Below are 57671 nucleotides of genomic sequence, written 5' to 3'. Positions count from 1 at the left end.
GCTTGTCGAGAAAGGCGATGAGCGGGAGTTTCAACGCGGCTCCGCTGGGCTGATCGAAGACGGACAAGGGGAATGGGTCAAACGGACTAGCTGGTTCAGACGGTCTCTCGGTCACGAGGTTGGGGCGCCTGCTGCCCACACTGCTCCGGACGCGGTGGTACGGGGTGCTCCCCGATCGGCAGGACCGGCGGGACCTCGTCCTGTCCGAGGAACACCTTCCGGACCACGCGCTCGGCCGCCCGGCCGTCGTCGAACTCGCAGAACTTCTGTCGGAACGAGGCCCGGGCCGCGTCCGACTCCGCACTGTTCCAGCGGCCGGAGGTAAAGATGTCCAGGAGCTCCGCCTCGTTCTGCACGGTCAGACCAGGCGAGTCCACAGTGATGTCGAAGTAGGTGCCGCGGGTGACGCGGTACACCTCCCAGTCGTTCGCGTAGATCACGATCGGCCGGTCGAGGTTCGCGTAGTCGAACATCACCGACGAGTAGTCGGTCAGTAGGCAGTCGGCCGCGAGATACAGCTCCTCGACCGAGGGGTATGTGCTGACGTCGACGAGACGGGCGCTGCCGCTCGTCCCGGAGGCCAGCAGACTCTGGTTGTAGAAGTAGTGCGCGCGCACCATGACGGTGAACTCGCTGCCGACGGTCAGGGCGAACCGCTCCAGGTCCAGCATCTGCTTGGGGGCGTCGTGGTAGTCGCGGTGCGTCGGCGTGTAGAGGATCACCTTGGTGCCCTCGGCCACACCGAGCTTCCGGCGGGCCGCGGCCACGTCCGCTGCCGAGGCGTTCACCAGTTGGTCGTTGCGCGGGTAACCGTACTCCAGCGGTTCGTAGTACGACGGGTAGGCGCGGTCCCAGGCGGCGGTGGAGAAGCTGTTGGACGTGAGGCTGTAGTCCCAGCGGTCCACGCGGTCCATCAAGCGGGTCAGATTCATGCCGCGCCGGCCGACCGGGTACTCCGCCAGGTCGACGCCCATGCGCTTGAGCGGGCTGCCGTGGTGGGTCTGGAGATAGACCTGGCCGGGCCGCTTGACCACGGACTGCGGGAAGTTGACGTTGTTGACGAAGTACTTGCCGCGCGCCATGGCCTTCCAGAAGCCGAACGAGCCCGGATGCACGGTGGGCGTGCCCTTCGGCGGTTGACTGGTGGCTCCGTCCTTGAGGACCCACACGGCCTTCATCCCAGGGGCGAGTTCCCTCATCTTCTCGTGCACGGCTGCGGGGTTGCAGGCGTACGAGCCGTTCCAGTACGCCGCGAACACCGCGACGTCCTTCTGGACCGGCAGCATCCGCTGGGCGCGGTAGTAGGCCTTCAGCAGGCGCTTGCGCAGCTTCCTCTTCAGCTTGGTCGGCACGGACTTCTTGCGCTTGAGCGAACGGACTGCCGTACGGGCCTTGTCCCGGTGCTTGGCCGGGATCATCTGCGCCTTGGTCTTCGCCACCGGGTGGCCCTGTGGGCGGTGCTTGCGGTCGGCCTCCGCCCAGCACTGCCGGAATTCGGCGCGTGCGTCGTCGGGGAGCCGACCGGGGGAGACCTCGACCACACGGAAGTGGTTGACCATCCGCTCGTACAGGATGCCCTGCCACTCGGCGAACTGAGGGTTGTCCGCGAGGAACTTGAAGACCAGGTCGTACTGGGCGAATACGTCGAAGTGCTTGCGGCTGGTGCTGTGCAGGATGCTGCCCTGCCGCCGCTGACGGTAGTAGACGCAGACCCGGGGGAGGGCCGCGATCGTCTCCGCCGCGATCAGTACCGGGTAGGTCCAGGGGGTGTCCTCGTAGTAGCCCGAGGGATACTCGAAGCCCCACTGCTCGATGAAGTCCCGGCGGTACGCCTTGTTCCATGCGACTTGGAGCAGGTTGAGCAGTTCCGGCTGGTCCTTCAGCGAGAAGGTGCCGTGTGGCGCCTCGGTCAGCACATCGGCGCGGGAGTTCGGCGTGACGCGCCCGTCCCAGTGGGTGCGCGCGTAGTCGAAGACCAGCAGATCGGGGCTGCTGGTCTCCTTGATGCGCTCGGCCATGGCCTGCAGTGAGCCGGGCAGCATTGTGTCGTCGCTGTCGAGGAAGAGCAGGTACGTGCCCCTGGCGCGGGCCATACCCACGTTGCGGGCCTGCCCGAGTCCGACGTTCTTCTCCAGGTGTATCGCCACGACGCGAGGGTCGGCCTTGGCGTAGTCGTCGATGATCTCACCGCAACCGTCCGGCGAGCAGTCGTCGACGACCAGGAGCTCGTAGGACTGGAACGACTGATCCAGCACCGAGTCCAGACAGTCCCGCAGGAATGCCTGCACCTTGTAAGTCGGGATGATGATGCTGAACAGGGGCGCTTCGGAGCCGGAGGGGAATTGCGTCTGTGTCATCTCAATACCGTGGAATCTTGCGTAGGAGGCTGTGGGGAGACCGCCAGTCAGTGCTGACTCGTGGACAGGGCGTACCCGAGCAGGCGGCGTATGGCGTCCGACCGGCGGTGGCGCAGCGCCCCGGGCAGCATGGTGAGCGCATGCAGCCGCATGGACATGTGCCGCCGAGCGGACCGGGCGGCCTTCGGCCAACCGTGCCGGTCCAGGTCGTCGGCCACCTCGTTGAAGAATCGTACGGCCTCGCCGAAACGGGCGCCGGTGACGGCCTCCGCCGAGGAGAGGCTGCCGGAGTGGCGGCGGTAGCGGAACGCCGGCTCGGGGTCGACGACCAGCTTCTCGCCCCGCCGGATCAGCTCGATGATCAGGGCCAGGTCCTGGATGACCGAGAGGTCCTCGCGGAAGCTGACCGCCTTGACGGCGTCGGCGCGCCAGCAGATCGACGGAAAGTACAGCCAGTTGCCGCCGAGCAGGTTCGCGGCGAGCGGTTCGCCGGAGAGGACCAGCCTGCGGCCCTTGTCCTTCGGCGCGTACAGCCGCCGCTTGACCTCGTCGCCCAGCGAGGTGGACGGATTGCCGTGCTCGTCGATGACCTCGACGCCCGGCTGGTAGATCGCGGCGCCCGGCTCGGCCTCGACGGCGGCGCGTACCGTCTCGACGTAGGTCGGCAGCAGCAGGTCGTCGCTGCCGAGCATGGTGAAGTGCGTCGACTCCACCAGTTCCACGCACTTGCGGAAGTTGCGGGTGATCCCCAGGTTCTGCTCGTTGCGCAGATAGCGGATCCGGCTGTCGCCGAGCGACGCGAACCACTCCGGTACGCCTTCTTCGCTGCCGTCGTCGACGACGGTCAGCCGCCAGTCCTTGTCGGTCTGGTCGAGCACGCTGTTCACGGCGGCCTGCATCAGCCCGGTGTCGCCGTAGTGCGGCAGCATGATGTCGAGGGTCTGCACCGGGGTTACTTGCCCTTCTGCGCGAGGCCGAGCGAGGTGCCGCGGCTGAACGCGAGCAACAGGATCATGCCGATGCGCCCGAGGTAGAGCGTGGCCTTCCAGGGCGACTGGCTGGGCGTGCCGGTCGTCCGCGGACGCATCGCCACGGGCACCTGCTCGACGCGGAAACCGGCGCGGATCGCGGCGATCGTGGATTCCACGGTGTCGCCCAGGTACTCGGCCGGGTACCAGCGGGCGAACAGCTTGATCAGGTCACGGTCGCACGCGCGGAAGCCGGAGGTGACGTCGGTGAGCTTGGTGCGCGCCATGCGGGAGAGCCAGAAGGCGAGGACGAGCATCGCCCAGCGGCGCGGACCGCGGGCCTCGTACTCGCCGGTGCCGGCGAACCGGGCTCCCATGACGAGGTCGGCGTCGCCGTCCAGGCGGGCCAGCAGCTCGGGCACGTTGCGCGGGTCGTGCTGTCCGTCGGCGTCCACCTGGATGGCCACGTCGTAGTCGCGGTCGTGGGCGAACTTGTAGCCGGCGCGCATCGCCCCGCCCACACCGAGGTTGTACGGAAGGCTCATCACGGTCGCGCCGGCGGCCCGGGCGACGGCGGTCGTGTCGTCGGAGGAGCCGTCGTCGACGACGAGGACGTCCGCGCCCGGAAGCGTGGAGTGGACCTCCTTGATGACCTCGGCGACGCCGTCGGCCTCGTTCCACGCGGGCATGATGATCAGTACGCGCTTGCCGTTGATCACTTCAGGACCCCCTGGTCGGCGGAGACGGTGGGGGCCTCGTGGTCTGCCAGCCGGCCCCGGAGCTCCTGGACGTCGATGCGGAGCAGCGCCACCTCTTCGGAGAGGGTGCGGCCCTCCTCTTCCAGATGGCCGACCTCCCAGCTCAGCTGGAGACAGACGACGAAGAGGAACGCCACGCTCAGGAACAGGATCAGGCTGACGCCCGAGGCGACGCCGACGGCCCGGGCCACCGAGTCCAGGACGGTCGGGAAGAAACCGAGAGGGATGATCACCAGACCGGTGAGCACCCACAAGAACGCGTACTTCTCTTTCAGTTTGCGGCGGCGCAGCATCTCGACGATGCAGGCGACGAGAAAGACTCCGGTGACCGAAGTCAGCATCCACAACTTCACGCCGCGCTCCGGGGTATCGGACGACTCATGGAAAGGGCCTGTCTACTCTTCCAGGGGTGTACCAGGGGTGTACCAGGGCTGTACCAGGGGTGAATCAGGGCTGTATCAGGGGGCGGACGACCGCTGAGGGCCGCCGAACTGCATTCCACCGTCCGTCGTCATACTCACTGAGAGTGACAGGAAGGGTGATCATCCTATGAACGCACAGGGCGGTAGCTTACATGAGAGCGAAGAACGAGTGTCATGAAGGTAGCCACCGCGAGGGAGCCCGCGGCGTAGGCCAGCTCGACGCGCGTACGCAGCTCCAGCGGACTGAGCGTGACCGCCACCAGGACCACCGTTCCCACGATCCACGCCACGAGCTGCATCCGGGCACCGCCACTCGTGAGCAGCGCCTGACCCAGCACCATGGCCAGCATGTACAGGACCGTGCCGAGCGACAGCCAGGCGAAGTCGGCCGCCCCGAGCACGTCCGGCGCCCCGAACACCGTCGGCAGCAGGGCCGGCCCGAGGGCCACCGCGCCGATGCCTCCGGCCACGCCGAGCCCGGCCGTGACGGACGCCGCCCGCACCAGCAGCCGCCGGTAACCCTGGGTGTCGCCCTCGGCCGCCGCCGCCGACAGCCCCGCGAGCAGCGACACCTGGAAGGCGCCGAAGACGAAGAGCGGCACGCGGGCCAGGACCAGCGCCGACAGCAGCGCCGCGACCAGGGCGTCGTCGTCGGTCGCGATCACCTTCGTACTGATCACCGCGATGTTGACCAGCAGCTGGGCCAGCAGCGTCGAGCCGACGAGCAGCCCCAGGTGCTCGATCAGCTCACGCCACTGGGCCTGCGTCCCGCCCCGCGCTCCCCGGAAGACCGGCTTGATCGTCGCGAGCAGGGCCAGCAGCGGCGCCACCGTCAGCACCGCCGCGAAGGCGAACACCGACTGCACACCGGCCACCGCGAGCCCCGCCGACAGCACGATGCGCAGCCCGCCGTCCAGGCCGAGCTGCGTTCCGTACGCCTCGAAACGGCCGAGCCCGGCGAGGACACCCCGCGTCACGTACGCCACGGCCAGCGCCGTGAAGGCGCCGCCGAGCGCCAGCACCAGGCTCGTGTCCCCGTGGAAGAACAGGTCGGCGACGTCCTGGGCGAACAGCGCGAGCGGCACGAGGACCACGGCGAGCAGCCCGAGGGAGAGCGCCGCGCCGCGCCGCAGCACCGGCATGACCCCGTCGCCGCGCACCACGCGGCCGGCCACGATCCGGGTGATCTCCTGCTCGACCGGGAAGAACAGCCCGAGGCCGATGGAGGAGACCACGGTCCACAGGACCGAGAAGCTCGCCATGTCGTCGACGGCGAGCGTGTGGCCCGCCGCCGCGAGGTGGACGTAGCTGGCGACGCCGAGCACCGCCGTTCCGGCGCCGACGAAGGCCGTGCCCCGCGGCAGCGCCGTGGAGATGCGGTCGAGGAGGCTCACGCGCCCGCCCGCCCCTTCGCGGTCATCGTCCCCAGGGCCTCGGAGAGCTGATCGCGCCAGTGCGGCTGCACCGCCACACCCGCCTTCGCCCACCGGTCGTGCGCGAGCACGCTGTACGCGGGCCGGACGGCCGGCCGTACGAACGCCTCCGAGGTCGTCGGGCGCACCCGCTCCGGGTCGAGACCGGCCAGCTCGAACGTGGCCCGTGCCAGGTCGAACCAGGTGCCCGAGCCGGACGCGGTGCCGTGGTACACGCCGGCCGGGGCCCGTCCCGCGAGAGCCGCCTCGCCGAGCTCGGCGATCTGGTGGGCGAGCGCGACGGTCCAGGTGGGCTGGCCCAGCTGGTCGTCGACCACGTCGACGGTGTCGCGCCGGGCCGCGAGGTCCAGCATGGTCGAGACGAAGTTGCGCCCGTGCGCGCCGTACAGCCACGCCGTGCGCACCACGTAGCCGAGCTCGGGCAGCAGCTCCGTCACCGCCCGTTCACCGGCGAGCTTGCCGCGCCCGTAGGCGTTGACCGGCGAGGTCGGGGCGTCGTGCGGGTACGGCTCGGTGCCGTCACCGGGGAAGACGTAGTCGGTGGACACCTGGATCAGTACGGCGCCCTCGGCGGCACAGGCCTCGGCGACCACCCGCGGACCCTCGCCGTTGACCCGGGTGGCCGCGGCCTCGTCGGCCTCGGCGCCGTCCACGTCGGTCCAGGCGGCGGCGTTCACCACGACACGGTGGCCCGCCACCGCGGCGCGGACGGCCGCGGCGTCGGTGACGTCCAGTTCCCCGCGGGTCGACGCGGTGACCGACCGCGCCCCGCCCCGGGCGAGTACCTCGGTGAGGTCACGGCCGAGCATGCCGCCCGCGCCGGTTATCAGCCAGCGGGTCATGCCGGAAGCGCCGCCTTCGCCTTGAGCGGCTCCCACCAGGCGCGGTTGTCGCGGTACCACTGGACGGTGTCGGCCAGGCCCTGCTCGAAGGTGACGAGCGGGGTGTAGCCGAGCTCCTCCTGGATCTTGGCGATCGACAGGGAGTAGCGCAGGTCGTGGCCCTTGCGGTCGGTGACGTGCTCGACCATGTCCCAGCCCGCTCCGCAGGCGTCCAGGAGCAGACCGGTGAGCTCCTTGTTGGTGACCTCGGTGCCGCCGCCGATGTGGTAGACCTCGCCGGCCCGGCCGCCGCGCAGCGCCATCTCGATGCCCCGGCAGTGGTCGGAGACGTGCAGCCAGTCGCGCACGTTCAGGCCCTCGCCGTACAGCGGCACCTTCCTGCCGTCCAGCAGGTTCGTGGTGAACAGCGGGATCATCTTCTCGGGGAAGTGGTACGGCCCGTAGTTGTTGGAGCAGCGGGTGACCACCACGTCCATGCCGTGCGTGCGGTGGTACGACAGCGCCAGCAGGTCCGAGCCGGCCTTCGAGGCCGAGTACGGGGAGTTCGGCGCCAGCGGCCAGTCCTCGGTCCACGACCCCTCGGAGATCGAGCCGTACACCTCGTCCGTGGACACGTGCACGAACCGGCCCACACCGTGGCGCTTCGCGGCGTCCAGCAGGACCTGGGTGCCCAGGACGTTCGTGGTGACGAACGGCGAGGAGTCCGTGATCGACCGGTCCACGTGCGACTCCGCGGCGAAGTGCACCACCGCGTCCTGGCCGCGCATCACGTCGTCGACCGTGTCGTAGTCGCGGATGTCACCGCGGACGAACGCGTAACCGGCCAGGCCGGCCACCGGCGCGAGGTTCTCCTCGTTGCCGGAGTAGGTCAGGTTGTCCAGGACGGTGACCTGGGCGCCCTCGCCCGAAGGCAGCTGTCCGAGAAGCAACGCCCGCACGAACTGTGAACCGATGAACCCGGCGCCGCCGGTGACGAGAATCTTCATAAGAGCCAGCATTCTAGGGGCACGCCGACCGACACCGTTCAGTGGTCGTTCAGGGGTGGTTCAGTGGCCGTTCTCACCCCGGGCACGCGAGGGGCGACTGCCCTTCTGACGTAGTCTGCCTTCCCATGCGTGGAATAGTGCTCGCCGGTGGTACCGGCTCCCGGCTGTGGCCGATCACCCGTGCCGTGTCGAAACAGCTCATGCCGGTCTTCGACAAGCCGATGATCTATTACCCCCTGTCCACCCTGATCATGGCGGGCGTGCGGGACATTCTGGTCATCACGGGCCCCGACGAGCGCGCGCAGTTCGAGCGGCTGCTGGGGGACGGGAGCGACCTCGGACTGGACATCCGGTTCGCCACCCAGGAGAACCCCAACGGGATCGCCGAGGCGTTCGTCATCGGCGAGGACTTCATCGGCGACGAGCCGGTCGCGCTGATCCTCGGCGACAACATCTTCCACGGTGTCGGCCTCGGCCGGCAGCTCGCCAGGTACAGCGAGCCCGACGGCGGTGTCGTCTTCGCGCACGCCGTCTCCGACCCGTCCGCGTACGGCGTCGTCGACTTCGACGAGCAGGGCCGCGCCCGCTCCATCGAGGAGAAGCCGGAGCACCCCAGGTCCCGCTACGCGGTGCCGGGCCTGTACTTCTACGACAGCCGGGTCGTCGAGATCGCCAAGGACCTCAAGCCCAGCGCCCGCGGCGAGCTGGAGATCACCGACGTCAACAAGTACTACCTGGACCGGGGCGAACTCCAGGTCTCGGTCCTCGACCGCGGCACCGTCTGGCTCGACACCGGAACCTTCCAGTCGCTCGTCCAGGCCTCCGAGTACGTGCGTGTCGTCGAAGAGCGCCAGGGCATGAAGATCGGCTGCATCGAGGAGGCCGCCTGGCGTGCCGGACACATCGACGACGCGCGGCTGCGCGCCCTCGCCGAGCCGCTGACCAAGAGCGGCTACGGCGACTACCTGCTCAACCTGCTCACCCACGAGGCCTGAGGGCGGACGGACCGTGTCGATGAAGATCAATCCCCTGGGCATCGAAGGCGCGTGGGAGTTCGTCCCCCGGCAGCACGGCGACGCCCGCGGTCTCTTCCTGGAGTGGTACAAGGCCGAGCACATGGCCGAGGCCGTCGGCCACCCGCTCGACCTGAAGCAGGCCAACCTCTCCGTCTCCGCGGCCGGTGTCGTGCGCGGCATCCACTTCGCCGACGTGCCGCCCGGCCAGGCCAAGTACGTCACCTGCGTACGCGGTGCCGTACTCGACGTGATCGTCGACGTCCGGGTCGGCTCGCCGACCTTCGGGCAGTGGGAGGCCGTCCGCCTCGACGACCGGGAACGCAAGGCCGTCTACCTCTCCGAGGGGCTCGGCCACGGCTTCTGCGCGCTGACCGACGACGCGACCGTCACGTACCTCTGCTCCGAGGGCTACGCCCCCGAACGCGAGCGGACCGTCCACCCGCTCGACGCGGAGATCGGCATCGAGTGGCCGGTGTCCGGCCCGCCCGAGCTGTCCGCCAAGGACGCCCAGGGCCCGACACTGGCCCAGGCCCGGGACGCGGGAATCCTGCCGCTGTACGAGGAGTGCCTGGCGTTCCGCCGCTCGCTCGCGGAGCGCGGCTGACGTATTCACTCCGGCGACCCGGCCAGCGGCGTCACCCCTGACCGGCCGCGCCCGCGGGGAGCGGGCCGGCCGGCCCGCGACGGCCTGGACGACGTGGGCGAACCCGCCCGGCGGAGCCGGCGCCACCGGCACGGCTGATCCGGCCGGCGGGGTGCGGGCAGTGCGGTGCGGGCAGCGCGGTGCGGGTGGTGCGGGACGCCGCCCGGGCGCCGGTGCCGCGACCGGTGCGGCCGGGCGTCTGCCGAAGCACCGACGGGGCGGATGTCTCCGGGGCGACCGCCGGGGCCGGGAATGCCCAGCACCGGTGGTCGCACCCCGCGACGCCCGCGGCGCGGCCGGCCCCGCCGGGTGGCCGGACCCCCTCTGGTCCCGCCTCAGTCCCGCCTCGACCGCTCCGGTGTGACGGTCGCGGGCGCAGGTGCGGTCTCCGCCTGTCGCGGTCCCGGGAGGGGGAGTTCGGTGGCCAGCCGCCGTGCCATGCGCGCCCGGTGCTCCCCGGCCGCCGCACACAGGGCCCGTACGGCGCCGGCGAAGCGCTCCTGGGACGGCGGGTCGGCCGGGCCGAGCAGGCGCAGGGCCAACGCGGCGCGTTCCGCGGCCAGTTCGTCCCGGTCCGGATGCCGGACCGTGTCCAGCAGTTCCGGCACCCCGGCCGCGTCCGGCGTCAGCACGGTCGCCGCCGCCACCGTCGGGAACGACTTGCGGAACCCGCCCTCCGCCAGCCCGCTGGTGTTGGCCACCGCGTACGGCTTGCCGCTCGCCAGGAAGTCGCTGATGACGCTCGACACATCGCTGATCAGCAGGTCGGCCCGGTTGAAGCAGGCGTAGAGCGGGGGCCGGGCATCCGTGACGACCTGGTGCTCCCACTCGGGCAGCGAGGCCCAGTACGCCTCCTCCCAGGCGGCCGTCGCCCGCGTCACCTCCCCGGCCCGCCCGGGTTCCGGCGCCGTCCCGCGCAGCATCCGCTCCACCTGGTCGGCGGCGGCGCGGAAACCGGCCGCGGTGAGCCGGTCCAGCTCCGCCGTCCGCCGGGCCAGCTCGGCGGAGGCCGAGGCCCCGGGCCGGGGCCCGCTCCGCTCACGGTTCGCCGCCCGCACCAGTTCCCGGATGCGCAGATCGGCGGCCCCGGCCCGCGGATCCACCGATCCCGTCAGCGGGTGCGGCTTGTACAGCAGCCGCACGCCGGGGTCCGCGAGCAGCGCACGTACGAGGTTCTCGCCGGCCTCGACCACCGACGTGTTCCCCGGGTTGCCGTCCCAGCCCTCCCAGGTCGGCGCGTACAGAACCGTCGTGAACGCCCCGGGAGCGGGCGGCCCCGCGTACGGCCGTACGGCGTCCAGCTGCGGGCGGCCGATCTCCACCACGTCCTTGTCCTCCACGCCGACCTCCGCCTGCGCGTACCGCTCGCGCGCCGCCGGACCGGCCACCCACACCTCGTCGTACGCCTTCGCGTACGGGTTGCAGGAGGACAGCTTGTCGCTCTCCCCGTGGTTGACGAAGGCGTGCTTGATCGTGGGAATGCGCAGGACCTGCGAGGTCTTCCCCGAGTTCGACGGGTGGAGGAGGACGCGGAGCGTGGAGTGCTCCAGGCACATCAGCGTGGACACCTTCGGCAGGCACACGACCGGGATGTCGGTCGCCGCGATCCGCTGCACCATGAACCGCTCCCGCAGCACGATCAGCGGCCGCTCGTCCAGCCGTGCGAGGGGCTCCAGCCACATGTTGGCCTGGTACGCCGAGGACGCCCCGCCCGAGAAGTACAGGCCGACGGTCGGCCGGTACTCCGCCAGCCAGGCCGCGAACCAGTCGAGCACCTCCTGCTCGCCCGCCGGCCGGCGGCCCGGCAGCAGCCGGGTGAGCAGTGCCCCCAGGCCCACCAGCGCCACCGTCAGGGACACCGCGAGGCCGGCCGCGCCGTACACCGGCGCGTCGGTGGCCGCCGTGACCAGCAGCCCGGCCGTCGCGGGCAGCCCGAAGGCCGCCAGCCGGTGCCCGGGGCGGCGCAGCAGAACGGGGGGCGCCGGGGTCGGACGCAGCGCCGAGGCGTCGATGTTGCGGGTCACCACGGGCAGCGTCCGGGTGCGCCGGACCAGCACGGACACCGCCTGGATCGCCCAGTGCAGCCCGTAGAAGGCGAGCAGCCCGGCGACGAGCGGGGCGTACACCGTCTCCCGGTGCTGCTCGCCGAGCCGCAGCAGGCCCACCACCAGCAGCAGGTCCCGCAGCACGTGCCGCACCGTGACGTCGGCGTGCGACTTCGCGAACAGGGACACCATGCCCCGCTGCCAGCGGTGCAGCACTCCCTCGGCGGCCAGCGAACCGGCGGTGGCGGCCAGCAGCAGCGGTACGTGCGGCAGCAGCGCGCCGACGGCCTGCGCGGCGAAGGCTGCCGCCAGCACGCCGAGGACGAGCAGCTTCACGACGGTCTGCCGGCGGGGGAGACCGACGCGCGGGAGACCGACGCGGGGGAGACCGCGGCGGGCACGGCTGCGGAGGGAAGGGCTGCCGCGGGAAGGGCGGCGGGGCAGGGGCAGGGGCACTGCGGTCGCTCCAGGCTTGTCGCGCATCGGACATCCGGGTTAACGCCGGTCGACCTCCCGACGACACGCGCGTGTTGACCGCACGCTTGACGCGACGGCCGCCGCGGCCCTGTCCGCAGCCTGGACCGCGGCGCGGGGCACGTCCCCCGTCACGTAGATTGCGGGGCGAGCGCAGGGACCGGCGCGCGTCGACGGGAGAGGTGGACGGCAACCGTGGCAGGGGCAAGGCACGCCGTGGGCGAGGCCCGCAGGATCGTGGTCAAGGTCGGCTCCTCCTCGCTGACCACCGCGGCCGGCGGCCTGGACGCCGACCGGGTCGACGCGCTCGTCGACGTCCTGGCCAAGGTGCGGGGGACGGACAAGGAGATCGTCCTCGTCTCCTCCGGTGCCATCGCCGCCGGCCTCGCCCCGCTGGGCCTGCGCCGCCGCCCGAGCGACCTGGCCCGTCAGCAGGCGGCCGCCAGCGTCGGCCAGGGCCTGCTGGTCGCCCGCTACACCGCCTCCTTCGCCCGCTACGGCGTCCGAGTCGGCCAGGTGCTGCTGACCAGCGACGACATGAGCCGTCGCGCCCACCACCGCAACGCCTCCCGCACCCTCGACAAACTGCTGGCGATGGGGGCCTTCCCGGTCGTCAACGAGAACGACACCGTCGCCACCGACGAGATCCGCTTCGGCGACAACGACCGGCTCGCCGCCCTCGTCGCCCACCTGGTCCGCGCCGACCTGCTGGTGCTGCTGTCCGACGTGGACGGTGTGTACGACGGCGACCCGAGCAGGCCGGGCACCTCGCGGATCGCCGAGGTGCGCGACATGTCCGACCTCGCGGACATCGAGATCGGCAGCGCCGGCAAGGCCGGCGTCGGCACCGGCGGCATGGTCACCAAGGTCGAGGCGGCCCGGATCGCCGCCGCCGCCGGCATCCCCGTGGTGCTGACCAGCGCCGTCCACGCGGCCGACGCCCTGGCCGGCGGCGACACCGGTACCTACTTCCACGCCACCGGCAGGCGCAGCGCCGACCGGCTGCTGTGGCTCCAGCACGCCTCCACCCCGCAGGGGGCGCTCGTCCTGGACGACGGGGCGGTGCGGGCGGTCGTGGAGGGCCGCAAGTCCCTGCTGCCCGCCGGGATCGCCGGGGTGGAGGGCGAGTTCGCCGCGGGCGAGCCCGTGGAGCTGCGGGACGGCGCGGGGCGCGCGGTGGCCCGGGGGCTCGTCAGTTTCGACGCCAAGGAGATCCCCCGGCTGCTCGGCCGCTCCACCCGGGAACTGGCGCGCGAACTCGGGCCGGCGTACGAACGCGAGGTCGTACACAGGGACGACCTGGTGATCCTGCACCCGTAATGGGTCGAAACGTCCCCGAATCGGTGGTGGACGTTCCGCAAAACCGCCCCGCGATCTCGTGCGGCCTGCTCAACTTTCCTCAGGGACCAGCCCGGCCGACCACCGGGCCGAGCCGTGTGCGTGAAGGAGGCCGTCGTGAGCGGAGTGCGCCCTGGAACGGCGGCGTCCCGCGGTGGCACCGGCTCCCGTGGTGGCACGGGTGCCCGGCCCGGCGGCGCGACCCGCACCGGGTCCTCCCGCCCCGCCGGTGAGGAACGCGCCCTGACCAGCGTCGCGGCCAGCGACCTGTTCCGGGGCGAGGAGCCCGGGCACACCCCGCGCCTGTGGCACGTCACCCTCAGCGTCTCCGGTGCCCGGGCCCCGCTCACCGAGGTACGGCGTGCCCTGGAGCAGCTCGCGCACGACCACCCCTTCCTGCTGACCAGCCGGTACGCCGACGACCACGCGGAGATCCGCTACTGGGAGGAGGCCCGCGACCTGCACGACGCCGCCGCCGTCGCCCTGCGCCTGTGGGGCGAGCACCGGCAGACCGCGGGACTGCCGCCCTGGGAGATCGTCGGCCTGGAGGTCATCGACAGGGCGACCTATCACCAGCGCATCGCGGCGGGGTACGGGCCGGCGCCGGCGACACCCGTCGGAGTCCACCCCTTCTAGGTTCCGGAGCGTCTGTGTCCCGCGTTCCGGGTTCCGGAGCGGTCTGTGTCCCGCGTTCCGGGTTCCGGAGCGTCCGTGTCCCGCGGCGGTTGCGAGGGCTTCACGGTCCGACCGGCAGACGTCTCGGGGTGTGGGACGGCCGGTAGGGGGTCCGCGCGGGCTACTACGCTTTCCCCATGACCACGCTCTCGCCGTACGACTCGATGTCCCCGGTCACCCGGGCCGCCTACCGGGCCAAGGCCGCCGCGGCCGACCTCGCGCCGCTGCCGCGGGCCGCCAAGGACGACGCGCTGCTCGCCGTGGCCGACGCGCTGGAGGTCCGTACGAGCGAGATCGTCGAGGCCAACGCCCAGGACGTGGCCAAGGCCCGCGCCGCCGGGACCAGCGAGGCCATCGTCGACCGGCTCACCCTGACCCCGGAGCGGGTCCGCGCCATCGCCTCCGACGTGCGCGACGTCGTCGCCCTGCCCGACCCGGTCGGCGAGGTCGTGCGCGGCAACACCCTCCCCAACGGCATCGACCTGCGCCAGGTCCGCGTGCCCCTCGGCGTGGTCGGCATCATCTACGAGGGCCGGCCCAACGTCACCGTCGACGCCGCCGCCCTCTGCCTGAAGTCCGGCAACGCCGTCCTGCTGCGCGGCTCCTCCTCGGCCTACCGGTCCAACACCGCCCTCGTCCGGGTGGTCCGCGACGCCGTGGGCGGGGCCGGACTGCCCGCCGACGCCGTGCAGCTGGTGCCGGGCGAGAGCCGTGAGAGCGTGCGCGAGCTGATGCGCGCCCGCGGCCTGGTCGACGTGCTCATCCCGCGCGGCGGCGCCTCGCTGATCAACACGGTCGTCCAGGAGTCCACCGTCCCCGTCATCGAGACCGGCACCGGCAACTGCCACGTCTACGTCGACGCGCAGGCCGACCTCGACATGGCCGTCGACATCCTGATCAACTCCAAGGCGCAGCGCGTGAGCGTCTGCAACGCCGCCGAGACCCTCCTGGTCCACCAGGACATCGCCGCCGACTTCCTGCCCCGCGCGCTGGACGCCCTCGCGGAGGCCGGGGTCACCGTGCACGCCGACGAGCGTGTGCTGGCGTACGCCGAGGACTCCAAGGTGACGGCCGTCGAGGCCACGCCGGAGGACTGGGAGACCGAGTACCTCTCCTACGACATCGCCGCGGCGGTCGTCGACTCGCTCGACAAGGCCGTCGAGCACATCCGGCTGTGGACCTCCGGTCACACCGAGGCCATCGTGACGACCTCGCAGCAGGCCGCCCGGCGCTTCACCCAGCTGGTCGACTCCACCACGGTCGCGGTGAACACCTCCACCCGCTTCACCGACGGCGGCCAGTTCGGCTTCGGCGCCGAGATCGGCATCTCCACGCAGAAGCTGCACGCCCGGGGCCCGATGGGGCTGCCGGAGCTGACCAGCACCAAGTACATCGTCACCGGTGACGGGCACGTACGGCGCTGACGGGCCGGGCCCCGGCCGGGGCACGCACGCCGGGGGGCACGGGCACGGCACGCGCCCTCGGGTACACCCGTGATCCGATCGGGGCATCTCACCCACCGGATGATTTTCCCCGCCGTCTGCCCAAATCGACCCCCCAGGTCTACGCTGTACCCGTGCCGGAGGACGTGGGGGGTAGGCCGTTCCCTGACGGCTGGGAGCCCGACGACGATCACGACCGCGGGGTGTCGGACGAAGAGTTCGCCTCCGTGGTGCTCGACGAGGCCTTCGTACAGGCGGCCGTGGTGCACGAGCCGACCGCCGTCGAACGCCTCCTGGCCGCCGCGCAGGCCAGAGCCGAGGCCACCGAGGCGGAAGCGGCCCGCCGCGGCCGTCCCAGAGGCGAGCGCTACGACGACGGGTACGGCGATTTCGGCCACGATCCCGACCTCGACGACCCGGACGACGACCGCGACCTCCTCGACCGCCCGTACGGTGCTCCCGCGGCCTACGGCAAGCAGGTCCGCTGGCACCGGCCCGTCGCCTGGATGCTCGCCCTCGTGATGGGCGTCGGCATGGTCGCGCTGGCCTTCGTGGCCGTCTACCGGGGCGCGTCCTCGGGCGGCGACACGCAGCAGGTACCGCCCCCCGCCTCGACCGGCCCCGAGCAGAGCGGAACGGTGACCCCCTCCGCCTCCGCCGACTACTCCCAGCCCGCCGTGCCGGTCATTCCGCGCACCCCCTGACCTGCCGGCCGGGTGCCGGGCACCGGTCCCGACGTGGCCCGCACCGACGCGTTTACGCGACCTTCCGCAGACCTACCCTGAAGGTATGGCAGGGCTTGGCGACCCGCCCGGAGGGACGCCCGAGGGCGCCCCCGGAGGCGGGGAGGACGAGTACCGATCCGTCGTTTTCGACGAGTCGTTCGTCCGCGCTGCCCGCCTCGAGGAGTTCTCCGCCCGGGAGCGCCTGTCCGACCACGCGCCCGCCGTCCGCCGCCGTACGCCGCTGCGCCGGGCGGGGCTGTCCCGGCAGGCGCTGGTCCTCCTCGTGCTGATCGCCGTCGCCTTCGGCACCGCCATCTACATGGGCGTCCGGCACCCGTACCAGAGCCCCGCCGCGCAGCGGTCCGTGGAACCGGTGCGGATGACCGTCGTCCCGCTCGCCCCCCAGGGCAAGGTGCCCGGCGCCGACGATGCCGCTCACCTGTACGAGCACAGTCCCGCCGCCGACTTCCGGTCCGCGGCGAAGGGCGTCCCGCTGCCGGTCCACCGGTCCACCGCGCACTTCTCGGACGACCAGGTACGGAACGCGCTGACCACCGCCAAGAACTACATCGTCCGCTCGGCGCTCGACCCGGGCGTGCTCCTCGGCGGGGAGGTCCGTTCGGTGCGGGTGCTGCTGGACCCGGAGCAGCTCGACCAGTTCGACGAGAGCCTGGAGAGGCCCGCGGCGGACGGCCGGCACGCGCCCACCGGATGGCTGGTGCGCTTCAACCCGGCCCGTACCGAGCTGGCCGACGCCGAGATCCGGGTGCACGGCAGCCTGCGGGCCGTGGAGAGCGACGCGTCCACGCTGGAGGTCAGCGCCGACCACACCATGGTGTACCCACTGCGGCCGGCAGGTGACGACCGGGCCGAGACGTCGCTGTTCACCGTCCGGCGCGAGCTGCGCTTCCGCTTCGACCGGGACGACCTGCGGCTGCACCAGACGCAGCTCGTCGCCTCCTACGTCCAGGCCGGTCCGCTCGACTGTGCCGAGGACTCGGCGGACCGCTTCCGCCCGCTGCTCGCGGGCCGGACCGCCGGGACCGGCGCCCCCGCCGGCACCGACCCGTACGCCACGGACAGCGCCACAGCCCTCTGCGGCACCCTCGCGGCGAGCGCCCAGCCGAGGGTGTGAGGTCTCTCCCCTCACGCCGCCCGTCCGGGGCCTCGGGCACGGACGGGCGGCGCGGCCGGGTGCCCGCCGCCGGGCGCGGGGATCTCCGTGCACCGGCGCGATGCCGGTGGCCACTGCGGGCCGCACGGTGGCGGGCTCCCGGGTCCGGCGGGTGCTCCCCGCCGGACCCGGGCTCAGCCGCCGTCGCGCGGCGGGCGGTCGTCCGGGCCCTTCGGGCCGCTCGGGCCGTCGGGGCCGCCGGTCCCCTCCGGGCCCTCGGCCGGCCCGTCCGTGTCCTTGGGCGGCCTCGGCTGGGAGCCCGTGAAGCCGCCGAAGCCCCGGCGCATCCGGTCACCGAGGTCGCCGGCGCCGCCCGCGATGTCGTTCACCAGCTTCATCAGCGGGTCCTTGGAACCGCGCACGTGCGTGGCGTAGCTGGACGCCGACTCGCGGAAGGAGTCCCGGACCGAGGTGTCCTTGTCCTCGTCGCGCCGCGGGTAGTGGCCGTCCATGATCCGCTGGTGGTCCCGGGACGCCGCCCACTTCTTCAGCTCGGCGGCCCGCACCGTGGTGAAGGGGTGGGAGCGGGGCAGCACGTTCAGGATCTTCAGCACGGAGTCGCGCAGGTCACCCCCGGCCTCGTACTCGTCCGCCTGCTCCAGGAACGCGTCCACGTTCATCTCGTGCAGGTGGTTGCCGCCCGCGATCTTCATCAGGCCCCGCATGGAGGCCTGCAGGTCCTGACCGACCAGCAGACCCGCGCGGTCCGCGGACAGCTCCGACTTGCGGAACCACTCGCGCAGCGCGGTCACGATCGCCATGATCGCCAGGTTGCCCAGAGGGATCCAGGCGACCCGGACGGCGAGGGACGTCAGGAAGAGCAGGACGGTCCGGTAGACCGAGTGCCCCGACAGCGCGTGCCCGACCTCGTGCCCGATGACCGCCCGCATCTCCTCCTCGTCCAGCAGCTCGACGAGGCCCGTGGTGACGACGATGATCGGCTCGTCCAGGCCGATGCACATCGCGTTCGGAGTCGGGTCCTGGTTGACGTACATCGGGGGGACCTTCTCCAGGTCCAGGATGTAGCAGGCGTCGCGCAGCATGACGTTCAGATGGGCGAACTGCCGCTCCGAGACGCGTACCGAGTCGGACAGGAACAGCAGCCTCAGGCTCCGCTCGGGCAACAGGCCGCTCAGCGCCTTGAAGACCGTGTCGAAGCCGCTCAGCTTGCGCAGCGCCACCAGGGCGCTGCGGTCGGCCGGATGCTCGTACGCACGCGAGGAGATCCCGGGGAAGCGCCTGCGCTGCCTGCTCGGCACCTTCTCGTGCCCGTTGTGCTGGTGGCCGTCGGACATGTCTTCCCCCATGTGCGTGTGTGAGGCCTGTGCGTATGTCTGGGCCTTTGCGAACCCTTGTATGGCCCTTTGCTCCCCCGAAGCCGAGCCCAGCCTAGGCGGAGATACCGTGGACGGGCAGTGCAACGAAGGAGTCCACGTCATGGCGCACACCCCCCACACCGACTGGCTCACCTCGGCGGTGACCGCGGCCGAGCAGCAAGGTCCGGGGAATCTGCTGCGGATCGTGCTGATCGTGATGGTGGTGGGTTGTGTGCTGACCGCGTGGTTCCTGCTGCGGGGGTACAAGCGGAAGGACGACTGAGGCGACCCGAAGGTTCCCCCCGGCCCGGTCCCAACGGCGGAGTCGGCGTGATCGTCCGCGAGGTGCCCGCATACGATGAGCGGACGTCTTTATCCCGCCCACACCGGATAGGTCCTGCCGAAGATGAGCTTCCACAGCACCGCTGCCCAGTTTGTCACCCTCGCCTCCGAGGGCGGCGCAGAGCACAGCGGCAACCATCAGAGCCTGAACCCCTACGTCACCGGCATCGGCGCGTTCGTCGCGCTGATGCTCCTGCTGTGGATCACCACCCGGTTCAACCGCGACCGCTGAGCGCGGGGTTGTGGGGGCGGCAGGAGCTCTCGGGTCGGGCCGGTAGGGTCTGCACGCATGGGAGAGCAGGACATGCCTACCGGTCCGGCGCACGACACGTCGAACACGCCGGCGCGTGACACACACAGCCGCGCGGTGCCCGCCCGCGTCACCGGCCGGGGCAGCGGCCCGTCGCCGTCGGGCAAGCGCCGTCTGGGCGTCATGGGCGGCACCTTCGACCCGATCCACCACGGACACCTCGTGGCGGCCAGCGAGGTCGCCGCGCAGTTCCACCTCGACGAGGTGGTGTTCGTGCCCACCGGCCAGCCGTGGCAGAAGAGCCACCGCACGGTGTCCGCGGCCGAGGACCGCTATCTGATGACGGTCGTCGCGACCGTCGAGAACCCGCAGTTCTCGGTGAGCCGCATCGACATCGACCGCGGCGGCCCCACCTACACCGTGGACACCCTGCGCGACCTGCGCGCGCTCAACCCGGACGCGGACCTGTTCTTCATCACCGGCGCCGACGCCCTCGCCCAGATCCTCACCTGGCGCGACAGCGAGGAGCTGTTCTCCCTCGCGCACTTCATCGGCGTCACCCGGCCGGGCCACCACCTGACCGACGACGGACTCCCCAAGGGCGGCGTCTCGCTCGTCGAGGTCCCCGCCCTCGCCATCTCCTCCACGGACTGCCGTGCGAGAGTCGCCCAGGGCGACCCCGTCTGGTACCTGGTGCCCGACGGAGTCGTGCGCTACATCGACAAGCGCGAGCTGTACCGCGGCGAGTGAGTCGGAAGGGGGCACCGGTGAACGACGGATACGGCGCGGGGTACGACGACGGCGGCGGCCAGTACGAACTCGTCGGATACGACGAGTACGGCCGGCCCGTGTACCGCCAGGCCCAGGGCCAGGCCCCGGCCCGGCCGGGCGGTGAGCAGCCGTACGACGCGTACGCGCAACAGCAGGGTCAGCAGTACGCGCAACAGCAGGATCAGCAGTACGGGCAGCAGGCGTACGGCTACGACCAGGGCTACGACCCGTACGCCGCGGGAGGGCAGCAACCCGCCCCCGGCTACGACCCCTACGACCCGTACGACTCCGGGACCGGCCACCAGACCGGCGGGCAGTCCTCCGGCCCCGGCTACGACACCGGTCGGCAGCCCGCCGCCCCCGCCGCTGCCACTGCCCCCACCGGCTACGACGGCTACACGTCCGGCGGGCCGCAGGGCGGCCGGGCGACGCCGCCGCAGTACGACCCGTACGACCCCTACGGCCAGGCTGCGGCCGACGGCGGGCAGTCCCGGGTCGCCGGGCAGACCGCCTACATCCCCCAGCAGGCGGGCCCGCCCGGGGACCCCGCGGAGGAAGCCCCCGCGGAGGACGCCCCCGCGGAGACCGCCGAACCCGGCGCGGACCGGGAGTACCGCACCGAGCAGTTCGCCTTCGTCGAGGAGCCGACCGACGACTCCGAGGACGTCATCGACTGGATGAAGTTCACGGAGAACCGCACCGAGCGCCGCGAGGAGGCCCGGCGGCGCGCACGCACGCGTGTCGTCGCCCTGGCCGTCGTCCTGGCACTGGTCGCGGTCGGCGGTGCCGGTTACCTCTGGTACGCCGGAAAGCTCCCCGGACTGTCCTCCTCGGACGACACGACGGGCGCCACGACGGCGGCCGGCGCCCAGAAACGCGACGTGATCGCCGTCCACCTGCACGACACCAACGGCGGCGGCACCTCCACCGCGCTGCTCGTGGACAACGCCACCACCAAGCGGGGCACCACCGTGCTGCTGCCCAACTCCCTCGCCCTGACCGGCGACGACGGCACCACCACCACGCTCGCGGAGTCCGTCGACGACGCCGGCCCCGACGCCACCCGCACCGCGCTCGACTCGGTCCTCGGCACCGACATCGAGGGCACCTGGCGCCTGGACACGCCGTACCTCCAGGTCCTCGTCGACCTGGTCGGCAACATCGAGATCGACACCGACACCGACGTCCCCGACCCGGAGGCCAAGGAGAAGGGCGCCACACCCCTCGTACGCAAGGGCGAGGGGCAGACCCTCAGCGGCAGGATGGCCGTCGCCTACGCCACCCACCGCGGCTCCGGCGAAGCGGCCGACGCCGAACTGCGGCGGTTCGGGCAGGTCATGCAGGGAGTGCTGCGCAAGCTGTCCTCGGACCCCGCGGCCGCGACGACCACCATCCAGACCCTCGGCCTGATCCTCGACCCGCCGCTGACCGAGAAGGACCTCGGCTCCTTCCTCGCCGGGCTCTCCGACCTCGCCAAGGGCGGCGACTTCGAGACCGCGCTGCTGCCCGTCCAGGACGACGGCAGGCTCGGCGCCGAAGCCGGTGACAGCATCGTCAAGGACGTCCTGGGCGGTACCGCCAAGAGCCCCGACAAGGACGCGGCCGTCAGTGTCTCCGTCCGCAACGCCACCGGCGTCGAGGACAGCGCCGGCACCGCCCGCGTCGTCCTCCTCAACGGCGGCTTCACCTTCCTGGAGGGCGGCACCGCGTCCGGCACCGAGGCGTCGTCCAAGGTCGTCTACGCCGAGGCCGCCGACAAGGAGAACGCCGTCCAGGTCGCCAAGACCCTGGGCCTGCCCGCCACCTCCGTCACCCAGGGCGAGGTCTCCGCGAACGCGAGGGTGTCGGTGGTCCTCGGCCAGGACTACGAACCGGCGTCGTAGGCGGCGGGTGGTTATCACGTGGGCTGCCGTCGGCGGTCGTGAGACCCTTGAGGTCAACCGACCGCCGACCCGAAAGCCAGGCAGTGACCGCGACCGACCGCTCCATCGAACTCATCAACACCGCCGCGCAGGCGGCAGCCGACAAGCTCGCGCACGACATCATCGCCTACGACGTCAGCGATGTGCTGTCGATCACGGACGCCTTCCTGCTGGCCTCCGCGCCCAACGACCGCCAGGTCAAGTCGATCGTCGACGAGATCGAGGAACGGCTCAGCAAGGAACTCGGCACCAAGCCGGTACGCCGCGAGGGCGACCGGGAGGCCCGCTGGGTCCTGCTCGACTACGTCGACATCGTCGTCCACGTCCAGCACAGCGAGGAGCGCGTCTTCTACGCCCTGGAGCGGCTGTGGAAGGACTGCCCCGAGCTGGAGCTGCCCGCCGACGCCAAGGAGACCCGCGGCAAGGCCGAGGAGCACGCCCGGCTCCGGGCCGCCGAGGAGGCGACGGAGACCGACGGGGACTGGCGATGAGCGCCACCGGCGAGGTGACGGCCGGACAGCCGGGCCGCGGCCGCCGTGTCATCCTCTGGCGGCACGGCCAGACCTCGTGGAACGTGGAGCGCCGCTTCCAGGGCACCACGGACGTCGGGCTCACCGAGACCGGCGTCGCCCAGGCCCGCCGCGCCGCCCGGCTGCTGGTCGGCCTGAGGCCGGACGCGATCGTCGCCTCCGACCTCAGCCGGGCCGCGAACACCGCCGCCGAGCTCGCCGCGCTCACCGGCCTGGACGTGACCCTGGAGGAGGGCCTGCGGGAAACCTACGCGGGTGTCTGGCAGGGGCTGACCCACGACGAGATCATCGCCCGGCACGGCGAGGAGTACGCGGCGTGGAAGCGCGGCGAGCCGGTCCGCCGCGGCGGCGGCGAGCTGGAGACGGAGGTGGCCGACCGCGCCGCCCCCGTGGTGCTCAGGCACGCCGAGAAGCTCTCCGAGGACGGCACCCTCGTCGTGGTCAGCCACGGCGGCACGATCCGCACCACCATCGGCCGCCTGCTCGGTCTGGAACCGCACAGCTGGGAGAGCCTCGGCGGCCTGACCAACTGCTGCTGGTCCGTCCTGGGCGAAGGCGTCCGCGGCTGGCGTCTGCTGGAGCACAACGCCGGCACGCTGCCGGAGCCGGTGCTCGGCGACGACGACTGAGCCCCGCTCGGCGGGCCCGGGACCCGGATTTCACTTTCCGGCAGGTCGCAGGCTAAAGTTCTTCTTGTTCGCCCCGCCGAGCGGAGCGAAAGACCATGTGGCCCAGCCGCGTGGCACCAGGGGCTATAGCTCAGTTGGTAGAGCGCCTGCATGGCATGCAGGAGGTCAGGAGTTCAATTCTCCTTAGCTCCACAGCCCACGGACGAATCCCGTCCCCTTCGGGGGACGGGATTTTTCGTATCCGTCCGCTTGAGCAACAGGAGTCCCACAGACGTATGCCCCGGTGGGACTCCGTGTCCGGACTGGTACTGAGGCGTCGCTGACCGTGTTGGCCCGGTCGTGGCAGAATCAAACGGCCGGAAGGGGACCGCGACCCGACGGGAGGGAGTGGCGATGCCTGCGAGCATCCTCGAGGAGGTCGGTCACCTCCTCGGCTCAGCGGTGACACGCGACACGTCGACCCGCCTGCGCTGCCCTTCCTGCGGTTCCGCGCACGTGGCCCAGGTCCTCGGCGACAACGGCGGAATCTCCTACGTGTGCACGGCCTGCGGCCACAGCTGGAGCTGATCGATGGGTGCACACAGGCGGAAGTGCGACTGGTGCGGCAGCGGCACCCCGATCGTGCGGGACATGGAGCCGGTCAACCCGGACTACCAGTACTGGTGCGAGGAGTGCGCGCGCGCACTGATCATAAAAGGCGACCCGATCGAGACGTACCGCGAACTCGAAGGCGAGCCGATCTACGGCCGGCTCCTCGAGGAGCACTGCACGCTCAAGCGGTTCTATTCGTTCGTCACGGCGTAGCGCCACGGCCCGGCGGCCCACGCAGGAGAGCAGAGCAAGAGGGCAAAACGGGCAAAGTGGAAACGATTTGGTGTTGTGCCCGGTCGACCGTGTAATGTTGGCGTCGCCGCCGGGGAAACCGGGCGGCGGACAGCAAGGGGCTATAGCTCAGTTGGTAGAGCGCCTGCATGGCATGCAGGAGGTCAGGAGTTCAATTCTCCTTAGCTCCACAAGAAGACGGAGAAACCCCCCGGATCACCGATCCGGGGGGTTTCTTCATGCGCCTCTCCCGACTCTCTCTCCCGTGCTGTCCCTCCCGTGCTGTCTCGTTCCTGCTGTTTCGTTCCTGCTGTCTTGTCCGTGCTGCGTCGGGTGTCAGCGGCCGAGTGCCCGGCGGCCGCGGCCCTGCGACAGGACCGGCAGGCCGGTCCGCGACGACGGTGCCTGCCCGCGGCCGTCCTCCTCGATGCGCAGGGCGAGCGCCGGACAGCGGCGCACCGCGCGGACCGCCTTGGCCTCCGCGAAGCGCGGTACGTCGGCCTGCGCGACGGTCGGAAAGCCGTCGGCGCCGAGCTGGAAGACCTCCGGGAGGATGTCCGCGCACAGACCGTGGCCCCGGCACAGCGTCCAGTCGACGTGGATCTTCTGGCGGCTGAGCCCGCCCTCCTCCCCACCGCCGCCCGGGACGCCCGCCGTGCCGCCCTCGAAGAGCGGCAGCACACCCTCCACGGGCCGCCCGCAGCCGTTGCCGAGGACATGGGCGGCGAGATCGTCCGTGAACGCCTCGACGGTCGACTCCAGGAACATCGCCGAGCCGTCCGGGTGCGAGCAGGCGCCGCGCCGCTTCACGTTCTTCGCGACCTGCTTGACCGCCTCCAGGGCGGCCGGACCGCCGCCGTTCAGGATGTCCTCCAGGCCGCGCGCGGCGGCCGGCAGCCCCAGATAGCAGGGGCCGCACTGGCCCGCGCTCTCCTGCGCCAGCCACTGCGCCACCCGCAGCGACTCGCCCAGCGGACACGTGTCCTGACCGATCGGCAGGATCGCGCCCGCGCCGAGCGAGCCGCCCACCCGGTGCAGGGAGTCGCGGGAGACGACCGCCTCGCCGACGGTCGCCGCGTCGATCCACTTGCCGTGGTAGCCGCCGGTCAGCACGCCCTGCGGCACCGGCGGGGCGCCGGCCAGCTGGAGGACGTAGCGCAGCGGCACGCCCGTCGGCACCTCGACGACCATGGGGCGGGCCACCGCCCCGGACACGGTGAGCATGACGGTGCCCGGCTCGTCGTACAGACCGGTGCTGCCGTAGCGCTCCGGGCCGATGCGGGCGGCGATCGCCAGCTGGGCGAACGTCTCGGCGTTGGACAGCAGGGTCGGCGCGCCGCCCACGCCGCTGCGGGACGCGCTGACCTTGCGGCCGGGCGGGATCGCCGGGCCGCCGTCGATGGAGCGGATCAGCGAGGACGCCGCGCCGGTGACCATCCGTACCGGATTGCGCTGCACGCGCGCGCGGAGGGCCGACCGGCGTGTGTTGTTCAGTCCGCGTTCGGCGAGGGCGGCCTCCATGGAGCGCTGCGTGGACTCACGAGTGACCCCGATGACGAGGGTGCGGGCGCCCATGGCCTCGGCGCACAGCAGCGCGCCGTCCAGGATCAGGTGCGGGGCGCGGTTGATGAGCACCGTGTCCTTGCGGCAGGCGGGCTCGTCCTCGCTGCCGTTGACGACCACGACCGGCCGCACGCCGCGCTTGATCGCGGCTTCGGCGACCGAGCGCAGCTTCTTGTGGAAGGGGAAGCCCGCGCCACCGCGTCCCTTCAGGTTGATGCGCTCGGAGAGCTGCGCGATCTGCTCCCCGCCCATCGGTTCGAGCGGACCGTGCACCTTGAGGTGCATCGGCAGGTCCAGGCGCTCGACAAGGTCGAAGCCCGACGTGAGCTGGGGAAGCCCGACCACACGGACTTCAGGGACGTCGGGCAGGGCCTCGTTCACCACGTTCCTCCGGAGGTGCCCCGGCCCTCGGGCCGGATCGGACCGGGCTGGTTGCGACCCGGCTGGTGTTGGTCGGGGAAGAGCTGCTGGGTTGCTGACCCGCAGGCGGCGTGAGCCAGGAATCTCCTTGTGCCGGCTGGGGGAGGAGGCAGGGGGGTCAGAGGAATCAGAAGGGTCGGAGGGGCCGGGGAGGTCAGAGGGGGTGGAGGGGGCTGAGGGGGCTGAGGGATTTGAGGAGTCAGTGGGGTCAGTTGAGGCCTCCGGCGGAAGGCGTGTTCCAAGGTTCGCCGGAACCCGGTGCGTCGAAGTCGTAGGACGACGACGGGGCACCGGTGACCGGTTCGGTGGCGGGACCGCTGGTGTATGTGTCGCCCGGGTAGTACGTGTCGCGGACCGCGTTCGCCTCACGGGTGTCGCGCACGTCACTCGAGCCGTGGCCCGAGGTGTCCGTATCGCCGTAGACCGGGACGGTGTGTCCCGTGTCGTCGAGCGGGTCGTAGACCGACCGGGGTGCCTCGCCGACCGGCGGCGGGGACGGTACGGGCCAGCTGCCCGAGGTGCTTCCGGCGCCGTCCGCGAAGGGCATCGCCTCGGTGGGCGGCATGTCCGGCGGCGGGGCGGACGCGGTCCGGTCGGCCGTCAGTGGCCGCCGGTGTGCGCCCGAGGGGCCGGAAACGGCCCGGTAGGCCGCCGCGAACCCGCTCGCCGGCTCCCGTGGAGGCAGACGCTCGGCGGGCGCGTACAGGGGTGCGGAGACCCCGCCCGCTCGCGGTGCCCCGGCACGCTCGTAGCCCGGCAGCGCGGCGGTGTCCGTCCCCCGGCCCCGGCTTCCCGCGGGCTCCTCGCGGACCGGCCGCTCCCCGGTCCCCAGCAGGCCCGTGATCCGGTCGGCGACCTTGCGTTTGACCGGGCGGGGGGCCGCACGCAGTGCCAGGGCCGCCATGACGCCGAGCAGGGACAGGCCGTACAGGACCAGGAAGACCGGCTTCGCCGCGCGCCCCGCGTAGAGCCCGTGCAGCAGCGCCAGGCACCACGCCGGGTAGGCCAGCATGTGCATGGCCCGCCAGCGGGCGGCCGCGGGCGCCGGGGACGCGAAGCGGTTGCGCAGGGCGCCGGTGACGCCCACGAAGAGCATGAGCATGCTGGCCAGGGTGCCGAAGCCGATGAGGACGCCTCGCCCCCCGAACGACTCGTCGTCCGTGGCGAGCAGCCCGAACGGGACCACCGCGGCGACCCAGGTGGTGTGCTCCCGTGCCAGCTTGACCCCGATGTGCAGCAGCAGGAAGACGACCGAGCCGACCGCGGTGGTCCGGTGCACCGCCTGGGCCAGGATCCGCCGGCGGGCGTCGAGGACGATCCGGTCCTGGGCGACGAGGCCCCAGATCACCGAGCAGCTGAGGAGGACGAGGGAGAGGACGCCGGCGCCGAAGTCGAGGAACTCCGCGAAGGTGTCGTCCGCCGTGCTGTCGTTCGTCACCACGGCAGGCCTCCCCACGTCACGGACGCGCGGGGAGGGCTCGAGCTGCTGCCGAGGGGGTGGTGGCTCAGGGGAGGGGCGGGAGGGGCGGAAGGGTGCGGAGGGTGCGCAGGGTTCATGGGGCAACTCCGGAGCGGTTCGGGGTAGCGGTCCCGCTGCCGCACTCTAAGTGGCGCCATACCCGCGGGTACGAGGTTTGAGTTATTGCGTTGTTATCAAATGACAATGCGCTCGTAGTGATGTCCCCATAGTGGTCATTACGCGAAGTAACCATTGGCCCTGGTTCACGATCACCGGCCGTGAGGGCGGCGGGAAGGCTCGGCGGGGAGGCGTGGCGGGAAGGCGCGGCGGGGAGGCGAGGCGCGGACCGCCGGAAGCCCGTCGCGACCGGATCGACGACTGCGGTACCCTGACGCCATGCGTGCCGTACGCCTTCTGCTTAGCGAGCCGCGCTGATCAGCCCCGGCCCCGGTCGTAGTCCGGTGGCCGGAATCGGCGCGGCGTCCCCTCCTGTGCGAGGGGATTTTTCATTTCCCGGCATTCGCAGCCGCTGGTCTTGAATGTCGCAGCCGCTGGCAGAGACGATCGATGGAGCTTTGAGGATCATGAGCGAGACGAACCCCGCGGCGACCGCCCCCGTGACGGCGGACGCCGCGCCGCACCGCTACACGGCTGCCATGGCCGCCGAGATCGAGGCACGCTGGCAGGACTTCTGGGACGCCGAGGGGACGTACGCCGCGCCGAACCCCAAGGGTGACCTGGCGGGCGACGCGGAGCTGGTCGCCAGGCCCAAGAAGTTCATCATGGACATGTTCCCGTACCCCTCCGGTGCGGGCCTGCACGTCGGCCACCCCCTGGGCTACATCGCCACCGACGTCTTCGCCCGCTTCCAGCGGATGACCGGCCACAACGTCCTGCACACCCTGGGCTTCGACGCCTTCGGCCTGCCCGCCGAGCAGTACGCGGTGCAGACCGGCACGCACCCGCGCGTGTCCACCGAAGCCAACATGAAGAACATGCAGAGCCAGCTGCGCCGGCTGGGCCTGGGCCACGACAAGCGCCGGTCGTTCGCCACGATCGACCCGGAGTACTACAAGTGGACCCAGTGGATCTTCCTGCAGGTCTTCAACTCCTGGTACGACCAGGAGGCGCGCAAGGCACGTCCGATCACCGAGCTGGTCGCCCAGTTCGAGTCGGGTGAGCGGGCGGTCCCGGGCCACCCCGGGCGCGCGTGGAGCGCGCTGAGCGACGCCGAGCGCGCCGACGTGCTGGGCGGGTTCCGCCTGGCCTACGCCTCCGACGCGCCCGTCAACTGGTGCCCCGGCCTGGGCACCGTACTGGCCAACGAGGAGGTCACCGCCGACGGCCGCTCCGAGCGCGGCAACTTCCCCGTCTTCAAGTCCAAGCTGCGCCAGTGGAACATGCGCATCACCGCCTACGCCGACCGGCTGCTGGACGACCTGGACGAGCTGGACTGGCCCGAGGCCATCAAGCTGCAGCAGCGCAACTGGATCGGCCGCTCCGAGGGCGCCCGCGTCGACTTCCCCGTCGACGGCGAGAACATCACCGTCTTCACCACCCGCCAGGACACCCTGTTCGGCGCGACCTACATGGTGCTGGCGCCCGAGCACCCGCTGGTCGAGAAGTTCACCCCGGCCGCCTGGCCCGAGGGCACGCACGACGTGTGGACCGGCGGTCACGCGACCCCGACCGAGGCCGTCGCCGCGTACCGCGCGCAGGCCGCGTCCAAGTCCGACGTCGAGCGGCAGGCCGAGGCCAAGGACAAGACCGGCGTCTTCATCGGCGCCTACGCGACCAACCCGGTCAACGGCGAGCAGGTCCCCGTCTTCATCGCCGACTACGTCCTGATGGGCTACGGCACCGGCGCGATCATGGCCGTCCCGGCGGGCGACCAGCGCGACTTCGAGTTCGCGCGCGCCTTCGAGCTGCCGATCCGCTGCATCGTCGAGCCGACCGACGGCCGGGGCACCGACCCGGCCACGTGGGAGGACGCCTTCGGGTCGTACGACGCGAAGATCATGAACTCGTCCAACGACGAGATCAGCCTGGACGGCCTGCCCGTCGTCGAGGCCAAGGAGCGCATCACCGAGTGGCTGGAGCGCACCGGCGCCGGAGAGGGCACCGTCAACTTCCGGCTGCGCGACTGGCTGTTCAGCCGCCAGCGCTACTGGGGCGAGCCCTTCCCGATCGTCTACGACGAGGACGGCGTCGCGCACGCCCTGCCCGAGTCGATGCTGCCGCTGGAACTGCCCGAGGTCGAGGACTACTCCCCGCGCACCTTCGACCCGGACGACGCCGACACCGAGCCCGAGACCCCGCTGTCCCGCAACGAGGACTGGGTCAACGTCACCCTGGACCTGGGCGACGGCCGCGGCCCGCGCACGTACCGGCGCGAGACCAACACCATGCCCAACTGGGCCGGCTCCTGCTGGTACGAGCTGCGCTACCTGGACCCGCACAACAGCGAGCGGCTGGTCGACCCGGAGATCGAGCAGTACTGGATGGGCCCGCGCGAGGGCCTGCCGCACGGCGGCGTCGACCTGTACGTCGGCGGCGCCGAGCACGCCGTGCTGCACCTGCTGTACGCGCGCTTCTGGTCCAAGGTCCTGTTCGACCTGGGGCACGTCTCCTCGGCCGAGCCGTTCCACAAGCTGTTCAACCAGGGCATGATCCAGGCCTACGTCTACCGCGACAGCCGCGGCATCGCCGTGCCGGCCGCCGAGGTGGAGGAGCGCGACGGCGCCTACTACTACCAGGGCGAGAAGGTCTCCCGGCTGCTGGGCAAGATGGGCAAGTCCCTGAAGAACGCCGTCACCCCCGACGAGATCTGCGCCGAGTACGGTGCCGACACCCTGCGCCTGTACGAGATGGCGATGGGTCCGCTGGACGTCTCCCGGCCGTGGGACACGCGCGCGGTGGTGGGCCAGTTCCGGCTGCTGCAGCGGCTGTGGCGCAACGTCGTCGACGAGAACACCGGCCAGGTGACGGTCGCGGACGTCGCGGAGGCCGACATCGACGCGGACACCCTGCGCGCCCTGCACAAGGCCATCGACGGCGTGCGGCAGGACCTGGAGGGCATGCGGTTCAACACCGCCATCGCCAAGGTCACCGAGCTGAACAACCACCTGACGAAGGTGGGGGGCACGGTCCCGCGCACGGTCGCCGAGCGCCTGGTGCTGCTGGTCGCCCCGCTGGCCCCGCACGTCGCCGAGGAGCTGTGGCGCAAGCTGGGGCACACGGACTCGGTCGTCCACCAGGACTTCCCCGTCGCCGACCCGGCCTACGTCGTCGACGAGACCGTGACCTGCGTCGTGCAGATCAAGGGCAAGGTCAAGGCGCGGCTGGAGGTCTCCCCGTCCATCTCCGAGGAGGACCTGGAGAAGGCGGCGCTGGCCGACGAGAAGGTCGTGGCCGCGCTGGACGGGGCCGGGATCCGCAAGGTGATCGTGCGGGCGCCGAAGCTGGTGAACATCGTTCCCGCGTAGGCGGGAGGGAAGCTCCGGGGGCGGGCCGCTGGAGGGCTGGACCGGGCTCTTCGGGGGGCCGGGTGTTCCGGGTGCTTCTGAGGCCAGGAGTCCCCGGGGTGCTTGGGCCAGAAGTCCCGGGGGTGCTTCTGGGGGCCAGGAGTCCCGGGGGTGCTTGTGGGGGCCAGGAGTCCCGGGAGTGCTTGTGGGGGCCGGGTGTTTCGCGGGCCCGGGTGCTCCTGGTGTTCAGGGTGGCCTGGTGCTCCGGTGGTCCGGGTGGTCCGGTGCTCCGGGTGGTTTCTGGGGCTGAGGCCGGGGTCCGGGGGTCCGAAGGTCCGGGTGGCCCTCTCAGGGCAGGCTCAGGGTCGGGTGCGGGCCGGTTCAGGGTTGAATGCGGGCAGGTTCGGGGTTCTGATCGGAACCCTGGGCCTGCCCGCTGCGTTTACCGTGGAAGAGCGGCGCGGAGAGCGCCGCGGCCTGCCGGTGCGGGCCGGACGCTCGGAGGAGGAGCTTCGTGGAAGCAGTGATCACGGTATTCGCCCTGCTCTTCGTGCTCGCCCTCGTACTGGGCGTCTACGCCACGGTGAAGGCCGTCGGTGCCGCCAAGCGCAGCGTGGACCGTGGCATCACCCAGGCCCGCCGCACGGTCGAGGACCACACACTGCGGGCCAAGTCCCTGGTCCAGCCCGGGCCGGTGGGCGAGCTCGCCCAGCTGCGGCTGACGCTGCGCACGTCGATGCGGGCCACCCAGGACGCGCTGCACGCGGGCGTGGCCGAGGACGAGTCCCTCAAGGAATCCCTCGCCCTCTTCGATCGGCTCAGCGCGCACGGATTCGAACTCGACGCCGAGCTCAGGCGGCTGGAGTCGGACCCGGACCGCGTCACGCTCGGCGGGCTCCTTCCCGCGCTGCGCGAGCGCACCGAGCGGATCACCCGGTCGGCGGAGGCCCTGCGCTGGGCGGCCCGGGACCGGGCCCGCCGCTTCGCGGACGACGACCTCGACTCGTTGAGCGCACAGATCGACGTCGAGGCCGGCGCCCTGCGGCACTGGATGGAGACGGAGACGGGTCCCACCGCCGCGCCGCCGCCCTGGCCCGAGGCTCCCGCCGCCGACGCCCCCAGCGCCCGGCAGAGCCGGCCGGAGACCCCGCAGGCGTCGCCGACCTCACCGACCCCGCGGCAGGAGCCGGCGGCGGAGCCCGCGAGGCCCGCCATCACCCCGCCCGCCCCGCGCCCCGTCTATCCCTGGCAGAAGAAGGCCCGTCCGGAGAACACGACCTGATCACGGCCCTGTGAACGCCGGTCGACGAGGCCGGGCTGCCGTACGAGCGCTGCGCCAGGTAGCCTCCAGCTCATGTCCCGCCATGTCGCTATCGTCACGGATTCAACGGCCTACCTCCCGGCCCGGACGATGGAGCGGCACGGCATCACCGCGGTACCCCTGACCGTCGTCCTGGGCGACCGGGCCCTGGAAGAGGGCACCGAGATCTCGACCCGTTCGCTGGCCCAGGCCCTGCAGAAGCGGCGGCCGGTCACCACCTCCCGCCCCAGCCCCGAACTCTTCGCCGAGACCTACCGCAGGATCGCCGAGTCCGGCGCCGAAGGCATCATCTCCCTGCACCTCTCCGCCGAGCTCTCCGGCACGCACGACGCGGCCGTCGTCGCCGCGCGCGAGGCGGCAATCCCCGTGCGCGTCGTGGACACCGGGATGATCGCGATGGCCCTCGGATTCTGCGCGCTCGCCGCGGCCGAGTCGGCGGAGGCGGGCGGCACGGTGGACGAGGCCGTCACGGCCGCCGAGAAGCGGGCCGCGGGCACCTCCGCCTACTTCTACGTCGACACCCTCGACTATCTGCGCCGCGGCGGCCGGATCGGGGCGGCCCAGGCGCTGTTCGGTTCCGCGCTTGCCGTGAAACCACTGCTGCAACTGGACGGAGGCAGGATCGAGCCCTTGGAGAAGGTCCGGACGGCGTCCAGGGCCATCGCCCGGCTGGAGGAGATCGTCGCCGACCGGGCGGGCAGTGCACCCGTCGACATCGCCGTCCACCATCTCGCCGCCCCGGACCGGGCGTCGGCTCTGGCGGACCGCCTGCGGGACCGGGTGCCCGGGCTGTCCGACCTCCATGTGAGCGAGGTCGGCGCGGTGATCGGGGCGCACACGGGGCCCGGACTGCTCGGGGTCGTTGTCTCGTCGCGGTGAGGGGGTGGCGAGAGGCCGTGCGGGTCTCGTCGACGTGGAGGGGGGACTCGTTGCATCACCCGAGTGGGGTACCGGAGTTGTCCACAACCCGTCGGTAGTCCCCGGGAATTGAGCATGATCATCGCAGTGGTGGCGAGGTGTCCGATCCTCGTCGCATGGCTCTTCGATCACGCTCACGCACAGCGACCGCGACCAGCGGTCCGGGCCGCGCACCGGCTTCCGACGGCCGGCTCCGCCGGCGCCACTCGTCCCCTTCCCGCTCCATCGGCAGGGCACGGCACGGGCGCCGTCACGCACCTGAGGAGGAACTCCGGCGGCGGGCGGCGGCACTCTTCGCCGAACGGGCCGAACGGGCCGAACGGGCCGAACACACCGAACCTGCCGAGCATGCCGAACCTGCCGGACACGCCGAGCGTGCCGAACGTGTCGGGCACGTCGTACACGCCGAACCTGCCGGGCGCACCGAACCCGCCGGGCGCACCGAACGCACCGAACGCACCGAACACGCCGAACACGCCGGTCGGCGGGGCGGATCGGGGAAGGGGCCGCCGTCGCGGAGGACGGAGCGGGCGGCGTGGGAAGAAGGGACGCCACCGGACGCCGCCGTGACGGTCTGGCGGGAGCGGGCAGGACTGGCGCTGCGGGAACGGATGCCGGTGTGGCTGCAGACACGGTGCGGGCTGGAGCGGCGCAGTGTGGCCGCGCTCACGGTGCTGCTCGTCGTCGCCGCGGTCTTCGCCGTGCAGCACTTCTGGACCGGCCGCACCCACCCCGTGGCGGCACCTGAGGTGGTGCGGGAAGCGGCGGCCTACGGCGCGCAGGGAGTGGGAGAGAGGGCGGGAGGAGACTCCGCGCCCGGATCGCGCAAGGGCACGGCCACGGGCACAGGCACGGCCACCGCCACGGTCGGGGCCGAGATCGTGGTGGATGTCGGCGGCAAGGTCCGCAAGCCCGGGATCCACCGCCTTCCGGCGGGCTCACGCGTGGCGGACGCCCTGCGTGCCGCCGGAGGCGTGCGGTCCGGCACCAGGACCGACGGGCTGAACCAGGCACGCTTCCTGGTGGACGGAGAGCAGGTGATCGTCGGTGCCCCCGCGCCGGTCACGGGGTCCGACCCGGGCGGCACAGCTCCGGGCGGGCCGGGTGGTCCGGCGGCGGGAGGGGCACCCGCGGGGCCGGTCTCCCTCAACACGGCGACCGCCGATCAGCTCGACACCCTGCCGGGCGTCGGTCCCGTGCTGGCCCGGCACATCATCGACTACCGCACCCAGCACGGCGGTTTCCGCTCGGTGGACGAGTTGCGCGAGGTCAACGGCATCGGTGAGCGCCGCTTCGCCGACCTGCGGAATCTCGTGCGGCCATGAGTCCAGACCTGAGCCCGGCCATGAGCCCAGACCTGAGCCCGGACACGGGTCGGCCGAGCCGGCCGGGGGAGCCCCACGATCGGACGGTGTCCCCGCGCGCGGCCGTGCACGCCGCTTCCGGGCACCGGCTCGGCGCGGCCCATCCCCGGCAGGAGGGGCCTACGGACCTGCGGTTGGTCCCGCCGGCGCTCGCAGCCTGGGCGACGGCGGCGCTGATGCTGGACGCGCCGCCAGGGTGGGCCGTGGGAGTCGCCACCGCCGGGCTGATCCTGGCCGGAGTACTGCTGCCGAGGGCGCGGAGGCGGCGCGCGACGCGCGGACGGCGTCACGCGTCGGTCGCCGCGCTGCTCCTCTGCGTCGCCGCGTCCGCCGTCTCGGCCGCGCTGCACGGCGCGGACCTGCGCCGTGGACCCGTGCCGGCGCTGGCGCGGCAGTACGCCACCGTCACCGCCGAGGTGGAGGTCACCGCCGACCCCCGCCTCACCCGGCCCCGCATCCGGGGAAACCGTGCCGTGCCGCCCACCGTAGTGATCGAGGCCGACGTGCGGCGGGTGACGGAGGCCGCGGGCAGGGAGGTGATGACCCGGACGCCGGTGCTGATGCTCATCGACGCGGGGGACGGCGAGGAGACACCGGGACCCGCTTCCGCGGGCGACCCGCGCGGCCTGGACGACCCGGAGGGCTCGCAGCTCACCCGTGCCGGGCCCGGGACCGCGCGCTGGCTGGGACTGCTGCCGACCGCGCGGCTCCGTGTCACCGCCCGGACGGCGCCCCCGAGGGCGACCGGGGACCGTGTCGCCGCCGTGCTGCGGGTGGACGGCCGGGAGGGGCCGGAGGTGGTGGCCGAGGCGTCGGGGGCGCAGCGGCTGGCGGGGCGGCTGCGGGCCGGGTTGCGGGAGGCCACCGACGGTCTGCCGGCGGACGCGCGGGCGCTGCTGCCGGGACTGGTCGTCGGGGACACCTCGCGTATCACGCCGGAGCTGGAGGAGGCTTTCAAGGAAACCGATCTCGCGCACACGCTGGCGGTGTCCGGTGCCAACTTCACGATCGTGCTCGCCCTGCTGCTCGGACCGCCCGGACTGGCCCAGCGCAGCGAGCGCCGGGGTCTGGCGCCCCGACTCGGCCTCTCCCTGCGGACGACCGCGCTGCTGGGCGGCGTGCTCGCACTCGGCTTCGTCGTCGTGTGCCGGCCCGACCCCAGCGTGCTGCGGGCCGCCGCCTGCGGGTCCGTAGCCCTGCTGGCCCTGGCCACCGGACGCCGCAGGTCGCTGCTCCCCGCGCTGGCGACGGCCGTACTGCTGCTGGTGCTGTACGACCCGTGGCTGGCCCGTAGTTACGGCTTCCTGCTCTCCGTGCTGGCCACCGGGGCGCTGCTCACGCTCGCCCCGGGGTGGAGCCTGGCGTTGCGCCGGCGCCGGGTTCCGCCTCGGCTCGCCGAGGCGCTGGCCGCCGCGGGCGCGGCGCAGGCCCTGTGTGCGCCGGTCGTCGCCGTGCTGTCGGCGCGGGTGAGCCTGGTGGGGGTGCCGTGCAACCTGCTCACCGAGTTCGCGGTCGCCCCGGCCACGGTGCTCGGCTTCGCGGCGCTGGCGACGGCACCGGTGGCGATGCCGGTGGCCGAGGGGCTGGCCTGGTGCGGAGGCTGGCCGGCCGAGTGGATCGCGGGGATCGCCCGCACCGGGGCCGCGCTGCCCGGCGCGGGCGTGGACTGGCCGGGCGACTGGGCCGGGGCGGCGCTGCTCGCCCTTGTCACGGTGGGTGTGCTGATCGTCGGCCGGCGGTTGCTGAGACATCCCTGGTGGTGCGGTGTCTGCGCGGTGCTGCTCGTCCTGGTGGTGGTGCGGCCGCCGCCACTGGCCCGGGTGATCACCGGGTGGCCTCCGCCGGGCTGGCGGATGGTGATGTGCGATGTGGGACAGGGAGACGCCATGGTGCTCGCGGCGGGTGAGGGTGCGGGCGTGGTGGTGGACGCCGGGCCCGACCCCGCGCTGGTCGACCGGTGTCTGCGTTCGCTCGGCATCACCCGCGTCCCGCTCGTGGTGCTGACCCACTTCCACGCGGACCATGTGGCGGGCCTGCCCGGGGTGTTGCGGGGGCGTTCGGTGGGCGCGATCGAGACGACCGCACTCCAGGAGCCCGCGGACCAGGCCGAGTCCGTCCGCAGACAGGCTGCGGCACGGCGGATCCCCCTGCGGCACGCCGCCGCCGGGGAGCAGCGGCGGTCCGGCCCGCTGTCCTGGCAGGTGGTGTGGCCACCACCGAGCCCACCGGCGACCACGGTGCCGGGCTCTCCGACGACCACGGAAAGCCCCAACGACGCCAGCGTCACCCTCCTGGTGCGGACGGCGGGCCTGCGTCTGCTGCTCCTCGGCGACCTGGAACCCCCGGCGCAGCAGGAGCTGGCGAGATCACCGGCGGCAGCGGTACTGGAAGGGGTCGACGTGCTGAAAGTGGCCCATCACGGCTCCGCCCACCAGGACCCTGACCTCATACGGAAGGTGGCCCCACGGCTGGCACTCATCAGCTGCGGGGAGGACAACACCTACGGCCACCCGGCTCCCGGCACGGTCGAGACGCTGCGGGCCCAGGGGGCGATGGTGCTGCGGACGGACCGGGACGGGGCCCTGGCGGTCACCGGTACGGGCAGGGCGTTGCGGGTGGCGGGAGACTGAGGGCATGGATCAAGCCCAGGTCGATGCCTACCTCGCCCGCCTCGGAGCCGAGTACGCGGCGTGGCCCACCGTCGAGGCCCTGCGTGAGCTGCACCTGCGTCATCTGCGCAGCGTGCCCTTCGAGAACCTGTCCGTCCATCTGGGAGAGGAGATCGCGCTGGAGGAGGAGCGGCTGCTGGACAAGGTGGTGGGCGCGCACAGGGGCGGGTTCTGCTACGAACTCAACGGCCTCTTCGGCGCGTTGCTCGCGGCGCTCGGGTACGAGGTCACCCTGCTGGCGGCGCGGGTGTACGGGGACGGGGGCCGGCTCGGGATCCCCTACGACCACCTGGCACTGCGGGTACGGACCGTGGACGGGGGCGACTGGCTGGCGGACGTCGGGTTCGGGGCGCACAGCCACGGTCCCCTGGCGTTCGGGGAGCGGGGTGAGCAGGAGGACCCCGGCGGCACGTTCCAGGTCGTCGAGGCGGGCCCGGACGAGGCCGGGGTGCGCGGCGGGCACGACTCCGCGCGGGACGCCGACCTGGACGTGCTGCGGGACGGGAAGCCCGTGTACCGGGTGGAGCTGCGCCCGCGGGTGCTCGGCGACTTCGTGTCCGGCGCGTGGTGGCACAGCACCTCGCCGCAGTCGCACTTCCTCCAGTCGCCGGTCTGCTCGCGGGTCACGGAAGACGGAGGGAGGGTCACACTCAGCGGCCGCAGGCTCATGACCACGGCGGCCGACGGCGGACGGGAGGAGCGTGAGCTGGACACGGACGAGGAGGTGCTCGCGGCGTACCGGGACCGCTTCGGCATCGCCCTCGACCGGGTGCCGGCCGTGCGCCGGTTGTGAGGCGACCGGTGCCGCCCGCAACGCGACCCGGCGCCCGCCGCCCACCGCCCGCCGCCCGTCACCCGTCGCGAGGTGACCCCGCGGCGGCTGTGCGCCTGCCGGCCGGGGCGGCCTATTCGGGGCCACAGAAGGGCTACTCGTGAGTACTCCCGGCACATGCGCCGGTTTCCCGCGATGTGACCCCGTGTTGCCTCGAAAGCCTCATCGGTGATCGAATGTTACTTCGTCAACAATTTCTCACCGTGCAGAGGATGTCGTAGATGATCGGCCGTTGGCTGGGAAGCCGAACGAAGCGGATGCAACGGACGGGTCCCCTGGCGGCGGTGCGGACCCCGCCGAACGCCGGGGTGCTGAGTTGCCGGGTCCTCGATCCCGTCAACGAGCCGGTGACCAACGCGGAGTTCGCGGTCAGCGACACCATGGGGCGCAAGGTGGTCAGCGGTGGGACGGACCCCTTCGGTTCGTTCGTGGCGACGGTGCCCGCGGGGGAGTACAGGCTCGCGGTGTCCGCCGAGGGCTACACGCCGTACCGGGCGTCGGCGACCGTCACCGAGGACGCGCTGGCCTCGCTCGGCGACGTGACCCTGCAGGTGGCCCAGCCCCCGGAGCTGCCCGCGCCGGGCGACTGGGAGATCGAGCCGGCGCACTCGTCGATCGCGTTCACCGCCCGGCACATCGGGCTGGCCCGGATCCACGGCCGGTTCAACTCGTTCGCGGGCGCGGTGCGGATCGCCGACGACATGGAGCAGTCGGCGATGCACGTGGTCATCGACGCGGCGTCCATCGACACCAACGTGAAGATGCGCGACGACCACCTGCGGTCGGGGGACTTCCTGGACGTCCAGCGGTATCCGACCCTGGAGTTCTACAGCGACCGGTTCACGCACCGGGGCGGCAACCGGTGGGCCGTCTCGGGGGCGCTGTCCCTGCACGGCGTGACGCGCACCGTCACCCTGGACGCCGAGTACCTCGGCCTCGGCAACGGGATGGAGGGCGAAGTGCGGGCGGCCTGCCGTGCCACCACCGAGCTGCACCGCGACGACTTCACGGTGAGCTGGCAGACGATGCTGGCGCGCGGCATCGCCGTGGTCGGACCCAGCATCAGGATCGACCTCGACGTGCAGATCGTGCCCAAGGGCTGAACCGGATCCTGCCCTGGGGCGAGCGGGCGCCCGCAGCCCCGCCCGACGGCCCGGCCGCCGCGTGATGTCGGACAATGGCACCCGTGAGCGATGTGAGACATGTGCTGGTGCTGCCCGACCGCGATGCCGCGGAGGAGGCGGCCCAGGCGCTCGGGGAGCGGTTCGGGGTCGACGAGGAGCCCCGGATCGTCCGGGACGCCCTGGCCGGTGAGGACGACGCCGAGGACGCCCAGTGGCTCGTCGTCCTGCGTGACGAGCGGGAGCGGCTGGACCCCGGCGAGCTCGACGAGTTCGCCGGGGAGTGGGAGGGCTGGCGGGAGGAGCCCTAGCCGGCTTCGGTCACTTCGAACAGGAGCGTTCGTCCGCCGGTTCGGGCAGCAGCTGGTGATCTTGGGGCTCGTGGATGTTCACGAGAGACAGCAGCAGGTCCGTGGGACGGTCCGCCGCCTGTGAGATGCCTGTTGCTGAACCTGTGGCACGGGATGGCTCGGCAGCCCGATCCGGCGGAGCGCGGGCCACGTGGTGGCCACCGGCGTCGGGTCGCGGAGTCGCGCCAGGATGTCGTCGCGTGCCCGTCAGGCGTCGAAACGGCCGCGTGCACTCTCGATGTGGCCGAGGTGCTGGTGGGTCCAGCCGCATATGGCGTCGACCGCGGTGCGCAGGGCCCGGCCAGGCTCGGTGAGGGTGTACTCGACTCGCGGCGGCACGGTGGGGTGCACCTTCCGGTCGACCAGGCCATTGCGCTCCAGCATGCGCAGGTTCTGGGTGAGCATCTTGTGGCTGACGCCCTCGACCTCGTTCCGCAGTTCGCTGAAGCGCAGGGTGCGATCGCCGAGCGCCTCGATGATCAGGAGCGCCCACTTGTTGGCGACGTCCGAGAAGATCTCCCGCGCCAGGGAGTCTGCGCGCCGCAGGTCAGCGTCCTCGGGCAGGCCCTTGAGCAGTTGCTTGGTCACCATCAGGTTCCTCAGTCACCGAAAAGTGCGTTCTTCCAGGTCAGCCGTCACTCTCCTACAGTTTCCGAGTAACTACAAGAGAGCGAACCGGAAGGGCGGACACCATGGCTCCCATCGATGTCTTCAGCTACGACGTGCCGGCCGAGAGCGACTTCGGCTACTCACAGGCGATCAAGTCCGGCGATCTGATCCACGTCTCCGGACAGCTCGCGTTCGATGAGGCGGGCGAGTTCCTCCACGCGGGCGACTTCGCCGCCCAGCTCAAGCAGACCTACGCCAACATGGACAAGATCCTGGACCACTACGGCGCCACCCGGAACCAGGTCGTCTCGCAGACCCTGTACGTGGTGGACCTGCGGCAGAATGCCGCGGCGACGGCGGAGGGCAACCTGGGGTACTTCGGCGATCACCGCCCGGCCAGCACGGTCTTGGGCGTCACGGAACTGACCTTGCCCGGCCAGGTCATCGAAATCAGCTTCGTCGTCGACACGAAACTGCCCGCTTAAGATCTCCCCCTCGCACCTTCCGCGGCTCTCTGAGGGATCCGTTCGTGGAACAGCCACAGTGACGAGCAGTCACAGTGACCCGTTCCACGGACGCCCCCGTAACGCGTCCCCGAACCAGGTCACTGGCTCCCGGCCGGCGCGGCCGGGGGAGTCCCGTGGGCCGGCACTCGCTGTCGGTGGTGCGTGCGATGCTTGTCGCGATGGCCAGGAAGACTGCGAATGACGACCCTCTCGCCCCGGTGACCCTTGCCGTGGGCCAGGAGGACCTCCTGCTCGACCGTGCCGTGCAGGAGGTGGTGGCCGCCGCGAAGGCCGCCGACGCCGACACGGACGTACGCGACCTGCCCCCCGACCAGTTGCAGCCCGGCACGCTCGCCGAGCTCACCAGCCCCTCGCTCTTCGCCGAGCGCAAGGTCGTGGTCGTACGCCATGCGCAGGACCTGTCCGCCGACACGGTCAAGGACGTGAAGGCCTACCTCGGCGCACCCGCCGAGGAGATCACCCTCGTGCTGCTGCACGCGGGCGGCGCGAAGGGCAAGGGCCTGCTGGACGCCGCCCGCAAGGCGGGCGCGCGCGAGGTGGCCTGCCCGAAGATGACGAAGCCCGCCGACCGGCTGGCGTTCGTACGGGCCGAGTTCCGCGCCACCGGGCGGTCGGCGACCCCCGAGGCGTGCCAGGCGCTGGTCGACTCGATCGGCAGCGACCTGCGGGAGCTGGCCTCGGCGGTGTCCCAGCTGACCGCGGACATCGAGGGGACGATCGACGAGGCGGTCGTCGGGCGGTACTACACCGGACGGGCCGAAGCCTCCAGCTTCACGGTCGCCGACCGGGCCGTCGAGGGACGCGCGGCGGAGGCACTGGAGGCGCTGCGCTGGTCGCTGGCGACCGGAGTGGCACCGGTGCTGATCACCAGCGCGCTGGCGCAGGGCGTGCGGGCGATCGGCAAGGTGTCCTCCGCCCGCGGTGGACGCCCCGCCGACCTCGCGCGTGAGCTGGGGATGCCGCCCTGGAAGATCGACCGCGTCCGGCAGCAGATGCGCGGCTGGACACCGGACGGCGTCTCCGTGGCCCTGCGCGCGGTGGCCGAGGCGGACGCCGGGGTGAAGGGCGCCGGGGAGGATCCCGAGTACGCCCTGGAGAAGGCCGTGGTGACCATCGCGCGGGCGGCGCGGTCGCGAGGCCGGGCGTAAGTCACCCTGGCCAGGCCCGGCCAGCCCCGGCCGGGCCCGGCCAACTCGGCCCAGCCCGCCCCACCCCGCCCCACCCCAGCGTCCCGTTCAGCCTCGCCCGCCTCGGGCAGCCGGCCCGCCTTGGCCGGTCCGCTCGCCATGGCTGCCTTGCCCGTGCCGGTCGGCCCGTCGGCTCCGGTCTTCCTGCCCGCCCCGCCTCGTCCCGCCCGCTCCGCCCGCCCCGCCTCGCCCCGCCCGCCCCGTCGGCCCCGCCCGCTTCGGCCCGCCCTGCCCGTCCCGGTGAGCCCCGTCCCCTCGGCCCCGGTGAGCCCCGCCCCCGTCGGCCCCGAGGCCCGGCAGACCGAAGGCCCCGGTGGCCGTCCTGGGGAAGGACGGCCACCGGGGCCTTCGGATCAAGCTCGGCGGATCCATGCCCGCGTGGCGAACGCAGGCCGCGCATGGATCCTTGGGTGCCGGACGGGAGCGGATGAGAGAGGGCCCGCTCTGGGTCCTTCCGGCGATCAGACCAGATAAGGGGTTCAGCCCTTGAGAGCGCCGACCTTCGTCGCCAGCGCCGACTTCTTGTTGGCGGCCTGGTTCTTGTGGATGACGCCCTTGGAGACGGCCTTGTCGAGCTGGCGCGAAGCGACGCGCTGGTACTCGGTGGCCTTCTCGACGTCACCCGCGGCAGCGGCCTCACGGGCCTTGCGGATCGCGGTCTTCAGAGAGGACTTGACGGCCTTGTTGCGCAGCCGGGCCTTCTCGTTGGTCTTGTTCCGCTTGATCTGGGACTTGATGTTCGCCACGAATGAGCCTTTGCAGGTTCAGGCACGGGGCCGCGAGGGTCACGTGCCGATGATTTCTTGAAGGTGCGCCTCGTGCTGAGAGGGCAAGAGACACAGCCACCCACACTACCAGCGGCCCGTCGAGCAGCCCAATCCCGGTCCCGCCCCGGCCTGGATCAGGCCTCCTCCCGACCTCGACCCGTCCCAGACCCATCCCAGCTCCCCACCCGTGGGACGATGGAAGCTACGTATCGATCCGACCCGAGACCGCAGACACTGCGGACGCCTCAAGAATCAGGACCCTGCGTGCCCGCGATCCCCAGCCATGTGCCCGAGCCGAGCCGTACCGACCCGGCGCTGATCCGCAACTTCTGCATCATCGCGCACATCGACCACGGCAAGTCCACGCTCGCCGACCGGATGCTCCAGCTGACCGGTGTGGTGGAGCAGCGGCAGATGCGCGCCCAGTACCTCGACCGCATGGACATCGAGCGCGAGCGCGGCATCACGATCAAGTCCCAGGCGGTGCGATTGCCGTGGGCCCCCACCCACGACAAGAGCAGCACGCACATCCTCAACATGATCGACACGCCGGGGCACGTCGACTTCACCTACGAGGTCTCGCGGTCGCTGGCCGCGTGCGAGGGCACCATCCTCCTCGTCGACGCCGCCCAGGGCATCGAGGCCCAGACCCTCGCCAACCTCTACCTGGCGATGGAGAACGACCTCACGATCATCCCCGTGCTGAACAAGATCGACCTGCCGGCCGCGCAGCCCGAGAAGTTCGCCGAGGAACTCGCCAACCTGATCGGCTGCGACCCCGCCGACGTGCTCAAGGTCTCCGCCAAGACCGGCCTCGGGGTCGAGGCGCTGCTGGACAAGGTCGTCGCGGAGGTCCCGGCCCCGGTCGGCGTCAAGGACGCCCCCGCCCGCGCGATGATCTTCGACTCCGTCTACGACTCCTACCGGGGTGTCGTGACGTACGTCCGTGTCATCGACGGCCAGCTCAACAAGCGCGAGCGGATCCGGATGATGTCCACCGGCGCCACGCACGAGCTGCTGGAGATCGGCACCAACTCGCCGGAGATGCTCTCCGCCGACGGCCTCGGCGTCGGCGAGGTGGGGTATCTGATCACCGGTGTGAAGGACGTCCGCCAGTCCAAGGTCGGTGACACCGTCACCAGCATGCACAAGGGCGCCGAGGAGGCGCTCGGCGGCTACAAGGACCCCAGGCCCATGGTCTTCTCCGGCCTGTATCCGCTGGACGGCTCGGACTACCCCCTGCTGCGCGACGCGCTGGACAAGCTCCTGCTCAACGACGCCGCCCTGGTCTACGAGCCGGAGACCTCCGCGGCCCTCGGCTTCGGCTTCCGCGTCGGCTTCCTGGGCCTGCTGCACCTCGACGTGATCCGCGAGCGGCTGGAGCGCGAGTTCGGCCTCGACCTGATCGCCACCGCGCCCAACGTGGTCTACCGCGTGATCATGGAGGACGGCGTCGAGCACACCGTCACCAACCCGAGCGAGTTCCCCGAGGGGAAGATCAACGAGGTCTACGAGCCGGTCGTGCGCGCCACGATCCTCGCGCCGACCGAGTTCATCGGCGCGATCATGGAGCTGTGCCAGACCCGGCGCGGCACCCTGCTCGGCATGGACTACCTCTCCGAGGACCGGGTGGAGATCCGCTACACGCTCCCGCTCGCCGAGATCGTCTTCGACTTCTTCGACCAGCTGAAGTCGAAGACGCGCGGCTACGCCTCGCTGGACTACGAGCCCACCGGCGAGCAGACGTCCAGCCTGGTCAAGGTCGACATCCTGCTGCACGGCGACAAGGTGGACGCCTTCTCGGCGATCACCCACAAGGACGCGGCGTACGCGTACGGGGTGCGGCTCGTCGCCAAGCTGCGCGAGCTCATCCCGCGCCAGGCCTTCGAGGTGCCCATCCAGGCCGCCATCGGCTCCCGGGTGATCGCCCGCGAGACCATCCGCGCCATCCGCAAGGACGTCCTCGCCAAGTGCTACGGCGGTGACATCTCGCGTAAGCGGAAGCTGCTGGAGAAGCAGAAGGAGGGCAAGAAGCGGATGAAGATGGTGGGTTCCGTGGAGGTCCCGCAGGAGGCCTTCATCGCGGTCCTGTCCAGTGATGACAACGCGGGGTCGGGCAAGGGCAAGAAGTAGCAGCGACCGTCCCGCGGCGCGTCCCGCCCGCCCGGGCGAAACGGACACGAAGGGGCTCGTCGTGCGAAAGCGCGACGGGCCCCTTCGCATGTCACGGGTGGCCTTCGTACGAAGTGACAGGGCGCGGAGACTTACGCACGGGCCGGTCGCCCTTTACGCTGATGCCTGCCCGTTAGTTACTCGCGAGTTAAACAACGCCTGAAGAACCGCCCGAGAGCGAACCAGACACACCTGAACCGGTCACACCTGAACCAGCCGCATCCGAGCCGGCCGTATCGAGCAGGCCGCAGCGTCGCGGGCCCACGGAGGATGTCGTGAGCGACACACAGACACTGATCGAGAACCGTCCGCCCTCCGTGGCGGGACTCTTCCTGGAACGGGTGACGGCCACGCCGGACGCCGAGGCGTACCGCTACCCGGTGCCGTCGGCCTCGGGCGAGGGCCCGGACGACTGGAAGTCGCTGACCTGGGCCCAGGCGGCCGAGCGGGTCTACGCGATCGCGGCCGGGCTGATCGAGCTGGACGTCCGGCCGCAGCAGCGCGTGGCACTCGCCTCCGCCACGCGGCTGGAGTGGATCCTCGCCGACCTCGGCATCATGTGCGCGGGCGCGGCGACGACCACGGTCTACCCGCAGACCAACGCCGACGAGTCCGCGTACATCCTCTCCGACTCCGGGAGCCGGGTGCTCATCGCGGAGGACGCCGCGCAGCTGGCCAAGGCCAAGGAGAAGAAGGCGGAGCTGCCCGACCTCACCCACGTCGTGGTGATCGACGCGACCGGCGCCGACACCTCCGAGGACTGGGTGCTCACCCTGGGCGCGCTGGAGGCCCTCGGCGCGGCCCGTCTGGAGAAGGAACCGGAGCTGATCAAGGAGCGGGTCGGCGCGCTCACCAAGGACCAGCTCGCCACCCTCATCTACACCTCCGGCACCACCGGCCGGCCCAAGGGTGTCCGCCTCCCGCACGACTGCTGGTCCTACATGGCGAAGGCGATCGCCGCGACCGGCCTGGTCACCGGCGACGACGTGCAGTACCTGTGGCTGCCGCTCGCGCACGTCTTCGGCAAGGTGCTGACCTCCGGCCAGATCGAGGCCGGTCACGTCACCGCCGTCGACGGCCGCGTCGACAAGATCATCGAGAACCTGCCGGTCGTCCGGCCGACCTACATGGCGGCCGTGCCGCGCATCTTCGAGAAGGTCTACAACGGCGTCGCCGCCAAGGCACGGGCGGGCGGCGGAGCCAAGTACAAGATCTTCCAGTGGGCCGCCGGCGTCGCCCGTGAGTACGCCAAGGTCACCCAGGACAACTTCAAGCGCACCGGTACCGCGAGCGCTCCCTTCGGCCTGTCCGCCAAGCACGGCATCGCCGACAAGCTCGTCTACGCCAAGATCCGCGAGGCCTTCGGCGGCCGCCTGCGCGCCTGCGTCTCCGGCTCGGCGGCCCTCGCACCCGAGATCGGCTACTTCTTCTCCGGCGCCGGCATCCACATCCTGGAGGGCTACGGCCTCACCGAGTCCTCCGCCGCGTCCTTCGTCAACCCCGGCGAGGCCTACCGCACCGGCACGGTCGGCAAGCCGCTGCCCGGCACCGAGGTGCGCATCGCGGACGACGGCGAGATCCTGCTGCGCGGCCCCGGCATCATGGAGGGCTACCACAAGCTGCCCGAGAAGACCGCCGAGGTCCTGGAGCCGGACGGCTGGTTCCACACCGGGGACATCGGTGAGCTCTCGGCCGACGGCTACCTGCGCATCACCGACCGCAAGAAGGACCTGATCAAGACCTCGGGCGGCAAGTACATCGCGCCCGCCGAGGTCGAGGGCCGGTTCAAGGCGGTCTGCCCCTACGTCTCCAACATCCTGGTGCACGGCGCCGACCGGAACTTCTGCACCGCCCTCATCGCCCTCGACGAGATCGCGATCACGCAGTGGGCGAACGAGAACGGCCTGGAGGACAGGCCGTACGCGGAGATCGTCGCGGCGCCCGCGACCGTGGAGATGATCGACGGCTACGTCAAGCAGCTCAACGAGGGCCTCCAGCGCTGGCAGACCATCAAGAAGTTCCGCCTACTGCCCCGCGACCTCGACGTCGAGCACGGGGAGATCACACCGAGCCTGAAGCTCAAGCGGCCGGTGGTGGAGCGGGAGTACAAGCACCTGATCGAGGAGATGTACGACGGCTCGCGGGAGGCGTGACCGTCACTTCGTGACGAACGAGCGGGGCGGTGCTCCGGGCCCACCCGGCCCGGGAGCCCGCCCGTCGACGTGGTCCCGCCCGTCTCATGACCGGTGGACAGCGGAAGCGGACGGCAGGTCACCGGCGGGGACCGACGACCACTCAACTGTGCGCGCCCACACCGTCGTCGGTGAATGAAGCAGCGCGGGTGCCTGCGAGGAAAGTCATGGCCGTGTGCGTCGACGGCCGCTAGGCTCAATGATCCTCAGGGCACCCAACCGACCAGAGGCGGCCTCGGTGCACGCGGCTACGGCAGAGAGAGCGTACTCACCCGATGAGCGCAGGTGGCGCGGCGCACACGCCGGATCCCGGGCTTGCCGAACTCGCCCGGACTTCACGCAACTTCGGCTTCCTGTACGACCATCTGCCGCTGCTCGTCGCCTACGGCACCGCCGCCGAGGCACACGTCTTCACCGACCCGAACACCTCGCTCATCAAGTCCCGCCAGTTCGGCGAGGCCCTCGCCTCCGACCTCGTCCTGCGGGGCCGTGTCCCGTACTCCGGCGGCAAGCAGGCCGAGCGCCTGGAGGCACTGGACCGCGAGGGTTATCTCCACGGCAACGTGAAGGCGGCGTTCCACGAGGTCCGCATACTCGGGAACAAGGCCAACCACGAGGGCCACGACAGTCCCGACGACGCGTTCCGGGCGCTGCACACCTGCCACCGTCTCGGGGCCTGGTACCACAGGCTGCTCACCGCCTCCCGGGAGCAGAAGGCCTTCGTCCCTCCGGACCCGGCGCGTACTCCGGCTGCCGAGAACAAGGACCTGCGCACTCAGGTCGAGCAGGCACGCCGCGCCCTGGAAGAGGCCCGCCTCACCTACGAGGGCAAGGTCACACAGGCCCAGGCGGAGCAGGCCGCGCGGGTGGCCGCGGAGCGGGAGCTGGCCGCCGCCACCGCCGAGCGCGAGGAACTGGCCCGCCAGGTCGAGGCGATGCGCGACCAGCTCGCCTCACTCCAGCAGGCGCAGTCCGCCGACGACAACCGTCTGCTGCGGGCGCGGGCCACCAGCCCGGCCGCCGCCTCGGAGGCCGTGGCCGAACGCGCCCGGCTGCTGGACAACGCCGAGCAGGCCGCCCGCGAACCCCTCACCGAGGCACAGGTGCGCACGCGCCTGGACGAGATGCTCACCGAGGCCGGCTGGAGCGTCCAGGACGGGGGCGCCGACCTCAACCTCCATGTGCGGGGCGACCGTCGCGGCAATGGCGTGGCGGTCCGCGAGGTGACCACCGCGAAGGGCCGGGCCGACTACGCCCTGTACGTGGAGCACAAGCTCGTCGGGGTGATCGAGGCCAAGCGGGAGGGCGCCGATCTGACCGCCGCACAGGCCCAGGCCGACCGGTACGCGGACCACCCCACCGACGCGCAGCAGCGCCTGATCGCCTGGCGGACACCGCTGCCGTTCCGCTACGTCTCGGACGGCGGCGAAACCCGGTTCCGCAACGCCCTCGACCCGGACTCACGCACCCGGCGCGTCTTCTCGTTCCACCAGCCCCGCACCCTGGCCCGGTGGATGCGTCAGGCCGAGCAGGACCCGCAGGCTCCTTCCTACCGTGCCCGGCTGCGCCACCGGATGCCCGAACTCGACGAACGTCCGCTGCGTCCGGCACAGATCAAGGCGGTGCGCGGCGTCGAGGAGTCCGTCGCGCTCGGCAAGGGTCAGCAGGGCACCGGCCAGTCCCGCTCCCTGGTGCAGATGGCGACCGGCGCGGGCAAGACCTACACGGCGGTCACGTTCGCGTACCGGATGCTCAAGTACGCGCAGGCCGAGCGTGTCCTGTTCCTGGTGGACCGCAACAACCTGGGCACCCAGGCACAGACCGAGTTCGAGAACTTCACCACCCCCGACACCAACCGCACCTTCGCCGACCTGTTCAACGTGCAGCGCCTGGGCGCCGAGGGGATGAACCCCTCCGCGAAGGTCGTCGTCTCCACGGTGCAGCGCCTGTACATGGAGCTGACCGGCGCCGGCGTGCCCACGCAGGCGGGTACGGACGGCGAGGAGGAGTACTCCTACGAGGTGCCCGGTGATATCACCGTCGGCTACGACCGGGACATCCCGCCGGAGTCCTTCGACCTGATCATCGTCGACGAGTGCCACCGTTCCATCTACGGCAAGTGGCGTTCCGTCCTGGAGTACTTCGACGCGCCGGTCGTCGGCCTGACCGCGACCCCCGTCGCACAGACCTTCGGCTATTTCAACGGCAACCTGGTCAGCGAGTACACCTATCCGGAGGCCGTCGCCGACGGCGTCAACGTCGACTTCCAGGTCTACGAGATCCTCACCCGGATAACGGGCGAGGGCGGAGTCATCGCCCAGGGCACCATCCCCGTCCGCGACCGGCGCACCCGCCGGCAGCGCTACGAGGACTTCGACGAGGACGTGACGTACGGCGCCAAGGAGGTGGGCGTCGGCGTCATCAGCAAGGATCAGCTACGCACGGTGATCCGCACCTTCCGCGAGCGCCTGTTCACCGAGATCTACCCCGAGCGGGCCAAGCGCGACGCGGAGACCGGTGAGCTGCTGTGGGACGAGATGTACGTCCCCAAGACCCTCGTCTTCGCCAAGAACGACAACCACGCCGAGGAGATCGTCGAGGTCGTCCGGGACGTCTTCGGCAAGGGCGACGACTTCTGCGCGAAGATCACCCACGCGGCGAAGAAGCCCGCCGAACGCCTCTCCGACTTCCGCAACCTGCCGCAGCTGCGTATCGCGGTCACCGTGGACATGATCGCCACCGGCACGGACGTCAAGCCGCTGGAGTGCCTGCTCTTCCTGCGTGACGTCAACAGCTGGGCCTACTTCGAGCAGATGAAGGGCCGCGGCGCGCGGACCCTGTCGCTGACCGAGTTCGAGCGAGTCACTCCGGGCGTCGGCCCCAAGACGCGTTTCGTGATCGTCGACGCGGTGGGGGTGACCCGCAAGCCGAAGGTGGACGCGGGCCCGCTGGAGCGGCACACGGAGAAGGACCTCAACCTGGAGAGGCTCCTCCGCCTGACCGCCCGGGGTCTCGCGGAGGACGAGCACGTCTCCACCCTGGCCTCGCGCCTGGCCAAGCTCGACCTCCAGATGACCGACGAGGAACGGGCCGAGATCGAGACCCTCAGCGACGGCGTGCCGCTGAAGACCATCGTGCACAACATGGTCGAGGCCGTCACCATCGACGAGCAGGCCAGGACCCGGGAGGCCGCGGAGCAGCTCGGCCTCGACCCGGACAAGGCCGTCAGGTCCTTGGTCGAGCGCGCTCTGCTGCCGCTGGCCTCCAACCCCGCGCTGCGGAGCCGGCTGCTGGAGATGCGCCGCGCGAAGGACATCCTGTACGACGAGACCAGCCGCGACGCCCTCGTGTCCGCCGGCGCGGTCGCGGAGGACGAGTCGACGGCGCACGACACCGTCCGCGACTGGAAGGCGTACGTGGACGAGCACCGCGACGAGATCGCGGCACTCTCCCTCGCCTTCGCCGCCGGGTCGCAGATCCCGCCGCGCGAGGCCCTCAGGCGCCTCAAGGACCTGGCACGTTCCGTGGCCCGCCCGCCGCGCGCCTGGACGGCGGACCGGCTGTGGCGCTCCTACGAGCAGGTGGGCGAGGCCGTGGCGGCGGACCGTTCCGCCGCCCGGACTGCGGCCGACCTGCTCGCCCTGCTGAGGTACGAGCTGGCGGGCGGCGCGGAGAACGGCGCCGAGCGGCCCCGCCCCCACCAGGAGGCGGTCCAGGAGCGGTACGCGGCGTGGCTGGCCCGTCAGGAGCAGGCCGGTGTGACCTTCACCAAGGCCGAGCGCTGGTGGCTGGATCACATCGCCGGTGCGACGGTCGAACGTGTACGCTTCGACACCGCCGACCTCGACTACGCCCCGTTCACCATGCGGAACGGCACGGACGGCTTCCTCGCGGAGTTCGGCGAGACGAGGGCGGAAGACATCCTCGACGAACTGGACAGGGAGCTGGGCGCGTGACGCTGGGGCTGAGTGTGGCTGCGGGGGACGGACCCCAGGGGCCTGACGGCCCCGAGGCACCTGCTGGGGGAACGTCTGGTGAGCTCCCGGCGGGATGGGCGCGGGCGACGCTGGGGGAACTCGGAGTAGAAGCCCAGCCGGGTTTTGCCAGCGGTAAGCACAACCGTGATGGTGACGGCATCGTCCACCTGCGTCCGATGAACATCACGCGCAATGGCGCCATCGACCTGTCCGATGCTCGATACGTCAACGACGATTCGGATCGACGGGTCGAGTACGGCGATGTCCTCTTCAACAACACGAACAGCCCGGCCTTGGTCGGAAAAACCGCATGGGTTGACTCAGTCGAGCCTGTGGCTTATTCGAACCACATGACCCGACTTCGGGGCCCTGAAGGTCTCGACAGTAAATTCCTGGCGATTCAGCTTCACTGGCTTTGGGCCAGCGGATACTTCAAGACCGTTCTGAACAACCATGTGAACCAGGCGAGCGTGGCGAGGAAGGCCTTGCTTGCGACAGAAATCGTGGTGCCGCCTCTGTCGGAACAGCTTCGGATCGTGGCCGAGGTTGAACAGCAGGTGGTGCGTATTGAGGCGGGGGAAAGCTCAGTCCGCATAACAGAAAAGCGGATTGTGGACCTGGTTCAAGCGATCCGAACTGAAGCATTGTGGCCTGCTGACAGTGAATCGATCCCCGACGGCTGGTATTGGGGAACTGTCGATGATGTTCTCGAGGGTATCGAGGCGGGTAGATCGTTTACCTGCCTTCCTCGCCCAGCCGAAAGTGATGAGTGGGGTGTCATCAAGGTCAGCGCTATGACCTGGGGGGAGTTTCGGCCGGAGGAAAACAAGGCGCTTCCCCCTGAAAGGGATCCGAACCCTGATTACGAGGTCCAGAGCGGCGATATTTTGGTGAGTCGGGCAAACACTGTTGACTACGTCGGCGCTCCCGTGCTGGTCGGTCCTACGCGCGGGAAACTCCTTCTTAGCGATAAGAGCCTGCGTCTCGTCCCGAAGTCGAGCGTTGACCCGAACTGGCTCATCCATGTCCTCTCTTCTCCGCCGGTCAGGGCTTATTATTCCGAATCTGCCACCGGGACAAGTGATTCGATGCGAAACATTTCGCAGAAAGTCGTCCGGAGTGCCAGGATTCCAATTCCGCAGAGTAATACTGTCCGCAAAGAGATTACTCAAGAAATAAACGATCGCATTGCGTTGGTCGAAGAGTTTCGAGCGCTCCTTGTGGAACACGAAGAAAGATCCAGTAACCTCCGCGCCTCTCTCCTCAAAGCCGCCTTCACCGGCGCTCTCGTCCCCCAGGGCCCCGACGACGAACCGGCATCGGCACTGCTCGACCGGATCCGTGCCGAGCAGCAGGCCAAGTCGCCCCGTAAGCGCGCTGCCCGTAAGCCCCGCCCCGCACCGCCCGGTCAGGAAGAACTGCCCTCATGAGCACCACCCCCGCCCTAGTGAACAGCGCCATCGTTCCCCCGGCCCCCCGCCGGTCCGCCGGGGAGACGACCTCGACGCTCGTCAACCGTCTCTGGTCGTACTGCGAGCTGCTGCGCCACTCGGGCGTCTCGACCCTCGACTACGTCGAGCAGCTGACCTACCTCCTCTTCCTGAAGATGGCGGACGAGCGGGCCAACCGCCCCGCGAGGTTCCGCAAGAACGAGCCGGAGGAGCCGCTCGTCCCGGAGGGGCTGGACTGGGCGAGCCTCACCAGCCGGTCGTCCGAGGACCTCCTGGAGCACTACGAGCACATCCTGCGGGAGCTGGGCCGCAAGGGCGGCACCATGCTCGGCGAGGTCTTCACCAAGGCACAGAACAAGATCCACGAGCCTGCCGTTCTGGACCGGCTCGTCAAGGACCTGATCGACCCCTACACCTGGACCCGGGAGAAGCAGGACCTCAAGGGCGACGCCTACGAGGGGCTTCTCCAGCGTGGCGCCGAGGACCGCAAGACCGGCGCGGGCCAGTACTTCACCCCCAGGCCCCTCATCGACGCCATGGTCGACTGTGTGCAGCCCAGGCCCGGTGAGACGATCACCGATCCCGCCTGCGGTACTGGCGGCTTCCTGATCGCCGCGCACGCCCACATCGCCGAGCGTTACGAGGATCAGCTCTACGGCGACCAGGCCCGCAAGCTCCAGACGGGCGCCATCACCGGTTACGAGCTGGTGCGGGAGACCGCCCGGCTCGCGCTGATGAACATGCTCCTGCACGGGATCGGCACCTCCGAGGGTCGTCCTCTGGTCACCGTCCAGGACTCCCTCGCCAAGTCGCCGCACAAGTTCTATGACATCGTGCTCGCCAACCCGCCCTTCGGCGTGGGCTCGGTCACCGGTGAGGCGTACACCGCCCGCAAGGACTTCTGGACCCAGACCACCAACAAGCAGCTCAACTTCGTCCAGCACATCTACACCCTGCTGAAGACCAACGGCCGGGCCGCGCTCGTCCTGCCAGACAACGTCCTGTTCGAGGGCGGCGCCGGTGCGGAGATCCGCCGCCGCCTGCTGGACCTCACCAACGTGCACACACTGCTGCGGCTGCCCACCGGCATCTTCTACGCCAACGGCGTCAAGGCGAACGTCCTGTTCTTCGACAAGGTCCCGCCCCACCCAGGCGGCAAGCCCGCCACCAAGCAGCTCTGGGTCTACGACTTCCGCACCGACCAGCGCTTCACCCTCAAGCAGCGTGCCCTGCGCCGAGAGCACCTGGATGACTTCGTCGCCGCCTTCCACTCCGGGGGAACGGACTACTCGGCCCGTAAACCCAGTGAGCGCTTCCAGTCGTATGAGTACGATGAGTTGATCGCACGCGACAAGGTCAACCTCGACCTGACGGTGCTTCAGTCCGCCTCCGCATCCTCCGCCCCGCTCGCGCCCCCGGACGTGATCGCTCAGGAGATCGTGGACGAACTGGAAAGCGCCCTGGCCGAGTTCACCGCCGTCGCCGAGGCACTGAAGAAGGCCGTCGGCACCACCGCCGGCGCCGGAGCAGAGCCGGCCGCGGAGGACCGTGCGGACAGCACCACCACTGGCACCACCGAAGAGACAGACCAGGAGCGGTAGCCCGGCTCTCAGTCCTTTGGCCGCCCGGCCCAGAGGTCCCGTCGGCGGCCACTCAGGGAAACGGGACGGAACGACGTGTGGGCCCGTGCGCGCGTACGGGCCCACACGCCGTTCCGGGGACTGACACAGGGACTGGGTGAAGCATGGTCTACGGGTTCGGCCGAAGCGACGGCACGGCGGCAGCGGCAGCGGGCGGTGCACCGGAGAGGTCCTGGGCGGGCGAGGAGATCGCGGCACGCCTCTGGCGGTTCTACAACGAGAAGACCAGCACCCGTGCCATCACGCGACTCCAGTTCGTGGAGCACTTCGGCTACCTCCTCTTCCTCAAGCTGGACCACGAGCGCTCACAGCGCCCCGGTCGTTTCGCCCGGAAGCCGGTGGTGCCCGAGGGCACCTGGCCGAAGCTGACCGACCTCAGCGGTGACGCCCTGCACGGCAGGCTCGCCGACCTCATGCGGGATCTCGGCGACCAGGCCCCCAGCCGTCCCGACCGGCGGATCGCCGGTATGGTCTTCCGCGACGCGCAGCCCTGGGACCTCAGCCGCATGGCCGAGCTCGCCAAGCTGATCACCGAGCAGATCGATCCCCATCAGTGGACCCTCGTACCCCAGACCGAACTCGGGCGCGCCTTCACGATCATGCTGCGTGACTGCCGTGAGGACATCGACCGGAAGATCGACACCGGGCAGACCCTGACGCCGTTCCCTGTACTGAGCGCTGTCGTCAAGGTGCTCGGCGTGCGGCCCGACGACATCGTCATCGACCCGGCGTGCGGCACCGGTTCGACGCTCATCGCGGCCTACCAGGCGATGCAGTCCACGGATCCGGCCGCCATCGCGGGCGCCGACCTGGACGCCCAGATGTGCCGACTCGCCACCATGAACATCCTGCTCAACACGGGCCGGCCGTTCTCCGACCCCGCCCCGGTGAAGCTCGCGGACACCCTCACGCGCAAGGTCCCGGTCGTGCGTGAGGATTCCGGAGCACTCCCCACCGTGGCCATCTGCAACCCGCCCTTCAGGAGCGACGGTGTGGTGCCCAACGCCACCATGCGGGATGACTTCCTGGCCTACGGTGACTTCCCCACCAACTTCCTCCAGCACCTGATGGTCACCTTGAAGCCGGGTGCCCGGGCTGCCGTATTCGTCCCCGACGGAGTGCTGTTCGGCGCAGGCGCGGCAGCCACCGTGCGGCGCGCGCTGCTGAAGAACTGCGACGTGCACACACTGCTGCGGCTGCCCACGGGCATGTTCCACCGCAAGGGCGTGAAGTCGAACATCCTCTTCTTCACGAAGTCCACCCCCAAGCCGGACAACCGGTCCGTCACGCGGAACCTGTGGGTCTACGACGCCCGCACGGGCAACCACCGTACGGACACCGGAAACCCCGTCACCGAGGCGGACTTCGACGACTTCGTCACCGCGTGTCTGGCGGGCGGAGACATCTCCGAGCGCACCGAGTCGGACCGCTTCCGCCGCTACCCGGTGGACGACCTGCTGGCCCATCCGAACGCGACCTTCGACCTGAAGGCCAACCTCGCGGCGGATATGGAGGACTTGGGCTCCCCGAAGGAGATCGCCTCAGAGATCGCGGACCTGCTCGACACCGCGGCCACGCACTTCCGTGAGGTCGCGGAGGCTCTGCCGTAGTTCCGTCCGGAGCGGGGAGACGCCTTCGACAGCGCCTCCCCGCGCGCCGTGACCGAGCGGTCGGCTCAGTCCGCCGCCGCGAAGGCCACGAACGCCGCCCAGCGGTCCGCGTTCACGGCGAGGTGCGGCCGGTGCACGTCCTTGGAGTCGCGGACATGGACCGTGGCGGTGCCGACCGCGATCTCCACGCAGGCGCCGCCCTCGTTACCGCTGTAACTGCTCTTGTACCAGGTGAGTCCTGGGTCCTCGGCGCTCATCGTTGTGTCTGCATCCTCTCAATCAGCGCCAGGGACTCTTGGGGAGTGAGTGCCTGGGCTCTGATGCTGCCGTAGCGTGCGGCCAGGATACGGACCTCCTCGACGTCTGTGGTCAGTCGCGTAATGTTCTGGATTTCGGCATACCCCACCTGCGGCTTTCCCTTGGGCGTCAGCAAAATGAATGAGCCACCCATGCCGGCGTGTTCGTCCCGTTCCATCGGCATGATCTGCAACTCCACGCTTCGCAACCGACCGAGATCGAGGAGACGGTCCAGCTGTTCCTTGTGTACCTCCCAACCACCGATCGGGCGGCGCAGCACGGACTCCTCGATGACGGCGGTCACCATGGGGGGCGGCCACTTGGTCAGGATGTCCTGGCGTGCGAGACGCGAGGCAACTCGCTGCTCGATCGTCTCTTCGTCCAACAGCGGCTTGCGCATCCCGTAGAGCGCTCGTGCTCGGCGTTCCGTCTGGAACAGGCCGGGAATGTCGTGGCTGCTGTAGTCGTTGACCTCGACCGCCTCCGCCTCCAGCCGCGCGTAGTCCCGGAACCACGCGGGGTGCCGGACGCGTGCGCGGGCCTTGGCCCGTGCCACATCCTCTTTCGTCGCCTTCAGCAGTCCTCCGGCGCTGAGCAGGTCGTCCGCCGCGTCGAGGAACTCCGGCTGCGGTGTCCTGCGGCCCCGCTCCACGGACGAGACGAGGTCCTCGCCGTACCCCAGCCGGTCACCCAGCTCCTTCTGGGTCAGACCGGCCCGTTCCCGAAGCAGCTTGACCTGCCTGCCCACGGCCCGGTTCAGGTCGAGGAGGCCATCCGTGTCCTCCGGGGGCTCGGGTCGGCCTCCGGTGTCGCTGCGACGGGGTTCCGATGCCATCACTCATCCCCCAACCCACCTGGCCACCGGCCGGTTACTCCCGTCAGTACGGACACGCAACCGTCTACGGCGGTACAGGCGCGTGCCGTACCGATGGCTCCTCTGGTCAGGGTACGACCATCCCGGCACGCTCTGTCACATGAAGTACGAAATCCGTGACCAGCTCCTCGTCTCCCACCGGTCCCCCTCACCCGCACCCTTCAGGCAACGGTTCAGCTCCACGCGGCGTGGGGCGCACCTCGCGCGCCTGCTCGCGGTCCAGCAGCTGGTGGACTGGGGGTGGGCCAGAGGCGGTGAACGTCTGGAGGCCGCCGAGCTGGTGGTGGGTGAACTCGCCGCGAACGCGGTCACGCACGGTCGGGTGCCGGGGCGGGACTTCCTGCTCACCATGACCGTCGGCGCCTTCTCGGAGAGCTGTTCCGGTGTCCTGCGGGTCGAGGTCGCGGACTGCAGGGGAGAGCGGCTGCCCGACCCCGTGGCGGCACCCTCCCCGGACGGAGAGCACGGACGGGGACTGCTTCTCGTGAGTGCGCTCGCCTCCCGGTGGGGTTTCACGCCCCGGTTCCCCTCGGGCAAGACCGTCTGGGCCGAGCTGCCGGGCCCGCCGGGAACAGGCGACGGGTGAGCGTCACCGCCCCCGGCCCGGTCCGTGCGTCCCGGCCCGGAGGCCTACGACAGGTGGTCGTCCCCCTCTGGTCCCTCCCCGGCCGCGATCCGCTGCCAGAGCCGCTCGGCGATCTCCACCAGCGTTCCCTCTCCCGGAACCCGCCACTGCTTGGGGCCCTGTACCGCGCTCCACTGCTCCTTCCAGTCGGCCTCGTTCCACATCTGGGAGACCAGCCCGGTCGGCGAGTAGCGCTTGCCGTCGGCCTCCCAGAGGAGCGGAGTCTTGCGGTCGTTGACCCAACTGGCGCGACGACGCCGGGGGTCGGCGTTGAGCCAGGCGCCGATGGCGAGCTCCTCCGCGGCGCTGGGGGCGTATTCCAGGCGCGTGCCCTCCTCGATCGCGTCGTGGTCGATCAGCAGGCGCACGGTCTGAGGCCTGC

The 57671-nt window shown here is 71.0% G+C and carries 49 protein-coding genes and 2 tRNA genes (2 of these 51 running past the window's edge); 34 read left to right on the top strand and 17 right to left on the bottom strand.

Annotation, left to right across the window (positions count from 1 at the left end):
* The 8 genes from ACP4IX_RS07790 to rfbB form a co-directional block, all read right to left on the bottom strand.
* Positions 1-67, bottom strand: partial view of a hypothetical protein gene (locus tag ACP4IX_RS07790; RefSeq protein WP_426555074.1) — the 5' end (the start) only. The gene continues 1502 nt to the left of window position 1, outside the view; 67 of the gene's 1569 nt are visible here — the first part of the coding sequence; its start codon is at positions 65-67; its stop codon lies beyond the left edge, outside the window.
* A 28-nt stretch (positions 68-95) separates the two neighbouring features.
* Positions 96-2357, bottom strand: a complete 2262-nt coding sequence (locus tag ACP4IX_RS07785) for a bifunctional glycosyltransferase/CDP-glycerol:glycerophosphate glycerophosphotransferase (protein WP_426555072.1) — start codon at positions 2355-2357, stop codon at positions 96-98.
* 47 nt (positions 2358-2404) lie between these two features.
* Positions 2405-3304 carry a glycosyltransferase family 2 protein gene (locus tag ACP4IX_RS07780; protein WP_426519862.1) on the bottom strand — a complete coding sequence of 300 codons (900 nt, stop codon included), beginning with the start codon at positions 3302-3304 and terminating at the stop codon, positions 2405-2407.
* Between the two features lie 5 nt (positions 3305-3309).
* On the bottom strand, positions 3310-4044 hold the full coding sequence (locus tag ACP4IX_RS07775; protein ID WP_426519860.1) for a glycosyltransferase family 2 protein: 735 nt from the start codon (positions 4042-4044) through the stop codon (positions 3310-3312).
* Entirely contained in the window at positions 4041-4424 is a 384-nt protein-coding gene (locus tag ACP4IX_RS07770) for a DUF2304 domain-containing protein (RefSeq protein WP_426519858.1), read from the bottom strand. Before ACP4IX_RS07770 ends, ACP4IX_RS07775 begins: the two co-directional genes overlap by 4 nt.
* A 206-nt stretch (positions 4425-4630) precedes the next feature.
* Complete coding sequence (locus ACP4IX_RS07765) at positions 4631-5899, bottom strand: lipopolysaccharide biosynthesis protein (protein WP_426555071.1); 1269 nt, start codon at positions 5897-5899, stop codon at positions 4631-4633.
* On the bottom strand, positions 5896-6780 hold the full coding sequence (rfbD, locus tag ACP4IX_RS07760; protein WP_426555070.1) for a dTDP-4-dehydrorhamnose reductase: 885 nt from the start codon (positions 6778-6780) through the stop codon (positions 5896-5898). Before rfbD ends, ACP4IX_RS07765 begins: the two co-directional genes overlap by 4 nt.
* Positions 6777-7766, bottom strand: a complete 990-nt coding sequence (rfbB, locus tag ACP4IX_RS07755) for a dTDP-glucose 4,6-dehydratase (RefSeq protein ID WP_426555069.1) — start codon at positions 7764-7766, stop codon at positions 6777-6779. The genes rfbD and rfbB overlap by 4 nt, the downstream gene beginning before the upstream one ends.
* 125 nt (positions 7767-7891) lie before the next feature.
* Here rfbB and rfbA point away from each other — a divergent pair, with 125 nt between their 5' ends.
* Complete coding sequence (gene rfbA, locus ACP4IX_RS07750; protein ID WP_426519850.1) at positions 7892-8761, top strand: glucose-1-phosphate thymidylyltransferase RfbA; 870 nt, start codon at positions 7892-7894, stop codon at positions 8759-8761.
* A gap of 19 nt (positions 8762-8780) precedes the next feature.
* Positions 8781-9386 (top strand): dTDP-4-dehydrorhamnose 3,5-epimerase, encoded by a 606-nt coding sequence (gene rfbC / locus ACP4IX_RS07745; protein ID WP_426519848.1) that lies wholly within the window; start codon positions 8781-8783, stop codon positions 9384-9386.
* Between the two features lie 374 nt (positions 9387-9760).
* Here the strand turns inward: rfbC and ACP4IX_RS07740 are convergent, their stop codons facing one another.
* Positions 9761-11953: a hypothetical protein gene (locus ACP4IX_RS07740; RefSeq protein ID WP_426555068.1), complete on the bottom strand. Its 2193-nt coding sequence runs from the start codon at positions 11951-11953 to the stop codon at positions 9761-9763.
* Between the two features lie 186 nt (positions 11954-12139).
* On the opposite strand from ACP4IX_RS07740, the gene proB reads away from it, so the two are divergent.
* From proB to ACP4IX_RS07715, 5 genes are all read left to right on the top strand, one after another.
* Positions 12140-13264 (top strand): glutamate 5-kinase, encoded by a 1125-nt coding sequence (gene proB, locus ACP4IX_RS07735; protein ID WP_426519844.1) that lies wholly within the window; start codon positions 12140-12142, stop codon positions 13262-13264.
* A gap of 135 nt (positions 13265-13399) precedes the next feature.
* On the top strand, positions 13400-13918 hold the full coding sequence (locus tag ACP4IX_RS07730; RefSeq protein WP_426555067.1) for a hypothetical protein: 519 nt from the start codon (positions 13400-13402) through the stop codon (positions 13916-13918).
* A gap of 176 nt (positions 13919-14094) precedes the next feature.
* A complete protein-coding gene (locus ACP4IX_RS07725) occupies positions 14095-15381 on the top strand; it encodes a glutamate-5-semialdehyde dehydrogenase (RefSeq protein ID WP_426519840.1) in 1287 nt (428 codons plus the stop codon).
* 152 nt (positions 15382-15533) lie between these two features.
* A complete protein-coding gene (locus ACP4IX_RS07720) occupies positions 15534-16103 on the top strand; it encodes a hypothetical protein (RefSeq protein ID WP_426519838.1) in 570 nt (189 codons plus the stop codon).
* Between the two features lie 85 nt (positions 16104-16188).
* Positions 16189-17259, top strand: coding sequence for a hypothetical protein (locus ACP4IX_RS07715; protein WP_426555066.1), 1071 nt, complete (start codon positions 16189-16191; stop codon positions 17257-17259).
* Positions 17260-17432: 173 nt separating this feature from the next.
* Here ACP4IX_RS07715 and ACP4IX_RS07710 read toward each other — a convergent pair whose 3' ends face one another.
* Positions 17433-18593 carry a M48 family metalloprotease gene (locus ACP4IX_RS07710; protein WP_426519834.1) on the bottom strand — a complete coding sequence of 387 codons (1161 nt, stop codon included), beginning with the start codon at positions 18591-18593 and terminating at the stop codon, positions 17433-17435.
* A 142-nt stretch (positions 18594-18735) separates the two neighbouring features.
* On the opposite strand from ACP4IX_RS07710, the gene ACP4IX_RS07705 reads away from it, so the two are divergent.
* From ACP4IX_RS07705 to ACP4IX_RS07660, 10 genes are all read left to right on the top strand, one after another.
* Positions 18736-18897, top strand: coding sequence for a hypothetical protein (locus tag ACP4IX_RS07705; protein ID WP_426519832.1), 162 nt, complete (start codon positions 18736-18738; stop codon positions 18895-18897).
* Positions 18898-19020: 123 nt separating this feature from the next.
* Positions 19021-19188 carry a hypothetical protein gene (locus ACP4IX_RS07700; RefSeq protein WP_426519830.1) on the top strand — a complete coding sequence of 56 codons (168 nt, stop codon included), beginning with the start codon at positions 19021-19023 and terminating at the stop codon, positions 19186-19188.
* 57 nt (positions 19189-19245) lie between these two features.
* Entirely contained in the window at positions 19246-19956 is a 711-nt protein-coding gene (nadD, locus tag ACP4IX_RS07695; protein WP_426519828.1) for a nicotinate-nucleotide adenylyltransferase, read from the top strand.
* Between the two features lie 17 nt (positions 19957-19973).
* Positions 19974-21860: a LytR C-terminal domain-containing protein gene (locus ACP4IX_RS07690; protein WP_426555065.1), complete on the top strand. Its 1887-nt coding sequence runs from the start codon at positions 19974-19976 to the stop codon at positions 21858-21860.
* Between the two features lie 83 nt (positions 21861-21943).
* Positions 21944-22390, top strand: coding sequence for a ribosome silencing factor (gene rsfS / locus ACP4IX_RS07685; protein ID WP_310873428.1), 447 nt, complete (start codon positions 21944-21946; stop codon positions 22388-22390).
* A complete protein-coding gene (locus tag ACP4IX_RS07680) occupies positions 22387-23058 on the top strand; it encodes a histidine phosphatase family protein (RefSeq protein WP_426519824.1) in 672 nt (223 codons plus the stop codon). The genes rsfS and ACP4IX_RS07680 overlap by 4 nt, the downstream gene beginning before the upstream one ends.
* Positions 23059-23177: 119 nt before the next feature.
* A tRNA-Ala gene (locus ACP4IX_RS07675) sits at positions 23178-23250 on the top strand.
* A 201-nt stretch (positions 23251-23451) separates the two neighbouring features.
* A complete protein-coding gene (locus ACP4IX_RS07670) occupies positions 23452-23625 on the top strand; it encodes a hypothetical protein (protein ID WP_426519822.1) in 174 nt (57 codons plus the stop codon).
* 3 nt (positions 23626-23628) lie between these two features.
* Positions 23629-23862, top strand: a complete 234-nt coding sequence (locus tag ACP4IX_RS07665) for a hypothetical protein (RefSeq protein ID WP_003976229.1) — start codon at positions 23629-23631, stop codon at positions 23860-23862.
* Positions 23863-23998: 136 nt separating this feature from the next.
* Positions 23999-24071: transfer RNA gene (locus ACP4IX_RS07660), tRNA-Ala, on the top strand.
* Positions 24072-24216: 145 nt separating this feature from the next.
* Here the strand turns inward: ACP4IX_RS07660 and ACP4IX_RS07655 are convergent.
* Positions 24217-25824, bottom strand: coding sequence for an NADH-ubiquinone oxidoreductase-F iron-sulfur binding region domain-containing protein (locus ACP4IX_RS07655; protein WP_426555064.1), 1608 nt, complete (start codon positions 25822-25824; stop codon positions 24217-24219).
* 247 nt (positions 25825-26071) lie between these two features.
* The gene (locus ACP4IX_RS07650) at positions 26072-27304 is read right to left on the bottom strand and encodes a cytochrome b/b6 domain-containing protein (protein ID WP_426555063.1); all 1233 of its coding nucleotides are present in this window, start codon (positions 27302-27304) and stop codon (positions 26072-26074) included.
* Between the two features lie 602 nt (positions 27305-27906).
* Here ACP4IX_RS07650 and leuS point away from each other — a divergent pair.
* The 8 genes from leuS to ACP4IX_RS07610 all read left to right on the top strand — a co-directional run bounded on the left by leuS (position 27907) and on the right by ACP4IX_RS07610 (position 39322).
* Entirely contained in the window at positions 27907-30807 is a 2901-nt protein-coding gene (leuS, locus tag ACP4IX_RS07645) for a leucine--tRNA ligase (RefSeq protein ID WP_426555062.1), read from the top strand.
* A 493-nt stretch (positions 30808-31300) separates the two neighbouring features.
* On the top strand, positions 31301-32068 hold the full coding sequence (locus ACP4IX_RS07640) for a hypothetical protein (RefSeq protein WP_426519810.1): 768 nt from the start codon (positions 31301-31303) through the stop codon (positions 32066-32068).
* A gap of 72 nt (positions 32069-32140) precedes the next feature.
* Positions 32141-32986, top strand: coding sequence for a DegV family protein (locus ACP4IX_RS07635; protein ID WP_426519808.1), 846 nt, complete (start codon positions 32141-32143; stop codon positions 32984-32986).
* Positions 32987-33141: 155 nt separating this feature from the next.
* Positions 33142-34350: a helix-hairpin-helix domain-containing protein gene (locus tag ACP4IX_RS07630; protein ID WP_426555061.1), complete on the top strand. Its 1209-nt coding sequence runs from the start codon at positions 33142-33144 to the stop codon at positions 34348-34350.
* 20 nt (positions 34351-34370) lie between these two features.
* Positions 34371-37019 carry a ComEC/Rec2 family competence protein gene (locus ACP4IX_RS07625; RefSeq protein WP_426555082.1) on the top strand — a complete coding sequence of 883 codons (2649 nt, stop codon included), beginning with the start codon at positions 34371-34373 and terminating at the stop codon, positions 37017-37019.
* Between the two features lie 4 nt (positions 37020-37023).
* Complete coding sequence (locus ACP4IX_RS07620; RefSeq protein ID WP_426519802.1) at positions 37024-37851, top strand: arylamine N-acetyltransferase family protein; 828 nt, start codon at positions 37024-37026, stop codon at positions 37849-37851.
* Positions 37852-38111: 260 nt separating this feature from the next.
* Positions 38112-38993 carry a YceI family protein gene (locus ACP4IX_RS07615; protein WP_426519801.1) on the top strand — a complete coding sequence of 294 codons (882 nt, stop codon included), beginning with the start codon at positions 38112-38114 and terminating at the stop codon, positions 38991-38993.
* An 83-nt stretch (positions 38994-39076) separates the two neighbouring features.
* Positions 39077-39322, top strand: coding sequence for a hypothetical protein (locus ACP4IX_RS07610; RefSeq protein WP_426519800.1), 246 nt, complete (start codon positions 39077-39079; stop codon positions 39320-39322).
* Positions 39323-39568: 246 nt separating this feature from the next.
* On the opposite strand, the gene ACP4IX_RS07605 is transcribed toward ACP4IX_RS07610, so the two are convergent.
* Positions 39569-39952 (bottom strand): winged helix-turn-helix transcriptional regulator, encoded by a 384-nt coding sequence (locus ACP4IX_RS07605; protein WP_426519798.1) that lies wholly within the window; start codon positions 39950-39952, stop codon positions 39569-39571.
* Between the two features lie 101 nt (positions 39953-40053).
* Here ACP4IX_RS07605 and ACP4IX_RS07600 point away from each other — a divergent pair, with 101 nt between their 5' ends.
* Together ACP4IX_RS07600 and holA are read left to right on the top strand one after the other, a co-directional pair.
* Positions 40054-40455, top strand: a complete 402-nt coding sequence (locus tag ACP4IX_RS07600) for a RidA family protein (protein WP_426519796.1) — start codon at positions 40054-40056, stop codon at positions 40453-40455.
* A gap of 200 nt (positions 40456-40655) precedes the next feature.
* Positions 40656-41645, top strand: coding sequence for a DNA polymerase III subunit delta (holA, locus tag ACP4IX_RS07595; protein WP_426519794.1), 990 nt, complete (start codon positions 40656-40658; stop codon positions 41643-41645).
* Between the two features lie 518 nt (positions 41646-42163).
* Here the strand turns inward: holA and rpsT are convergent.
* Entirely contained in the window at positions 42164-42430 is a 267-nt protein-coding gene (rpsT, locus tag ACP4IX_RS07590) for a 30S ribosomal protein S20 (RefSeq protein ID WP_055416861.1), read from the bottom strand.
* Between the two features lie 285 nt (positions 42431-42715).
* On the opposite strand from rpsT, the gene lepA reads away from it, so the two are divergent.
* The 6 genes from lepA to ACP4IX_RS07560 all read left to right on the top strand — a co-directional run bounded on the left by lepA (position 42716) and on the right by ACP4IX_RS07560 (position 55493).
* Positions 42716-44584, top strand: coding sequence for a translation elongation factor 4 (lepA, locus tag ACP4IX_RS07585; RefSeq protein WP_426519791.1), 1869 nt, complete (start codon positions 42716-42718; stop codon positions 44582-44584).
* Positions 44585-44898: 314 nt separating this feature from the next.
* Complete coding sequence (locus ACP4IX_RS07580; protein WP_426519789.1) at positions 44899-46776, top strand: AMP-dependent synthetase/ligase; 1878 nt, start codon at positions 44899-44901, stop codon at positions 46774-46776.
* A gap of 314 nt (positions 46777-47090) precedes the next feature.
* A complete protein-coding gene (locus ACP4IX_RS07575) occupies positions 47091-50771 on the top strand; it encodes a DEAD/DEAH box helicase family protein (RefSeq protein WP_426555060.1) in 3681 nt (1226 codons plus the stop codon).
* The gene (locus tag ACP4IX_RS07570; RefSeq protein ID WP_426555059.1) at positions 50768-52222 is read left to right on the top strand and encodes a restriction endonuclease subunit S; all 1455 of its coding nucleotides are present in this window, start codon (positions 50768-50770) and stop codon (positions 52220-52222) included. Before ACP4IX_RS07575 ends, ACP4IX_RS07570 begins: the two co-directional genes overlap by 4 nt.
* Complete coding sequence (locus ACP4IX_RS07565; protein ID WP_426555058.1) at positions 52219-53844, top strand: type I restriction-modification system subunit M; 1626 nt, start codon at positions 52219-52221, stop codon at positions 53842-53844. Before ACP4IX_RS07570 ends, ACP4IX_RS07565 begins: the two co-directional genes overlap by 4 nt.
* A gap of 143 nt (positions 53845-53987) precedes the next feature.
* The gene (locus tag ACP4IX_RS07560; protein WP_426555057.1) at positions 53988-55493 is read left to right on the top strand and encodes an HsdM family class I SAM-dependent methyltransferase; all 1506 of its coding nucleotides are present in this window, start codon (positions 53988-53990) and stop codon (positions 55491-55493) included.
* 65 nt (positions 55494-55558) lie between these two features.
* Here the strand turns inward: ACP4IX_RS07560 and ACP4IX_RS07555 are convergent, their stop codons facing one another.
* Both ACP4IX_RS07555 and ACP4IX_RS07550 read right to left on the bottom strand, forming a co-directional pair.
* Positions 55559-55750 (bottom strand): DUF397 domain-containing protein, encoded by a 192-nt coding sequence (locus ACP4IX_RS07555; RefSeq protein WP_426555056.1) that lies wholly within the window; start codon positions 55748-55750, stop codon positions 55559-55561.
* Entirely contained in the window at positions 55747-56625 is an 879-nt protein-coding gene (locus ACP4IX_RS07550; RefSeq protein ID WP_426555055.1) for a helix-turn-helix domain-containing protein, read from the bottom strand. Before ACP4IX_RS07550 ends, ACP4IX_RS07555 begins: the two co-directional genes overlap by 4 nt.
* Before the next feature lie 139 nt (positions 56626-56764).
* On the opposite strand from ACP4IX_RS07550, the gene ACP4IX_RS07545 reads away from it, so the two are divergent.
* A complete protein-coding gene (locus tag ACP4IX_RS07545; protein WP_426555054.1) occupies positions 56765-57250 on the top strand; it encodes an ATP-binding protein in 486 nt (161 codons plus the stop codon).
* A gap of 44 nt (positions 57251-57294) precedes the next feature.
* On the opposite strand, the gene ACP4IX_RS07540 is transcribed toward ACP4IX_RS07545, so the two are convergent.
* Positions 57295-57671 carry the final stretch of an AIPR family protein gene (locus ACP4IX_RS07540; RefSeq protein WP_426555053.1) on the bottom strand. The gene runs 1798 nt beyond the window's last position, so only the last 377 of its 2175 coding nucleotides appear in the window; its start codon lies beyond the right edge, outside the window; it ends in the stop codon at positions 57295-57297.

Source organism: Streptomyces sp. WG5 (assembly GCF_049974565.1).
In the GTDB taxonomy this organism is placed as follows: Bacteria; Actinomycetota; Actinomycetes; order Streptomycetales; family Streptomycetaceae; genus Streptomyces.
The sequence above is the reverse complement of the archived record's forward strand: the minus strand, read 5'-3'. Positions and strand labels throughout refer to the sequence as shown.

What these genes read in the sequence shown, in the direction of transcription:
- rfbC (WP_426519848.1), top strand. Translation starts at nt 8,781, where the DNA reads ATGAAGATCAATCCCCTGGGCATCGAAGGCGCGTGGGAGTTCGTCCCC.
- ACP4IX_RS07710 (WP_426519834.1), bottom strand. Translation starts at nt 18,593, where the DNA reads ATGTCCGACGGCCACCAGCACAACGGGCACGAGAAGGTGCCGAGCAGG.
- rfbB (WP_426555069.1), bottom strand. Translation starts at nt 7,766, where the DNA reads ATGAAGATTCTCGTCACCGGCGGCGCCGGGTTCATCGGTTCACAGTTC.
- ACP4IX_RS07680 (WP_426519824.1), top strand. Translation starts at nt 22,387, where the DNA reads ATGAGCGCCACCGGCGAGGTGACGGCCGGACAGCCGGGCCGCGGCCGC.
- ACP4IX_RS07600 (WP_426519796.1), top strand. Translation starts at nt 40,054, where the DNA reads ATGGCTCCCATCGATGTCTTCAGCTACGACGTGCCGGCCGAGAGCGAC.
- ACP4IX_RS07740 (WP_426555068.1), bottom strand. Translation starts at nt 11,953, where the DNA reads ATGCGCGACAAGCCTGGAGCGACCGCAGTGCCCCTGCCCCTGCCCCGC.
- ACP4IX_RS07620 (WP_426519802.1), top strand. Translation starts at nt 37,024, where the DNA reads ATGGATCAAGCCCAGGTCGATGCCTACCTCGCCCGCCTCGGAGCCGAG.
- rfbA (WP_426519850.1), top strand. Translation starts at nt 7,892, where the DNA reads ATGCGTGGAATAGTGCTCGCCGGTGGTACCGGCTCCCGGCTGTGGCCG.
- ACP4IX_RS07785 (WP_426555072.1), bottom strand. Translation starts at nt 2,357, where the DNA reads ATGACACAGACGCAATTCCCCTCCGGCTCCGAAGCGCCCCTGTTCAGC.
- ACP4IX_RS07770 (WP_426519858.1), bottom strand. Translation starts at nt 4,424, where the DNA reads ATGCTGACTTCGGTCACCGGAGTCTTTCTCGTCGCCTGCATCGTCGAG.
- ACP4IX_RS07670 (WP_426519822.1), top strand. Translation starts at nt 23,452, where the DNA reads ATGCCTGCGAGCATCCTCGAGGAGGTCGGTCACCTCCTCGGCTCAGCG.
- ACP4IX_RS07605 (WP_426519798.1), bottom strand. Translation starts at nt 39,952, where the DNA reads ATGGTGACCAAGCAACTGCTCAAGGGCCTGCCCGAGGACGCTGACCTG.
- ACP4IX_RS07635 (WP_426519808.1), top strand. Translation starts at nt 32,141, where the DNA reads ATGTCCCGCCATGTCGCTATCGTCACGGATTCAACGGCCTACCTCCCG.
- ACP4IX_RS07565 (WP_426555058.1), top strand. Translation starts at nt 52,219, where the DNA reads ATGAGCACCACCCCCGCCCTAGTGAACAGCGCCATCGTTCCCCCGGCC.
- ACP4IX_RS07615 (WP_426519801.1), top strand. Translation starts at nt 38,112, where the DNA reads ATGATCGGCCGTTGGCTGGGAAGCCGAACGAAGCGGATGCAACGGACG.
- ACP4IX_RS07700 (WP_426519830.1), top strand. Translation starts at nt 19,021, where the DNA reads ATGAGCTTCCACAGCACCGCTGCCCAGTTTGTCACCCTCGCCTCCGAG.
- ACP4IX_RS07555 (WP_426555056.1), bottom strand. Translation starts at nt 55,750, where the DNA reads ATGAGCGCCGAGGACCCAGGACTCACCTGGTACAAGAGCAGTTACAGC.
- rfbD (WP_426555070.1), bottom strand. Translation starts at nt 6,780, where the DNA reads ATGACCCGCTGGCTGATAACCGGCGCGGGCGGCATGCTCGGCCGTGAC.
- leuS (WP_426555062.1), top strand. Translation starts at nt 27,907, where the DNA reads ATGAGCGAGACGAACCCCGCGGCGACCGCCCCCGTGACGGCGGACGCC.
- ACP4IX_RS07625 (WP_426555082.1), top strand. Translation starts at nt 34,371, where the DNA reads ATGAGCCCAGACCTGAGCCCGGACACGGGTCGGCCGAGCCGGCCGGGG.
- ACP4IX_RS07665 (WP_003976229.1), top strand. Translation starts at nt 23,629, where the DNA reads ATGGGTGCACACAGGCGGAAGTGCGACTGGTGCGGCAGCGGCACCCCG.
- ACP4IX_RS07545 (WP_426555054.1), top strand. Translation starts at nt 56,765, where the DNA reads ATGAAGTACGAAATCCGTGACCAGCTCCTCGTCTCCCACCGGTCCCCC.
- ACP4IX_RS07560 (WP_426555057.1), top strand. Translation starts at nt 53,988, where the DNA reads ATGGTCTACGGGTTCGGCCGAAGCGACGGCACGGCGGCAGCGGCAGCG.
- ACP4IX_RS07575 (WP_426555060.1), top strand. Translation starts at nt 47,091, where the DNA reads ATGAGCGCAGGTGGCGCGGCGCACACGCCGGATCCCGGGCTTGCCGAA.
- holA (WP_426519794.1), top strand. Translation starts at nt 40,656, where the DNA reads ATGGCCAGGAAGACTGCGAATGACGACCCTCTCGCCCCGGTGACCCTT.
- ACP4IX_RS07550 (WP_426555055.1), bottom strand. Translation starts at nt 56,625, where the DNA reads ATGGCATCGGAACCCCGTCGCAGCGACACCGGAGGCCGACCCGAGCCC.
- ACP4IX_RS07715 (WP_426555066.1), top strand. Translation starts at nt 16,189, where the DNA reads ATGGCAGGGCTTGGCGACCCGCCCGGAGGGACGCCCGAGGGCGCCCCC.
- nadD (WP_426519828.1), top strand. Translation starts at nt 19,246, where the DNA reads ATGGGAGAGCAGGACATGCCTACCGGTCCGGCGCACGACACGTCGAAC.
- ACP4IX_RS07630 (WP_426555061.1), top strand. Translation starts at nt 33,142, where the DNA reads ATGGCTCTTCGATCACGCTCACGCACAGCGACCGCGACCAGCGGTCCG.
- ACP4IX_RS07705 (WP_426519832.1), top strand. Translation starts at nt 18,736, where the DNA reads ATGGCGCACACCCCCCACACCGACTGGCTCACCTCGGCGGTGACCGCG.
- ACP4IX_RS07725 (WP_426519840.1), top strand. Translation starts at nt 14,095, where the DNA reads ATGACCACGCTCTCGCCGTACGACTCGATGTCCCCGGTCACCCGGGCC.